Annotated in this window: 30 protein-coding genes (1 of these 30 running past the window's edge); 10 read left to right on the top strand and 20 right to left on the bottom strand. The window is 59.1% G+C overall.

All coding sequences use genetic code 11. The features are described from left to right. The 4 genes from HZB23_03355 to HZB23_03340 form a co-directional block, all read right to left on the bottom strand. A partial coding sequence (locus tag HZB23_03355; GenBank protein ID MBI5843692.1) for a hypothetical protein occupies nt 1–2,051 on the bottom strand: 2,051 nt, incomplete at its 3' end. Next, the gene (locus HZB23_03350) at nt 2,021–17,200 is read right to left on the bottom strand and encodes a filamentous hemagglutinin N-terminal domain-containing protein (GenBank protein MBI5843691.1); all 15,180 of its coding nucleotides are present in this window, start codon (nt 17,198–17,200) and stop codon (nt 2,021–2,023) included. The genes HZB23_03355 and HZB23_03350, both read right to left, overlap by 31 nt. 44 nt (nt 17,201–17,244) lie before the next feature. After that, nucleotides 17,245–18,963 carry a ShlB/FhaC/HecB family hemolysin secretion/activation protein gene (locus tag HZB23_03345; protein ID MBI5843690.1) on the bottom strand — a complete coding sequence of 573 codons (1,719 nt, stop codon included), beginning with the start codon at nt 18,961–18,963 and terminating at the stop codon, nt 17,245–17,247. A gap of 14 nt (nt 18,964–18,977) precedes the next feature. Continuing rightward, entirely contained in the window at nt 18,978–19,400 is a 423-nt protein-coding gene (locus tag HZB23_03340; GenBank protein MBI5843689.1) for a hypothetical protein, read from the bottom strand. A 294-nt stretch (nt 19,401–19,694) separates the two neighbouring features. On the opposite strand from HZB23_03340, the gene HZB23_03335 reads away from it, so the two are divergent. The 3 genes from HZB23_03335 (at nt 19,695) to HZB23_03325 (ending at nt 21,196) form a co-directional block, all read left to right on the top strand. Then, nucleotides 19,695–20,192, top strand: coding sequence for a hypothetical protein (locus HZB23_03335; GenBank protein ID MBI5843688.1), 498 nt, complete (start codon nt 19,695–19,697; stop codon nt 20,190–20,192). 71 nt (nt 20,193–20,263) lie between these two features. Then, nucleotides 20,264–20,740, top strand: coding sequence for a tetratricopeptide repeat protein (locus HZB23_03330; GenBank protein MBI5843687.1), 477 nt, complete (start codon nt 20,264–20,266; stop codon nt 20,738–20,740). A 39-nt stretch (nt 20,741–20,779) separates the two neighbouring features. Then, nucleotides 20,780–21,196 carry a tetratricopeptide repeat protein gene (locus HZB23_03325; protein ID MBI5843686.1) on the top strand — a complete coding sequence of 139 codons (417 nt, stop codon included), beginning with the start codon at nt 20,780–20,782 and terminating at the stop codon, nt 21,194–21,196. A gap of 107 nt (nt 21,197–21,303) precedes the next feature. Here HZB23_03325 and HZB23_03320 read toward each other — a convergent pair whose 3' ends face one another. The 6 genes from HZB23_03320 to HZB23_03295 all read right to left on the bottom strand — a co-directional run bounded on the left by HZB23_03320 (nt 21,304) and on the right by HZB23_03295 (nt 27,869). Then, nucleotides 21,304–22,077, bottom strand: a complete 774-nt coding sequence (locus tag HZB23_03320) for a hypothetical protein (protein MBI5843685.1) — start codon at nt 22,075–22,077, stop codon at nt 21,304–21,306. Between the two features lie 296 nt (nt 22,078–22,373). Beyond that, nucleotides 22,374–23,384, bottom strand: coding sequence for a transketolase family protein (locus tag HZB23_03315; protein ID MBI5843684.1), 1,011 nt, complete (start codon nt 23,382–23,384; stop codon nt 22,374–22,376). 17 nt (nt 23,385–23,401) lie between these two features. Next, nucleotides 23,402–24,241 carry a transketolase gene (locus HZB23_03310; GenBank protein ID MBI5843683.1) on the bottom strand — a complete coding sequence of 280 codons (840 nt, stop codon included), beginning with the start codon at nt 24,239–24,241 and terminating at the stop codon, nt 23,402–23,404. Nucleotide 24,242: 1 nt separating this feature from the next. Continuing rightward, a complete protein-coding gene (locus tag HZB23_03305) occupies nt 24,243–25,487 on the bottom strand; it encodes an aminotransferase class III-fold pyridoxal phosphate-dependent enzyme (GenBank protein ID MBI5843682.1) in 1,245 nt (414 codons plus the stop codon). A 9-nt stretch (nt 25,488–25,496) separates the two neighbouring features. Further along, nucleotides 25,497–26,267 (bottom strand): hypothetical protein, encoded by a 771-nt coding sequence (locus tag HZB23_03300; GenBank protein MBI5843681.1) that lies wholly within the window; start codon nt 26,265–26,267, stop codon nt 25,497–25,499. 318 nt (nt 26,268–26,585) lie between these two features. After that, the gene (locus tag HZB23_03295; GenBank protein MBI5843680.1) at nt 26,586–27,869 is read right to left on the bottom strand and encodes an OFA family MFS transporter; all 1,284 of its coding nucleotides are present in this window, start codon (nt 27,867–27,869) and stop codon (nt 26,586–26,588) included. Between the two features lie 404 nt (nt 27,870–28,273). Here HZB23_03295 and HZB23_03290 point away from each other — a divergent pair, with 404 nt between their 5' ends. After that, complete coding sequence (locus HZB23_03290) at nt 28,274–31,876, top strand: DUF748 domain-containing protein (GenBank protein ID MBI5843679.1); 3,603 nt, start codon at nt 28,274–28,276, stop codon at nt 31,874–31,876. A 61-nt stretch (nt 31,877–31,937) separates the two neighbouring features. On the opposite strand, the gene HZB23_03285 is transcribed toward HZB23_03290, so the two are convergent. The 8 genes from HZB23_03285 to HZB23_03250 form a co-directional block, all read right to left on the bottom strand. Next, a complete protein-coding gene (locus HZB23_03285; protein MBI5843678.1) occupies nt 31,938–32,132 on the bottom strand; it encodes a CsbD family protein in 195 nt (64 codons plus the stop codon). A 74-nt stretch (nt 32,133–32,206) separates the two neighbouring features. Further along, entirely contained in the window at nt 32,207–32,608 is a 402-nt protein-coding gene (locus HZB23_03280) for a PilZ domain-containing protein (protein ID MBI5843677.1), read from the bottom strand. A gap of 19 nt (nt 32,609–32,627) precedes the next feature. Then, on the bottom strand, nt 32,628–33,029 hold the full coding sequence (locus HZB23_03275) for an OB-fold domain-containing protein (GenBank protein MBI5843676.1): 402 nt from the start codon (nt 33,027–33,029) through the stop codon (nt 32,628–32,630). Nucleotides 33,030–33,031: 2 nt separating this feature from the next. Next, nucleotides 33,032–34,207 (bottom strand): propanoyl-CoA acyltransferase, encoded by a 1,176-nt coding sequence (locus HZB23_03270; GenBank protein MBI5843675.1) that lies wholly within the window; start codon nt 34,205–34,207, stop codon nt 33,032–33,034. Between the two features lie 96 nt (nt 34,208–34,303). Next, the gene (gene hybB, locus HZB23_03265) at nt 34,304–35,560 is read right to left on the bottom strand and encodes a Ni/Fe-hydrogenase cytochrome b subunit (protein MBI5843674.1); all 1,257 of its coding nucleotides are present in this window, start codon (nt 35,558–35,560) and stop codon (nt 34,304–34,306) included. Next, nucleotides 35,557–36,354 (bottom strand): 4Fe-4S dicluster domain-containing protein, encoded by a 798-nt coding sequence (locus HZB23_03260; protein ID MBI5843673.1) that lies wholly within the window; start codon nt 36,352–36,354, stop codon nt 35,557–35,559. Before HZB23_03260 ends, hybB begins: the two co-directional genes overlap by 4 nt. A gap of 10 nt (nt 36,355–36,364) precedes the next feature. Beyond that, a complete protein-coding gene (gene fdnG / locus HZB23_03255; GenBank protein ID MBI5843672.1) occupies nt 36,365–39,373 on the bottom strand; it encodes a formate dehydrogenase-N subunit alpha in 3,009 nt (1,002 codons plus the stop codon). A 144-nt stretch (nt 39,374–39,517) separates the two neighbouring features. Further along, nucleotides 39,518–41,023 carry an MFS transporter gene (locus HZB23_03250; protein MBI5843671.1) on the bottom strand — a complete coding sequence of 502 codons (1,506 nt, stop codon included), beginning with the start codon at nt 41,021–41,023 and terminating at the stop codon, nt 39,518–39,520. Between the two features lie 389 nt (nt 41,024–41,412). Here HZB23_03250 and HZB23_03245 point away from each other — a divergent pair, with 389 nt between their 5' ends. The 6 genes from HZB23_03245 (at nt 41,413) to HZB23_03220 (ending at nt 49,052) form a co-directional block, all read left to right on the top strand. Next, nucleotides 41,413–41,736, top strand: a complete 324-nt coding sequence (locus HZB23_03245; protein ID MBI5843670.1) for an STAS domain-containing protein — start codon at nt 41,413–41,415, stop codon at nt 41,734–41,736. Between the two features lie 33 nt (nt 41,737–41,769). Further along, complete coding sequence (locus HZB23_03240; protein ID MBI5843669.1) at nt 41,770–44,136, top strand: SpoIIE family protein phosphatase; 2,367 nt, start codon at nt 41,770–41,772, stop codon at nt 44,134–44,136. Between the two features lie 237 nt (nt 44,137–44,373). Further along, complete coding sequence (locus HZB23_03235; GenBank protein ID MBI5843668.1) at nt 44,374–45,669, top strand: hypothetical protein; 1,296 nt, start codon at nt 44,374–44,376, stop codon at nt 45,667–45,669. Nucleotides 45,670–45,679: 10 nt separating this feature from the next. Then, entirely contained in the window at nt 45,680–46,801 is a 1,122-nt protein-coding gene (gene hisC, locus HZB23_03230) for a histidinol-phosphate transaminase (GenBank protein ID MBI5843667.1), read from the top strand. Nucleotides 46,802–46,843: 42 nt separating this feature from the next. Continuing rightward, nucleotides 46,844–48,049 carry an MFS transporter gene (locus HZB23_03225; GenBank protein MBI5843666.1) on the top strand — a complete coding sequence of 402 codons (1,206 nt, stop codon included), beginning with the start codon at nt 46,844–46,846 and terminating at the stop codon, nt 48,047–48,049. Next, entirely contained in the window at nt 48,042–49,052 is a 1,011-nt protein-coding gene (locus HZB23_03220) for a GNAT family N-acetyltransferase (GenBank protein MBI5843665.1), read from the top strand. The genes HZB23_03225 and HZB23_03220 overlap by 8 nt, the downstream gene beginning before the upstream one ends. A 10-nt stretch (nt 49,053–49,062) precedes the next feature. On the opposite strand, the gene HZB23_03215 is transcribed toward HZB23_03220, so the two are convergent. Further along, a complete protein-coding gene (locus tag HZB23_03215) occupies nt 49,063–49,905 on the bottom strand; it encodes a xanthine dehydrogenase family protein subunit M (protein ID MBI5843664.1) in 843 nt (280 codons plus the stop codon). Beyond that, a protein-coding gene (locus HZB23_03210) for a (2Fe-2S)-binding protein (GenBank protein ID MBI5843663.1) crosses the window boundary here: on the bottom strand, nt 49,902–49,942 show its 3' portion. 472 nt of this gene lie beyond the right edge of the window; only the last 41 of its 513 coding nucleotides appear in the window; its start codon lies beyond the right edge, outside the window; its stop codon occupies nt 49,902–49,904. The genes HZB23_03215 and HZB23_03210 overlap by 4 nt, the downstream gene beginning before the upstream one ends.

The following is a 49,942-nucleotide window of genomic DNA, read 5'->3' as shown; positions in this document are numbered from 1 at the left end:
ACCGTCACGTCGAAGCCCGCGTTGATCACGCCTACTGCAGCCGCGCCGTTGTCAGCCGTCACTGAGACGTTGCCTGCCTCGGCGTTAAGGGAGCCGGTGGCCGCCACAGAATCAGCATTAACCGTTACGCCAAGGTCGCCGGTGGTGGAGCCGCCAAGAAGCGCTGCGCCGCCAGCGACGTTAATCGCAACCGCGCCTCCCATGTCAACCTGCCCGACAGCCGACGAGGAGTAACCGGTTCCGGCGTTGACGGTAAGCCCGCCTATGCCGGTGGAAACCACATTGGTGGTTCCGCCAAGGACAACCGTTCCGGGGTTGCCGGAAGTCAGGGTGATGAGGCCGTTGTCGGTGGTGAGAGAGGAAGCAGCAGCCTGACCGATAAGGATGTTGCCTGCGGTGGCCACTGCAGTTATGACGCCTTCCTCAAATGCCCGGATGTCGCCGTCAACCGTCACATCGCCGGTGTTGGCCGTGAAAAGGACTCCGCCGTCGCCGGTAACGTCGTTGTTCACGTCAACGCCGGTCTGGGCCGTAGCGGTTACCAGGCCGCCTGCGTCCACATCGCCGTTGACAGCAACGGTTGCAGCATTGGAGGTAAGGGTTACGTCTCCGGCTGCCACTATTCCGCCGACCTCGTTCACTGCGTTGGTCGCTGTTACGGATACGTCGTCGCCTGCAGTGATAAGGCCGGTGGTGAGGGCCGAATCAGTTGCGGACACGCTGACATCATTACCTGCTGTTATGGCTGAAACCATCGCCACGCCGTTGTCAGCCGCGACAGTAACGCTGCCGGCTTCGGAGTTGATGGACCCTACGGCTATCACAGAGTCACCGTTTACCGTAACTCCAAGATCACCAAACACGCTTCCGGAGATAACCGTCTGGCCGTTTGCCGTGGCCACCAAGACAGTGCCGCCAGCGTTAATTCCGCCGTTTTCGGCAATCTGATCGTTTGCCCCAACCGTCACGTTGCCGATAGCGGTGATGCTGCCGTTGAGAGTCGCCGTGGTTGAGGCGGACACTGTAACAGTGTCGCCCGCGTTCACGTCGTCAAGGACCACTGCGCCGTTATCGGAAGTCACGCTCACCGTGCCGGAGGATGCCATCAGCGAACCAGAGGCGGCAACCGAATCGGCATTGACCGTAATTCCCGCATCGCCGTCGATGTCGCCCGTAAGCGCTGCTATACCGTTGGTCACTGTGATTCCGACCGTGCCGCCTGCGTCGATTCCGCCGATCTCGTTAAGAGATGAGTTAACGCCAACAGTCACATCCCCGATGGCGGTGACGCTGCCGGCCAGTGTCGCAAAGGATGTTGCGGATATTGCAACATTGTCGCCTGCATACACATCGTCAAGGGCCACCGAGCCGTTGTCTGCCGTAACGCTTACGGTTCCCGAAGAGGCATTGAGCGAACCGGTTGCGGCGACAATATCCGCATTGACCGTAATTCCCGCATCGCCGTCAATGTCGCCCGTAAGCGCTGCAACGCCGTTGGCAACCGTGATTGCAACCGCGCCGCCTGCGTCGATTCCGCCGATCTCGTTCACCAGGGTGTCGGCTCCGATTGTCACACCGCCCACTGCTGAGATTGCGCCGTTAAGGGTCGCAGTGGTGGATGCCGATACCGTCACGTTGTCGCCTGCGGTCACGTCGTCAAGGGCAACCGCGCCGTTGTCAGAGGTAACGCTCACCGTGCCCGCCGAAGCGCTTACAGTTCCGAGCGCCGTCACGGAGTCGGCCGCCACCGTAACACTTTCGTCGCCTGAGACATCGCCGTTCAACTGAGCCGCTCCGGCAGCGACGGAAATTTCAACCCATCCGCCTGCAGAGATATCAGCAGCTGTGATTCCGCTAAGTGCGCTCATGAATACGTCGCCGTCGCCGGTTGCCGCAACAGAACCGCCCAAGCTAATGCTTCCGGCATTGGCGATAAGGCCGATAAGGCCGTTATCGGAGGTGAATGCACCGGTAACGCCAGCATTGATTGAACCAGCCACGGCCGTCACGCCGATTCCGCCTATGCCGAAGGCGCGCACGGAAGCGTCCACGGCCACATTACCGGCATTGTGCCGGTAATATCTGCAGCGTTGCCGACCCCCACATCTCCGGTGGTGACAAAATTGCCATTAAAAGTGACGTCTGTTCCTCTGGTAACCATCAAAGAACCAATGGAGGCATCCGCCAGCGCCACACTGCCCAGAGCCGACACGATGAGGTTCTTGGTTCCGTCCATGTCTCCCAGGTTCACGTTGCCAGCGACATCGGTGGTGATTGAAATGTTGTTGACCAGGGTGATCAAGCCGCCTGCGGTCAGCACATTAATATTGCCATCAGCAAGCAGATAGCCCGAAAGCTCGGCTGCGTCGCCGACAACATCCAGGGTATTGACGTCAACGGTATCAAGGGAAATGGTTCCGAAGTTGGCCGTAAGGTCAAGATCGAAATCACCGGTAATGCCGTTGGCGACGTTGATGTCGCCGTTGTTGGAAACCAGCGCGACGTTGGCCTGGAGGCTTACCGGCCCGCTGAGGCTGAGCCCGCCGGTAACCGTGACAGCGTCGTTAAGCTGGATGGTTCCGGCGTTTGCGTTGACGGAAAGGCTGTCGAGGGACTCAATCTGTCCGATCGAGTCGAATATTATGTTGCCTGCAAGGCTGGTCACCTTGAGGTCGAAACTTCCGTTGATGTCGGCGTCCGAGAAATCGATGTTGTCGTTTAAGCCGCTGTTTGCCGTGATGGACACGTTGTTCCAGAGGTTGACGTACACCTGGCCCGCGCCGGTTTCCCGGAAAGTGACCGGCCCGATAACCTTGATATCGCCCCTTAAAACAGCCCAGTTGGTATCGACTGTAAGGAACGAAGGCTCGTAAGTCATGCCCACGTTGTCGAGAAACACCGCGCCGTTGGCTGCATTCAGGGTCACCCCGACGTTGACTGGGGAATTTTCATCCTGGTCGATGTCTCCGTGGACGTTCACTGATCCATTATCCGAAGTTATGACGCGATCCGCACCGTAAAGACTCACATCACCGTTAAATACGATGTTGCCGTTCGAATGGAGGTCGCCGTTCAGCAGGGTCGTTCCTGAAAGCGTTATGCTTCCTGAGCCGCTTGCGCCTGCAGTCCCCACACTTGCATTCAGCACCACCCTTTCGGCAGTGACATCGAATCCGGTAAGGGCGGCCGTTCCGCCGACTGCTCCGCCGAAGGTCGCCGTGTCGCCCGCGTTGACCATGAGGCCAAAAGCGCCGTCAATTGTTCCGTCGAAGGATACATCGCCGGTCACGCCTGTGACCGTGGAAGCAGCAGTCAGGGTGACGTTGTCATTCACGTCAACCTGATCGGCAGCCGTCACCGTGCTGCCAAGATTCAATAAGGTATCGCCGTCAAGATCAACATCGTCAGCCGAAGAAAGCGCCGCGTTCAAGTTAAGAGTGTTGGTGGCGTAAAGGTCGATATCTCCCGCGCCAACGGTGGTGACCGCCGCGCCCACCGTGATGTCGGCCGCATCTGCGGTGATGTCGTCGATGCCCGTCACGCCAGCGATCACGTTGATTGCCGTGGTGGCGTTTAGATCATAGCCGCCCCTGGTGTTGGAAGTCGCGGCGTTTACGTTGATGATTCCAGTCTCGCCGCCGTCAGTATCAATGGCGTCGATCTGGACATCGTTGCCGATGACAGCCGCGCCGATGTTCACCGTGCTGGCGGTGCCGCCCGCGTTGTTGGATGCTGTAAGACGAACCAGGCCGGTAAGGCTTTCAACCTTGCCGTTGACGTTAATGGTATCGGTGGCGTCGGCTGTGATGTCGCCGACCGCGAGAAGCCCGGAACCTGCAATTGTGATGGTTGCCGGGTCAATATCAATGGTTCCGCCTGAAGAAACGATGGTCCCCGCCGCGCCGTCCATGGTGAAGGCGGTGTCTGCGTTGATGTCTATATCACCACTTCCGGTGGTCACCAGTTTGCCAGCGAAGTTTCCGCCGCCGAGAAGCACCGAGGCGTTGTCCGACGTAACCGACACGGTTCCGTCCACTGCCGTGATGGCCGCGTCGGCGTTCTGGGCCACAAGCACGCTGCCGCCGTCGGCGTCGATGATGATGCCGCCGTTGCCGAAAGCGTTGATGTCCGCGTCAATTGCAATGTCGCCCTGGGCCGCGTTCATGTAAACGCCTGCGGCTCCGGTGACCCCGCCATTTATGGCTATGCCGCCAGCCGCGTCGTTGGCTATGATGACCGATTCGCCCGCATCGAGCCAAGCTCCTGCGTTGACGGTGACCGCTCCGGTGATGGCCGCAGGCTGCGCAGTGTCTCCGACCATGATGCCGCCGGTGGTGGCAAGATTGCCGGAGAAGGTCACAGCATTGGCGTTGTTAACATCAAGACCGAGGATGTCGCCGCCATAGAATTCAACATCATTGGCGCCTGAGTTAACCGTGAGGCGGTAGTTTCCGTCCAGCACCCCTATATAATTGGTAAAGCCGCCCGCTCCAGACGAGGAAATCTCGACATCACCAAGAAGCGTGGCGAGACCGCCGTTCGGCAAAATCTCGGCGTAATCCACAACGTCGATATCACCCGCAAGGGTGGCCGATTCAGCGTAGACCGTGAGGAGATTTGTATTAACATAATGCAGGGCTACATTTCCGGCATCGGCCTCCACATTGAGGTCGTAGCCATTGCCGTTATCATCCACGTCGCCGCCAAAGGTTATGTCGCCGCCGATGGAACGAACCTGGAGGCTGTCCTGCAGGGCCACATAAGCGTTGAAGTCGATGTCCCCGTTGGTCTGGACCGAACCGTAAAGCTCGACCGTATCGGCGATTCCCACGGTAAGGGAGCCCAGTTCCACGTTGTCGCCCACAAGGCCGAAGGCTACGGTGCCGCCAGCCATGTCGAAGATGCCAGCGTTGACCGTAAGGTTATACGGGCCGTCGAGGGTGTCGTTGCCGTCGTCCGCGAATAGTACATCCGCGCCGTCGGTGCTTATGGTGACGTCGCGAGTCAGGACGATTTCGGTATCGATGTTGCTCCCTGAGCCGTCAAAATCCACGTCATCGGTTGAGGTGACATCACCGCCCAGGTAGATGGTTCCGGCCTCTACGTAAAGGCCATCAAGCGCCGCCACCGTCCCCATGTTGTCGTCGATGGAAACGGTGCCTTCGTCCGTGTACACCCCAAGGCTGCTACCCAATCCAGGAAAGCTGTCCACCCGCTCACTGAAGATGACCCAGCCGTCGTTTCCACTGGTTGTGCCTCCAATTGCCTGCACGTCGATGGAATTCGTAAGCAGGATATGGCCGTTGAACATGATGAGGCCGGCGTTACCGTCGCTTTCCCCACCATTGGATTCGACGTTGCCACCGAGATAAATGTTGTCAACGGAGCTCAGCTTGATAAAGCCGCCGTCGCCGGCGTTGCCGGCGTTGGTTGCGCTGCCGCCGTTGGCTCTGATGTTGTCCTGGGCGAAGATCCTGCCGGAGGTGATAATTACTGATCCGGCATTGCCTCCGTTGGCGCTGAATCCGGTGCCCATCGAGTCATCGGCCCATCCGCCGCCTGCATCAATTTCGCCAACTGTAATGGAGGTTCCGGCGGTCATCGTTAAGTTACCGGCATCGCCGCCGCTTCTGGCCGATCCGCCGTCGCCCCATCCGCCCGTTCCGTAGGTCTCGACATTATCTACGGTTATCGTGTTGCCGGCGATGAGGGTCACATCCGAGCCGTCGTAGCCATCGGAGCCCGGGGCGCTTGGATAGCCGCCATGGCCCCAGATGTCGTCCATCTCGATGTCATTGGCTGCGTTAATCGTAAGATTATAGCCGTCGTTATCGTCTTCCGCCGTGGTGATGTCACCCGCGAACACGTTTCCGCCTGTGCTGGTTATTGAAATGGCGTCACGGAGCGTGGCGTTGCTATCGAGTTCGATGTCGCCCCCGGCGGTTATGTCGCCTGAAAGATACATGTCGTCATCGGCGTATAGATACACCTCGCCGGCCGTGGCGGAAAGGTTGGAGTAAAGTAAAAGATCGTCGCCGGCCTCGATGTCTATGTTGCCTGTTCTTGCTTCAATGGTGCCGTAGGCTTCGATATCGTCACCGTCAATTTCAACGCCTTCGAAGGCCGACAGGCCTGCATCGACATAAATATCACCGATATTGCTGCGGATGTATATGCCGGCTGCACTGGCGGTGAGGTTGGAATTGATCTCTAAGTAACCTTCGGCCTCGATGTCTATGTCGCCGGTCACGGTGTCTATGGTGCCGTTCACGTAAACTTCGTCGGCGCTGTCAACCTCGATGCCGGAATGGGCCTGGGTGTGGCTGCCGGAGAAGTTGCCAAGGGTCACTGAGCCGTTTTCGGTGTAAACCTGAATCTGGCCGCCCAGGGCCATAAGCTTGTCCGTCATTATCTCGCCGTCTGCGGTGAGATAGATGCTTCCAACTCCCAGGGTCTCGATGAGGCCGTTTTCTCCGCCGAAGTAGATGCCGCCGCCGTTTTCAGCGCCGTCGTCGTCCGCCGTGAAAATGATGTCGCCCGTGCCGCCCGTGAGCACGGTCACCTCGGCCGTGTTGAGGGCGGTCTGGTCGATTTGCAGGTTCTGGCCGGCGCGCAGGGTGATGTCGCCCGTGTCGGTCTGGATGAGCATTGCACCGCCCATACCAACGCCCCCCGGGGCAAGCGTCAGGGTGTCGTCGTTCCCCCCGTCGTCCGCCGCTATGCGGAAGATGTCGCCCGAGCCGATGGCGGTGACGTCGCCCGTGAGGGTCAGCGAGCTGTTGGCCACCAGGGCGTTGCCGCCGCCGGTCTTGTTCACGCCGCCGTGCTCGATAAAGTCCGCGTAGATCATCATGGCAACGTCGCCATCGCCGTAGTTCGCCACTGCGTTGAAGGAGCCTTCGCCCACGGTCTCGTTGGCCGGGCCGATGGGCCCGGCGTTTCCGAAGTACCCGATGAAGAGCGAATCCTCCATGGTGCCGGGGTCTATGCCGCCGTCGTTGTCCAGGTCGTACTGGCCGCCGCCGGTGATGGAGAACTGGGCCGTGGCATTGAAGGTGCGGAGCAAGTCTACGCCGTTCTGGTCCACGCCGCGGATGGCCACGTCGGGCCAGCCGGCGGCGCTGCTGTTCTCGCCCACGATGTTGCCGCCGTAAAGCGTCAGGTTATAGCTCTCGGCCAGCAGGTCGAGGCCCGCGCTGCCCAGGGTGTCGCCGCCGACATAGAGATACGCCGTGCTGTCCAGGCGGCCGATGGTGACCGTGGAGCCGGATGCATTCAGGTCGCCGTCGGTTGAGACGGTGTTGCCGTCCACGTCGGTCTCGATGGCGTCCATCTCGGCCTGGCTGAGCGAAAGCCCGCCTATGGTGGAGGAGACCAGCAGAACCGCGGTGCCCTCGTCCCCGGGCTCGATGACGACCTCGCCGCCCGTGTTGGTGATGATGCGGGCCGTGTCAACGGTGGGGCGGGTCGCCGGGATGATCTGGGTGACCGGGTCGATGGAGTTGGCCAGGCGGCCCGGGTCGGCGCCCAGCAGGATCTGCAGGTCGCCCGCCACCAGGCGGATGTCCTGGTCAGGCTGCTGCACCTGGAGGGTGCCGGAGATGATCAGGTTATTGTTGCCCACGTCGATGGTGATGCCGCCCAGGGTGGCCAGAACGTTGCCCACCTCAAGGTCGCCCTCGTTGATGAGCCGGAGCTCGCCCACCAAGGCGTCCACCCGGGAGATATCCACCTCGATCTCGTCGCCGGGAAGGCCGAAGTAGGCCTGGTGGCCCGTGGAGGTGTCGTTTAAGAGCAGCGAGCCGGCGCGGATGTTCATGGCGCCGCCGTTGTTGTCCACCACGTCGTTGGCGAAGTTTAAAATGACCGCGCCCGTGGTCTCGATGAGCCCGATGTCGTAGGTGTTGGGGTTGACGTTGTCGCGGGTGCCGCCGCCCGAGTTCACGTCCTCGCCCACCGTGATAGTTATGGTGCCGGAGCCCATGGTGTTGGTGGCGATGCCGCCGGACACGCTGCGGATGGCGCCGGTGGAGTTCTGCAAGATGTGGGAACCGGCCGCCACGATGTCCACCGTGTTGTTGGTGCCGGCGTGGATGTCGTCGTTGATGGTGAGCGTGGAGCCCGCGGTCTCGATGACCAGCTCAATCCGGCCGTCCTCGGTCTTGATGCCGCCGTTGTAGTTGGAGGAGGGGTTCACGGCCGTGACCACGCTCACGCTGTTCAGCTCGCTGATGAGGATGTCGCCGGTGTTGCGGTCCACCGCCGCGATTTCCGCCACGTCGGTATAGAACCAGCCGCCCGCGCCGGTGATGTTGCCCGCGCCGGTGTTGCCGGCGTCCAGGGTCAGGTGGTCGTCGGAGGTGAGGCGGAACGCGCCCGTCTGGGTGATGCCGCCGCCCGCCACCAGGGTGAGGGGGATGCCGAAGGGCGTGGTGGTAAGGTCGAAGGCCTCGGTCTGCTGGATATTGCCCGCCCAGACCACTGACGACGAGTCCATGCCCACCACGATGCCGGAGTCGGCCTGGGTGATGGACTTCAAGCCCGCAACGGAAATGTCGTACTCGCCCGGATTGTCGGCCGACCGTAAATACACGGTGGTGCCTACAACAGATGGAGTAAGGAACACGGACTCGGTGCCCGCGTCGATGGTGGAGGCCGCCGCGTCGAAGTCGGCGGATGTGATCTCGATGTCCGCGTCTATCGTGGTGTCGGTCACCAGGCTGGAGCCCGCCGCCATCTGGAACTCGCCCGTATTGTTGCCGTCCCGGTCCGCGTTCACGTCGATGAGGCCCGCCGTGGTGCCCGCGCCGTCGCCGCCGAAGCTCTGCACGTCGGCGTCGGCGGTGCCCAGGATCACGTGGCGGTCGGAATTCAGCTCGATCTCGCCGCCGTTTGAGCGGATGCCGTCGTTGATGGTGAGGTCGCTGGCCGCGCCGCCGGATGCCAGGTAGATGATGTCGCCCGCGCCGCTGGTGTTCACCATCCAGGTGGTGCCCGCATCGCTGACCACGGTCAGGTTGCCGGCCACTGTGGCCGCATAGACGGCGTCCCCGCCCTGGAGGCCGTAGTAGGCGGTTCCGTCCACGGTCACCGGCCCGATGTTCATGTCTCCGCCGGCCACCACTTCCAAGAGGTAGATGCCTCCCGGTGCCTGGGCCGCCACGTTGCCCGTGGTGTTCAGCTGTATGGGCGTGGCGAAGGTGCCGATTCCGCCCGTTGTGGACACGAAGGCCACGTTGGTGGCGGAGAGCACGGACGCGCCGGTGCGGGTGATGTTGCCCGTGGCGAAGACGCCCAGGTCCAGGGTGTTGGCGTGGGGCGCCACGTCGGCCGTGATGGCCAGGGCCCCGGTGGTGGTGGTGTCGCCGATGATTACGTCGTCGGCCGCCATGAGCAGGATCTCGGCGGCGGAGATGTCCAGGCTGCCTCCCGGGGCGTCCGCGCCGCCCAGGTCGATGTTCCGGGCCGCGGTGTAGGGCGCCACCTGGAGCACGTTCACGTCGGTGGCCGCGATGAGGTTGCCCGCGTTCACGGTGGTGAACTCGTCGGCGTACAGGCGCACCTGGTCCAAAGTGCGGATGGCGTTCACGCCCATGCCGAGATCGACGGTGAGCGTCGCGTTGGCCGTGGGCAGGTTGATGGTGATGTCGTCGTTGGAGCTGGTGCCGAGAAGGCCGCTCGCCCCGCCCACGCCCAGAACCGCGGCGGTCGCTCCGATGGTGACGTTGTTGGCTTCCTGGATGTGCCCGGAGAAGGCCCCGATGTTGAGGGTGTCGATCTGGATGGACAGGGTGTTGGCGTTGACCACTATCGGGGCCAACGCGGTCCCGATGTCGCCCGCACCGGTAAGAAGCTGAACCTCGTTGCCCGTGACGGTCCCGGAAAGGCGCTCGATATCCACCACGGAAACGATGGCCACGTCCGCGCCGCCGCCGGCCGTTACGTTGTCGTCGAGGACGATGTCGCCGTCTCCCGGGACAGAGCCCATAAAAGTGTACAGCAGGATATCGCCGTTTACGGTGGAGACCACGTCGGTCACGAGGAGGTCGCCGATGGCAGCCATGGAGGCCTGGATGCGCATGGTGCCCGCGCCGGCGATGAACTTGGCGCCGGTCTTGGTCAGTCCAGGCCAGGCGGAGTCCGCGCTTAAGGTGAGGGAGCCGATTTCCAGGTCATCGTGCTCCCAGATATCCACGTTGCCGGTGTCGGCCTCCAGGGCCACCTCGTTGGCCGCAAGGTGCAGCTGGGTGACGTTGCCGATGCCGCCCGTGCCGCCGTTCGTGCCGGCGACCATCATCAGCTCGCTGATCTCGCCCGCGCCAGCCGTGCCCAACCTGTGGACGCCGAAGCCGTTGATGTCGGCGCCCGCGACAAGGGCCACCAAGGGATCCCGCTGAGGCGTGGTGATGTTGGCGGAAACGAAGATGTCCTCCGTCGCCGGGGGAACGGCCCCGCACCAGGTCTTGAAGATGAGCTGGTTGTTGGTGTTGAGGGTCTGGATCTCGGCATCGGTGAGCTCGGCCCCGCCCGCGCCTGCTGCCGCGCCCAGGTCAAGCGCCCGGCCCGCGGTGTTGACGGACACCTGGATGATGCCGTCCGTGCCGGCCCCGCCGCCCGCGTCCACCCAGCCGGCCAGGGCGAAATTGTCGGCCGTCAGATAAATGGCGTCGGAGCTCGATTCCACGTTGGCGCCCGGGTCGATTGCGAGGGTGCTTCCCGCCCCGCCCGCCGTGAGATAGACCTTGTCGCCGTAGAAGGAGAGGTCGGTGTCGTTCATGTCCTGGCCGACGTCGGCGAACAAGGAGAGGTTCCCGTTGGCCGTCGTAATCCTGATTTCGCCCAGGGTGCCGATGACGCCGCTGATGGCCCCCACCGTGTTTACTCTTAAGGCGATGGCGCCGTTCTGCTGGATGGTGATGCCAGGGGCCCCGGCCGCACCGGAATTGCCCGCGTTCACGGCAATGCTGTCCACCTGGGTTTCCAGGTTCACGTTGCCCTGGGAAACGACCGCGAGGAAGTTCGCGGGCCCGCCCTGGATGATGATCTCGTTTCCTGCGGCCGTCTTGGTTACCGATCCCGCGGACCACAGGCGCACGACGTTTGTGTCGCCGGTGAAGCTCGCGTCGCCCACCACCGTGATGGCGCCGCCCAGGCCCCCCTGGGGCACCGCGCCGTTGTTTATGCCGATGTCGGTGACGCCGTTCACGTTGTTAAGCGCATTTATCTCGTTGTCGTTTAAGCCCAGAACGGTGGGGGCGTCGGCCGCGCCCGCGCCCAACTGTATGGTGGTGGCCGCGTTCACTTGGTAGAGCCTGACGATTTCACCAGCTGAGCCGATGGTGTTGGTGGTGCCGCCGCCCTCCTGCAAATTCATGTTGTCGGCGTTGATCTGGATGATGCCGTTTACGTTGTCTATGGAGTAGGTGTCGTTCTGGGTGAAAAAGCGCGCGGCCCCGCCAACGCTGCCGGCCGTGAGCGTTATGGTGCCAGCGCCCGCCGCCAGCACGTCCTCGTTGGCCGTGAGGTTGCCTTCAATGGCCGTGACCGTGATGTGGCCCGCGCCCGCCGTGACCTGTACGCCGTCGAAGGTGCCTGCGCCGGCGATGAGGTTGGGGTGGGAGTCGATCTGGGTGGCGCCGCCAAAGGCGTCCTCGTAGATGTCTATGGAGCCGTTGGTGTCATTGGCCGCAATCGTGGTGGAGCGGGTCACGATGGGGTTGGCCACCGTGCCGATGGAGCCGTTAATGGCCACCAGGGTCACCTGGACGCCTTCCACCACGAAGCCGTTGGTGGCAGCGCGGTTGGTGATGGTCTCGGTGGTGTCGATGGAGGTGCCGGCCTGGATGAGCGCGTCGCCCGCGGCCCCGGCGGTGACCACGTTGTTCACGTGCACCGGGCCTATGTTCGCGTACAAAATGACGTCCTCGCCCGCGGCCCCGCCCGAGCGTACGCCGTCGTTGCCGGAGTCGTTCAGAATGTCCTGCTGGGTGGAAACGGTGATGCCGCCGGCGTCGGTGTCCTGGATGAAAGCGTCTTCCGCCGACTCGACGGAAAGGTCCGTCCCGGAATTGATCCACACGGTTCCGCCGTAGTTGCCGGAGGCGTTCTGGATGTCACCAGCTTCGATGCTGACCTTGCCGTCGATCCACAGGTTGTCCGTGTCCCCGTGGGCAAGCACGTCGGTGATGAGGCCCGTGGTCTTTATATAAAGGTTGTCGAAGTTGGCGGCGGTGAGGTCGTTGGCCGCGTCCAGCACCACGCCGCCCGAGTTCACCGTGGCCATATCCGCGGGCACGATGTTTTCGTTGTGCACGGCCCGGTAGTCCACGCTGTCGGCGTCCACCACCGTGCCCAGGACCACGATGCCCGTGGTGGTGAACTGGGAAAGCTCGGCAGCGGTGAGCTCCAGCCGGTCGGCCGTGCCGGAGTTGGTGCCAATCTGGATGATGTCGGCGGTCTCGTAGGGGGAGAGGTAGATGTTGTTCCCGCCCGTGGCGGAAACGGCCGCTCCCACGACGATTTCATCCGTGCGGATGTAAACGTCGCCGCTGTTGGCTGTGATGGCCGCCCCGATGTCCAGCACGGCATCGTCCGGGGTGAGCTCGATGTCGATCCAGCCCAGGCCAGTGATGATCACCTGGTTCTGGTCCACGCTTGAGTCGAACTGGGCCACGACATCGCCCAGGCCCGCCCGGATGCCCTGCCAGCCTATGGTGAAGAAGGTGGTGTCGATGAGAACCTGGGTCGCGCCTACGGAGTCAACGATGGTATCGCCGGCGGACGCTGACATTGCAGCCAGCCGTGCGCCCGTTGTCGCGGCCTGCTCGTTTTCCAAATTCACAGAGATGTCGAGCGCACCCAGGGTCCAAGCGTGGACCTGGTTCGCGTTCAGGATGTTGCCCCCCAGGCCGCGGATGCCGTCGTCGATGGCCGCGTCCGACGTGGTGTCGGTGGTGTTGTAGGTGATCAGGGCGATGTTGTCGGTCCAGAGCGAGTTGTTGTCCGCCCTCGTTATGTCCACGGCGCCCGCGATATTGATCTCGCCGCTGGTTTCCTGGCTTTCGGCCGTGGTGCTTGAATCGTCCAGCCTGCCGATGAACACGCCCCTCTGGGCCGTGGTGGGGTCCGTGGGCGCGGCGAGCGTCTGGGTGGTGTCGAAGGTGTGGGCCGTGTAGATACGCCTAAGCTCGGCCTGCTCCAGGGAGAGCGTGCCGGGGGTGTTTGCGCCCAGGGTGATGTTCCGGGTGGTGGTGCCCGTGGAGATATGGACGTCGCCCTCGGTGCCGTCGTTTGCAAAGCCCGCTCCGATGTCGCCGTGGTTTGCGCCCGTACCGTCGGAGATGGTGGAGATGGTGGCCTCGTTGCCGCCGGTCACGGAAATGGCCACGTCGTCGCCGAAGAGGTTGACGGTGCCGTTGTTCGTGAACACGTGCGCGTTGTCGGAAAGCGTAAGGGTGCTGCCCGCACCGCCCGCGCCGATGGTGATGTTCCGGCCTGCACCCTTGTCGTTCTGCACCCAGGCTCCGGCGTTGACGGTCAGGTTGCCGTTGGTGGTATAGACTTCAACGTCGCCGGTGCCGTAATTGGTGACGCCGGTCATGTAAAGAACCAGTCCGGGAGGCTCGCTGAGGGCGGCCGCGCCGATGGTGAGAGCTCCGCCGTCGGTGCTTTCCTGCACGAAAATTCCAGCCGTGGTGGAATTGTAGGCGGCAAGATTTCCAGTGATATTGGTGACGATGGGGGTTGCGTCCGCGCCCATTCCGCTTGTGGCGTAAAGGGCGGTATCAGCCACCGAGGCTATGCCTTCGATGGCTCCGGCACCGGTTCCCACGTTACTGTTTGTGATGTCGCCGGTGCTTGTGAGAACCACGCTGCCAGCGCTGTCCACGTGGGCCGTGAAGGCAGAAGTGGCGTCGAACGAGGTGTTGACGTTCTGGGCGGTGTTTAAATCCATACCGCTGGCGTCATTTTCGTAAATGAAAATGTTCCCGCCCGCGCTGCGGGTGCGGACTGCAAGATAACCACCCGATGCAACGTTCAGCAGGTTGGCCACGCTCACGGGGTTTCCGGCGGAATTGGTTCCGGCAGAACCGTAGATGCTTTGAGCTGCATCAAGGGTGAGGGTTCCGGCCCCGTCCAGACGAAGGCGCTCGATTCCGCCAGCAACGTCGTCCTGAACTTTTTGGCCGGATATGATGGTAAGATCAATAACCTGTCCCGCACTTGCGCCAAAGTAACCTATATCGCCGCCGCCCGTTATGACCACGTTGCCGGAATTGGCCCGGCCAATGGTTAGGTCGTCTGCGGTGATGCGGTTGAGTTCAGCCTGGGTGATGGAGAGGCTCCCGACGGTTTCTGTGCCGAGGTCAATGGCGCGGCCCGAACTGTAGGGCATGAGGACCAGGTCGTTGTCGCCTCCGGTGTTGCCCACTGAAATGGCGTTGGCGACATCGATTTTATCGGCAACCAGGACCAGGTCCACGTTGTCGGCGGGAAGACCCGCGTTGAGGCTGCCCGCGCCCACGATAATGGCGTTCTTGGTTATTGCGTCGCTTACAACCTGGATGCTCACAAGCTGCTGGCTGGCGTTGTCTGTATCGAGCGCGATCTTGGCAAGGTCAAGGTCGCCGTTGTGGGTCTGTACTTCGGCGATGTGAATGTCGCCGCCGGCAGTGGCCGCGGAGCTGTCAAGGGTGAGCACGACTCCGGGGGCGACCGAGTTCGTTACATCAACGCCCACAGGCGCCGAGAAGGTTCCGATATAGGAGGTGGTCCCCTGCACCGTCATGGTGATGGTGCGGGCCGAGATACCGGTGGTGATGGTGCCGTCGTCGATGATGTTGCCGCTGGTCGTTATGTAAACGTCGGCGTTCGGCATAACGCCAGAGCCGATCTGTATGTTTCCGGTGTGGGTGTTGTCAAAGGAAGCGCCCTGCGCCGTTGTGAAGGAGCCGATGCGGAACTCGCCTGCATTCAGAACATTCAAAAGGTCGCCGGTCTGAACCTTGAGGCTTCCGTTCACGGCAAGGCCGAATTCGAGTTCGCCGGTTGTATCAGCAGCGCCCAGGAAGAACTTGCCGTCTGCGGCTCCGCCTTCCAGGTTGATGGTGCCGCCTATCTGGAGAAGGTCTGATGCGGTGATGGTTACATCGCCAGCGGCAAGTCCGTCGTCACGGGTGGTGAGGACTTCATCGCCAACCCACACAGCCGCGATATTCACGGAACCAACGCCGTTGGTGCCGTAGTAATCAGCCCTGAAAGCCAGATCGCCACCGTCGGTGATGATCTGGTCGGAGTCAAGCTGTATGGTGCCGCGCGCGCGCATGGTGACACTTCCACCGGCTGAACCTGCCAGTCCGTCGGAGGTGTTTATGGCGCCTTCAATTTCAACGCCCGGCTCGTTGCCGCCGATCTGTCCGAGGGTTCCTGCGTCGACGGTTACGTCGCCGCCGCCCGTGGTAATGGCCTTGGTGTGAACCGTACCTTGGCGGATTACTATGGCCACGTCCCCGCCGCCCGTGCTGATGCTCTGGAGGGTGGTCTCCTTGGTGGCCGAAAGGGAGACGTTGCCGCCGCTGGTGGACATGGCTGTGCCCGCGCGGAAATCGAGGATGCCATCGCCTGAATTATCGGCATCGGCGTCGATGGTGATTCCGCCTATGCTGTTGGTAAGGTTCTGGCGCAGAATCACGTCGCGGTTTGCGGTGAGGGTGAGGTTGATGTTGGCCCCGCCGCCCACTGCGGTGTTAACGTTAAATACATCCACCACGTCGATGTCGCGGGTGGCCTGGAAAATCATGTTGGTTCCGTCGGGCGTGGTGTTCAGAATGCCCGTGCCGTCAACCCTGAAAACCGAAACGGTTCCCAGGTCTTCGGCGAAGGCCTCCTGAAAATCACCGGCAAAGCCCGTGGTGTTCTGTTCTGCTGAATTCTCGAAACGGATATCCAAGGGGTCGAAAAGAACGGTTCCGGCCTTGATGAGGGCCTGGTCCACGGCCAGCGTATGGCCTGAAACTTCTACGAATCCGGTTCCCGCATCGATGGTGGCTCCGGCGTAGGCCTTGGTCTTGTCACCCATGTTGCCGGAAGCGTCGGGGGCGTTGACGCGGATTTCGCCGTCCTTGGCCTCAAGGCGCGAGGTCTCCGTGAGAACCACCGCGTTGGAGCCGCTGACGGTTACCTTGCCGCTTCCGCCGTTGGCGGCCACGGTACCGGAGATGCCCACGTTCTGGCCGGATATGGACACGCTTCCCGCCGGGCCTGCCGCAGAAAGGGTGCCGGTGTTGATGACGGCTCCGCTGTCTCCGCCGGAAAGGATGATCTCGCCGCCCCTGCCCACTTCAACCCTGGTGGCCTGGACCACGCCGGAGTTATTGACCACGGAGGAAAAGATATCCAGTGCGGACAGGGCGGTCATCTGAACGCGGCCAGCCGTAATGGTGCCCACGTTGGAAACCGCAGCAGTAAGGTCCGTGCCGTCCGGCCCCGTTACCTTGGCTGCAACCGCGTCGTCAACCGCGAAGTTGACAAGGCCGTCGCCCGCGAAATCAAAGGTCATCTTGCGGCCCGCAGCAAGGACCACTTCGCCCATGTCGGCCTTGATGACGCCTTCGTTGACCACGGACGCGCCTGCGAGAATGGCGCTTCCGCCGTTGGTGACGGTGATGGCGCCCTTGTTGATGACAAAGGAGCCCGCGCCTTCCTGCTTGAAGGTGTAGCGCCCGGCAAAGAAGTCATCCTCTTCCATGACAAGGGTGGTGGCCACGAAACCCGCCGTGTTGACCCTTGCCTGGCTTCCGATGAGGACGCCGTTGGGATTCAATACCCATACCTGTCCGTTGGCCGTCAACTGGCCCAGGATGGAGGACGGGTCCGACCCAATGACGCGCTGGACGAAAACGGAATTCGCGCCGGGCTGCGCATATACGTGCGCCGCATCGGCGGCTATGTTGTAGCCCGCGACCTTGTTGAAGACCTTGTTGGCCGTCTGAACATAGGTCGTGGTGTTACCCGTTGTGGACTGGGTAAACCCGCTGCCTGCAAACACTGCCGAGGGAGCTGCCAAAAGCACCAGGGCTCCGGCGGCTCCTGCCCCCATTCTGCGAGCGCGGCGTGCGCTACGCACCAAGGATGAAGTGTTGGCGGAAAGACCCTTCCGTCTGCTCTGAGCCCTTTTGATTTTCCGCGACAAGCTGGCCATCCTTACCTCCTTATTATATCAGTCGAAGATCTCGAAGTTTACTCTTAGTATGTGAGGGAAAGCTGAAGATACCAAGCGCCGCGTTCGTCCAGGCCCTCGTCCAAGGGCTTGTCACCCTTGAGCGGCCTGGCGTAGTCGATCTTGGCCATTCCGTATGGTGCCCAGGCGGCCCGAAGGCCCAGCCCCCAGCCCCACAGCATTGCATCCGACTGCTCGGCGGCGAGGGGGTCTTTCACCCAAACCCTGCCGTAATCCGAAAAGAGAGCGGCATCCAGTCCCCAGGTTCCCCTGGAACCGGAAGGAGCCTGCCAGTCGAGCTGCGTCTTGAGAAGGGGATAGCGCACTTCCACGGTGCTTACGATACCATGGTCGCCGGAATAATCGCCCATTGCCCAGCCCCGGACAGTGCCCGCCCCGCCTGCCGAGAACTCCTCGGCGGTGGGAAGACGCGCGCCCGAATACTGGCCGAAAATGGAAAAAAGACCCGTGAGGTTGTAAGGGAGAGCCTGAACGCGGCGATAGCTCGCCTCGCCCTTGAGGAAATTGCCGTCCGCGTAGAGCCTGGAGCCTATCACGTCGTCGGAAAGGCCCTTGGTGACGTTTACTGTCACGAGGTTCTGGCCCGAATGGCCGTCAATCCACTCCATGTGTGATCCGAAGCGGAGATTGTGAAGGTCTTCCTCGTACATCAGCTCATCAAACATCTTGTTCTGAATGCGCTTGAAATCGAAACCGGCGTCCGCCCACAGGGAAAGGTTCCTGGTGCGCCATATGGGATGCGAGGCCCAGACGGACATGAGGTCGCTTCTGCCCTCGATGTCGAGAATCTCAAGCTCCTGGCCCAGATCGTAATTGAGCCTGGAAAGGGCCACGCCCACCCGTGTGCCGTAGCGGTTGACCGGGAAGTCGTAGTCGGCCCGCAGATACCACAGGGGGCCTTCCTCGGCTCCGCCGTTGGTGCCTGTCATGTAACGGAAGCTCATGCGGTCGCCGTATCCGAAGGGATTCAGAAAGGTGAGGCTGAATCCGAGCCGGTGGGGCGAGACATACTCGCTGCCGAAATTGTTGTAGTCAAAACCCGCCTGCCACCATTTGGCCTCGGTTACGTCCACCACTATGTCGGTGGTGCCGGGTTCCTGGCCGCGAACCAGGGTGGATTTGACGGAAAGCCCCGGATAGTCGTTCAAAAGAAGCAGGCTTCTTTCAAGACTCTCCGTGGTCACTGCGTTTTCCTTGCGGATAAGGTCCATGACCCGTCTGATGAGGTCGGCCTTGTAGCGCTGGTTGCCCTTCACGTAGATGGCTCCCAGGCGGCCTTCCACCATGGCTATGATGACCTTGCCGTCCTTGATGCTCTGCTGGGGAAGATAGGCCCGGCTTAAGATGTAGCCCCTGGACACGTAGTAGTTGGTGACAGTGTCAACCACCTTGGCCAGGTCGTTGACGCCTATCACCAGTCCTATGAAGGGGGCCACGGCCTGGGTCAGTTCCTGGTCGGTGAAGACCTGGTTGCCGTCGAAGGTGATCTCTGTGAGCTTGAACTCCACTCCGTCGCCGCCCTGGAGCTTGCCCGTGGAATCCTGTCCGATCCGGATTTCAGGGGCTGCAGAAGGGGTTTGACCTACACGGGGTTGCAGGGATTTTTCGATAGCTCCGGGGTTCAACCCGGCGGGCAGATCCTGCCCGGCCCATGCCGCTGGGGCCAGGGTCGCCAGAACCAGCGCCATTCCCATGACCATTGCCGTGAAAGCTCTTTTCCTCACCTCGGCCTCCTTACTCATATTGGTTTTACCGGTACGGGAATCATGAATTCCGTGTTCCATTTCGATCTCCCTCGATATTTGCTCTTTCGGCTCCCAATTGCCCCCAACCCGACCGGCCCTGCGGAAAAATGAAGAGAGGCGCTGCTTCCAGCGTCCCTGTAAGGAAGGAAACTAGGCTGCGCCGCATCCATTTGAATGGATTGCTGTGGCGCATTTTTAATTGGAAGGATTGAATCCGGCATGGGTTCCCGGGCGCTGGGGCCGAAAAAAGATAAGTCCGCCACGAAAATATCCACGTTATCGAAGGATTTTGAAAGGCAATCCTTCGCGTAGCTTTTCCGGTTGGCGATTTTTAAGGCAATAGTGTGGGATGTGTCAGTGAAGACGGCCATGTCCATAATGTGATGCTTGTCACAACCCTTGCGGCTTTTGTCCAAAAACCGCTCCGTCTCCACAATCGGCCTTTTTCTGGACCATCCCCGAAAAATAGCCTTCAGCACCCACGGAACAAGTCACTGCATGAACATCACTTTTGTTAAGTATGCGGACATTACACAAAGTGGCCTTAGGGTGTCAAGAAAAAAGACCAGGATTTTTCCACGTCCTTTGCGCCGGGTTCGCCCGACCTGCTTAAGGCTTGTTGACGCACGGCCCATCTTTGTGCTAATGCCGGATGCTTGGGCCCCACAGCCAAAGCCATCGGCAACGCTTTAATTACGCGAGGACAAGACTTGGAAATCACCTGCCCATCATGCAGCGCGGGCTTTGAATCCTCCCCGGACGACGGCTTCATGCTCTGCCCCTCCTGCGGGGCCGAACTTCTGGTGGAAGACCGGGGCGAGGGCTATCTTCTGGTTTCCGCAAGCGAATCCGTCCCCCAAAAAAAACCGAAGGCCAACCCTGATGAGCCCACACCTGAAAACGACCCCCTTGTGGCCGACTACACGAAATGGAGGCAGGGCGGATTTTTTTCGTTTTTACTGGGCGCTTCGGGCATTTTAATGATTTGTCTTGCAACCTACCATGATTACAACAGTTATGGCAAGACCTTCCTGATGAGCCCCGGCAACAGGTTTTTCCTTTCGGCAGTGGCGGCCTTCTTCGGGCTGCTTCTCATTGCCGGTGGCATCGTGTTCAGGATCGCGGGCAGGGAACGCCGTCGCTATCTTGACGCATGGAAGGCAAGCCCGGTGAAAATCGAGCATCCTCCAACATCCGAAACCCCGTGACAGGTTCCGCTCATGAGGCAGCAGCCCAAGGGCGGACTCCGCCTTTTCCCCCTGATCCGAAAGGAAGGCCCGTGGCCAGAATTCTTGCGATATCGTTAACCTTCTTCCTTCTTTTCTGCCAGAACCTTTACGCGGAAGCCCCGGCCCAGCGCAAGGTCGATGCGGTTTGGTCCGAAAAGAGCCAGGCGATTCTCACCCTCATCACCCAGAAGAAATTTTCCAAGGCCGTGGATGCATCAGAAAAACTTCTCGCCGAACTCGCCAAGCGGAAAATGCAGGAAAGCTACGAGGCATCCACCACGCTGAACAATCTGGGCGTGGCCTACATGTATAACCAGCAGGTTGAAAACGCCCACGCGGCCCTGGTGAAGGCCCTTGCCATAAGAATAAAGGTGCTGGGGAAAGACGACCCGGAAACGGCGGCGGTGTGGCTGAACCTTGCCGAGCTTCACCTTGAGATGGCCAAATCCTACAGGGCGCAGTACGAACGCATCGCCAAGGCCATAAAGGCCAAGGCCGGCAAGGCTGCTCCCGGCGGGAAAAAATAGGCTTCACAACCTGTAACTGCGATCAAGGAGCCTTGGCGCGTGATTAAATCCCTGGGCAAAAAGCTGGGAATTAAGAAAAAGGCCGATGTAAAGGCCCTGTGGCGGGAAAAAAACGAGGCCCTGGTTGCGGCCATGAAGGAAGGCCGCATATCCGACGCCCGCGAGGCGGCCCAGGAGCTTCTTGAGCTGGCGGAGTCCAAACTTTCAAGAAACGACCCGGAAACCGCCACCAGCTACTGCAACATGGGCATGGTGCTTCTTGTGGAAAAGGAGCACGAACTGGCCGAGGAATGTTTCCGGGAGGCCCTGGCGCTCCGCCGCAAAATCTTCGGGCCTGATCACAAGGAAACGGCCCTCATCTATCTGAATCTCATCGAACTTTACAGGCAGATGGCCCAGGCCGTCTTATACCGCACCGTGGAAACCACGGATCTCAAAGAGGACCAGGAGGACTGAGCGCCTGTCTAAAAACGCGAATTGCTGTGCCCGCGCTTCATCGCCAATATTAAGTCTGGTATCCAGGCTTCATATTCAGCCTTTTTCAACAGACTGCTAAACCCGGATCAGGTTATCAGATTCTGGATTTTCACCATGAAGTCGCCCACGTTGCCGCCGTATTCGGGCGAGCCTTCAACCACCAGGTATCCGTTTTTCACCGCCGTAACCATGTCCACCTCGTTCAGAACTATGGGCATGGCCCCTTCGACGCCGTTGAACTTCATGTGAACGAAAGGTCGACGACGGGTGAACAGCCCCCTGCCAGCCTTGCTCCTGCCCGCCTTCACCCGCAGATAGGCCGCGATGCCCTCATCCACCGATATCTGGTAGATGCGTTCGGGTTGCTTTTTGGTCCAGGCCGCCATTTCCGGGTCGCCGCCCTTGTTGTACTGGGAGAGCGCCGTGGTTATCATGTAAAAGGTCATCTTGACCTTCAAGCGCCTTTTTTTCGGGTCCTTGGGTTTGGCGTTGGGCATGAGAACCATGAGCCCCATGAGTACGGAAAACACCTTGATCAAAAGCCCCACCTTGTGGAGCCCTTTTATAAAGGGCACGGCGGGCTTTCCGGCGAACATGGCGTTCATGCGGGCCACGCTTCTGAAGGAAAACTCGATGTCGGCGCCGGGCCTTATGCCCTGCTCCACCGAAAAGGCTCCGTTATCGAATATCAGGCTCGCCCCCACGTCGCCCGCCGGGTCCTTGGCCTTGAACTGCACCCGGGCCTTGACCTTCCTGAATCGCCGGGCCATCCTGGGGTCGTCTTCCAGAAGCACCTTTATGACGGGCAATACGGCCCTCAAAAAAATCCGGGCCGCCATCATTTCTCGTTCCGTGGCCATCAGCTTACCTCACGGTTTCTTTATCAGAAAAAATGCAGCAGGCTTTCCGGGGAAATAATTTCCCCAGGCCCCCCCTGCATTGAGCGTCAAGATTGCTTCGCTATCAATGTCTATCACAAGCGATGAAATGCACGGGGGTGCCCGCCCCACGCCATGTTGTCACCTCGTCCAGGCGGTTTGAGAACGATGAGCTGCAAGGCGCGCGAGCGAGCGGCGAGGGAGCGTACTCTTTTCGTACGTGACCGAAGCCGGGAGGCGAAGCGCAACAAAGCAGATCGCGTTCTCAGGCCGCCTGGCTAGACTTCGTCTTCCCAGTCCTCATCCTCTTCAAATTCTATCTTCATGACCTCCCTCACTTTGGTCACAACGCCATCGGTATCGAGGCCATAGTGGGTGTAGAGGTCTTCGGGGTAGCCAACCTCGCAGAAGCAGTCGGGAATTCCGACGGACGCGAAGGCACAGCCCTTGCCGGACCGGGCTATGACCTCTGCCACGGAGGTTCCCAGTCCGCCGTACACGTTGTGTTCCTCGAAGGTGATTATGCGGCGGGTTTCCTTCACCGCGTTCATGACGGCTTCGGCGTCCATGGGCTTTATGGTGTGCATGTTTAAGACGCGCACAGAAAGGCCGTCCTGTTCCTTGAGGATTTTTGCGGCCTCGGCGCAGGGCAGCACCGTAACGCCCGTGGCTATGAGGGTGACGTCGGTTCCCTCGGATACGGTGACTGCCTTTCCGATTTTGAAGCCATAGTCCTCATTATCGTAAAAACGAGGCTCGAAACCGCGTCCGATTCTGATGTACACAGGGCCTGGCCAGTCCACGCAGGCCCTCACCGCAAGCGCCGTTTCGATACCGTCCGCAGGCACGATGACGGTCATGCCCGCGAAGGAGCGCATGATGGCGAGGTCTTCGGTGCAATGGTGGGTGCTGCCAGCCTGCCCGAAGGATGCCCCGGCGTGGGTGGCGATGATCTTGCAGTCGAGATGCTGGTAGCAGATGTCGGTGCGCACCTGCTCCGCCGCCCTCATGGACGCGAAGGCAGCCATGGTGGAGACGAAGGGCAGAAGGCCGGACTTGGCCAGCCCCGCCGCGACGCCGAAGAGGTTCTGCTCGGCGATGCCCACGTTGAAGAAGCGATCCGGGAACTTGTCGCCGAAACTGCCGATTTTGGTGGACTTGGCCAAGTCAGCCGAAAGCCCCACAATTTTGGGGTTCATGGCCCCCAAGTCGCACAAGACCTTGCCGTAAATCTCGGCCTGGGTCATGGAGTCAGCGTCGTAGACCGTCCAGGTCAAACCTGTAGCCATTTTACAATTCCCCCTTATCAGGCTTTCCCGTAATAACGGTCAACGGACGCCTTGGCTTTGGTCACCAATTCCGAATCAAGTCCGCCGTAATGCCACTTCACCTGGTTTTCCATGAAATCCACGCCCTTGCCCTTCACCGTGTTGGCGATGATGACAACGGGGCCGCTTTTTTCGGAAAGGGCGAATTGAACGGCAGAGTCAATCTCGGAAAAGCTGTGGCCGTCGATTTCGTTTACGAGAAATCCGAAGGCCCGCCACTTGTCGGCGAAAGGCTCAAGGCCCATGACGTCTTCGGTGGGGCCGTCTATCATCAGCCGGTTGCGGTCGACAAAGGTGACGAGGTTGGTCACCTTGAAGTGAGCCGCCGCCATTGCGGCCTCCCACACCGAGCCCTCGTTGCACTCGCCGTCGCCCAAAATACAGAAGGTGCGCCAGGATTTTTTCTGGAGGCGTGCCCCCAGGGCAAGCCCCAAGGCTATGGGCAGGCCGTGGCCCAGGGAGCCTGTGGAGACGTCCACGCCCTTTACTTTGCAACCGTCCAGGTGCATTCCGAAGGGTGACTTGAACTTGTTGAAATCCTTCAGAAGATCAAAGTCGAAATAGCCCTTGCGCGCCAGCACCGGGGCGTAGGCGACCCCCGCGTGGCCCTTGGAAAGCACTATGCGGTCGCGGTCCTCCCAGTCGGGCCTTTTCGGGTCCACGTTGGCCGCCTTGAAAAAAAGGTGGACCAGAATGTCCAGAACCGAGAGCCCGCCGCCGATGTGAGCGCCTCCGGCCCAGCCCGTGACGTCTATGATGTCCTTGCGCAAGGACCAGGCCACGGCTTCGAGTTTTGAAATCTCCTCCTGGCTTATCACGTCAAATCCCTCCCTGCTTGACGGCCCGGAAAGCGTCGTCAACTATGTCGAAGGTTTTCTGCATGTCGTCATCATTATGGGCTGTGGAAACGAACCAGTTGTGGTGGCTTGTGAAATAGGCCCCGCGCCGGGTGCACTCGCCGCACCATTTCTGCATGAGAACCAGCGACGGGTCGTCGGTCAGTCGCAGATATGGCATGGACGGCGCGCCTGAGACCCTGAGGTCGTATCCGTGGCTCTTTGCTATCTCCACCATGCCGTCAAGAAGTTTCTGCCCCCATTCCAGCATGATTTTCGGGCCGTTGATGCGCTCAAGCTCTGTGATGCAGGCAAGGGCCGCCGCCATGGGCACTGCGGAGAACCAGTAGGAGCCGGTGTAGAACACCCTGGCTGCGTCGTTTTTGAGGGCCTCGGTTCCCACGAGGGCGGATATGGGGTAGCCGTTTCCTATGGCCTTGCAGAAGCAGACCAAATCAGGCTTGAAACCGAAGTAGGCGTGGCTGCCGTGAACATCCAGGCGGAAGCCGCAGCGGATGTCGTCCACGATGAGGACTATGCCCTTTTTCCGGCACAGGGCCTCGATCCTGGCCCAGTATCCGTCGGCGGGCATTTCGTTGTCGGCAAATGTGGGATGGTGATAGGGCGTGGCCATGAAGGCGGCCACGTTATCGGGGTTCTCGGCGATCACCTTCTCGAATGCGGCCACGTCGTTCCAGGGAATCCGCAGGATATTGTCGGCGTCCTCATGGATGACGCCATGATGCCCGTAACCCTGGGTCCAGGGGGCCACCCCGTGGTAGCCGCCCTTGATGGCCACCACCTTCTTACGGCCCGTTGCGGCCCGCGCGATCATGACGGCGTAGGTGGTGGTGTCGCCGCCGTTCTTGGCGAAAAAGGCCCAGTCAGCCCCTGTAACCAGATCGGTGAGCTTTTCGGCAAGCTCCACCATAACAGGGCCGGGGGCCGTTATGCAGTTTCCCAGCTTGCGCTGTTTTTTGGCGGCATCCTCCACCTTGGGATGATTGTATCCCAGAACCATGGGGCCGTAGGCGCACATGTAGTCGATGAACTCGTTGCCGTCCACGTCGGTGAAACGCGACCCCGCACCGCTTTGGGCGTAAAAGGGGTAATCGGACGGCGGTATCAGCGGGGCCGGGCTCATGTGCCCGTATATGCCGCACGGAATCACCTTTGCGGCCCGGTCGAAAAGGGCCTGGGACTGTTCATATGAATAGGTCTTCAAAATTTCATCCTCCTATGTCAAATAAAGAGGAATACGGTCAAGAACTCTGGACAGCGCATCCAGAAAGGGCATCTGGCCCCAGATGGCCACGTCGCCTTTCGCTATGGCGGAAAAGGCGTCGGTCTTTTGATTCAGGAAGGCGTTGGCCACGTCCACGTTTCTCATGTACATGAAGGCGGTGGCCTCTTTTGAGTCGCCCTTTTGGGCCGATATGGCCCCGTTGTCGAAACTTATGTGGGCGCACGGTCCTTCGGGCAGCACCTTCATTAGAACCTCGCCCTTTTTGAGCCCGGCCACAGAGGCCTTGGAAAAATCCTCGTGGCTGGAAAGCTCCGCCGCCGCGAAAACAGCCGTGTTCAGCGTGAAAAGCGTATTCAGCGCCCTGTAATTAGGGTCGGCCAGGAGAACGTCGGTGGGCTTCAGGAAATATTCGAGGCGCTTGGTGAGCTTGGAAAACTTGGTGGCCAGAAAGGGGAGTTTCGTGAAGCCTTTTAGCGGAATGGGTGCGCCCTTGTTGTCGAACATCTTGTTGAGATGGGCCGGAGACAGGAAATAGAGCTTGATTGTGGCCTTCCCCGCCCTGCCCCGCCCTGCCTTGCAGACGCCGTTATTGAAACTCACGTAGGCTTCCGGGCCGCCCATTACGGAGAACTGTATGGTTTCTTTCCAGTTTTTCGTGAACGTGGCTGAATCGGAATCCTTTTCAACCAAATCCTCAAGATTCTGCAAAACCGCGTAAAGATTGAGATTGGCCTTCACGAATTCATGGTTGGGGCTTGTCATGGCCCTGCCTCCTTGGGCTTTTGATGAGGCTCGAACAAGGCGGCGCTGTCGGTCAAAAGGCCCGAAAAACAAGCCCTTCCCGTCCAAGCCGCAAAATCAGCCAAATTGGAGTATAGTTCGGAAATGTATAAAAGATGGAACGGTTTAACCACTACCCGCAACCGAAGGTTATGTCAAGAGAATCGAAGAAGGCGGGACATCGAAAAGTATGAAGGGCCGAATGTGGATATCGGGAACCCGGATCGAAAAATAAAAACATGGAACCAGCCTGAACCGGGCCGCGAGTCTTCCGGTTCAGGCTGGTTCCTCAGGCTTTATTCACGCCTTTGCTTTTTCCCCCAGAAGAATCGTTAAAAGCGCACCTATCACCAGCATGAGCCCTGCTGTCATGAACGAGGAGTCGAAATTTCCCGAAGCGGCCTTCAGCATCTCCGAAAGGCGGCTGAAAACGAGTCCGCCCACTCCCCAGGCCGAAAAGACGAATCCGTAGTTTATGCCGAAATTGGAAAGCCCCCACAGGTCCTTGGTGATGGACGGAAAGAGCGAAAGGTTGGTTCCGTAGTTGAAGCCGATGAGGGTGGCCAGGGCGACCAGGGCGAACGGGTTTCCTCCCTTGACGAGCCCTATGGCCAGAAACATGAGAACGGCCTGGAACGAGAGCATTATGGTGAGGGTTCTTATCCTGCCGATCTTGTCCGACAGAAACCCGGCCAGAATCCTTCCCCCGGCGTTTCCTATGGCCAGCATGGCCACGGCGATGAAGGAGGCCTCCCCAAGGCTCTTTTTCGCCATGCCCCCGACAGAGGATATGACCATGAGGCCAGCTCCCGCGCCTATGAAAAAGAGCAGCCACAGCATCCAGAACCTGCCGGTTTTGAGAATGCCCATAGGCCCTGTGTTGAGCTGGGCCGCCTGTGCCGATTTTGCGGCGGGCTGTCCCTTGACCTTTCCCTTGCCGCCCTTTTTCTTTGGGGCGGGGGGCGGCTGGCCCGTGGGGGAGTAGCCAGGAGGAGGATTTTTAAGAAGCATTGAAAGCCCGCACACCACAATGCAGAAGGCCACTCCGAAAAAGAGCATGGTCTTTTGGAGCCCCCAGTTACCCACGAGGTATTCGGCAAGCGGCGCTATGTAAACAGAAGCCAAGCCGAAACCGGATACCACGATGCCCGCGATAAGGCCCGTTTTGGCGGGTGGAAACCACTTGAGCGCGGGCGGCGTGGCGCTTCCGTAGCCGAAGCCCAGGCCCGCTCCCACAAGGACGCCGAAGCCAAGGACCCACGAGACGTAGGCGTGGGTCTGGGAAATCCAGATAAAGCCCGCGCCAACCAGGATTCCGCCGACGAAGGCCGTTATGCGCGGCCCCACCCTGTCCTGGAGCCTTCCGGCAAATATCATGGCAAAGGAGAAAACAAGGCAGCAGAGAGCGTAGGGGTCGTTGAGGGAAGCCTTGTCCCAGGCGAAGGCGTCCGGCCCTCCCTTTGTTATGGAAGCCTCGATGGCCACCTTGAATATGGACCAGGTGTACAAAATGCCCAGGGCGAGGTTGATTCCGGTTCCCGCCAGGGTGACGGTCCATCCCTTGATTCTTGCTTCGCGGTCCATGCTCCGCTCCTTTTGGTCAGGTGACAAAATCCGGTGAATAGTGGCTGTGGCCCGGTGCTTCCTGCCTTCGCTTCAAAGGAGCGGGGTTCGGAGCTGAAAAGCCGGAATCGACCTTACAGGATAATACCATAAAGGCAGCCCGATTCCACTTTTGAAAATGCGGCCGTAAAAAATTTTTCCGGCGGATGTTGAAACAATTTTCACACCCGCCGTCCGGCAGGGCAAAAACCCATAATCGCTTGCAAAGGTTCGGGTGGAAAGTTATATGAATACGACAGCAAGGCGAACCCGGACTGACGTCCGGGCCATGGAGAATCAGGGCTTTCGGGCTTTTTCACGGGCGGCGTAAAAAGGATTCGTTCCGCTGCCACTCTTTTTTTGCCAGAGCGGAAAAGGACAAGGCCATGAACCTGGAAGAGAGAAAACGAGGCCTGCGCCATCTTGCAAAGGCGGCCATCGCGCTTGCAGCCCTGGCCCTGGTTTACACACTGGCGGGCTTTCTGGTGCTGCCCTGGATAATTCGCCCGATGATTGAGGAAAAGGGCTCCGGGGCGCTTGCCCGAAAGGTGCGGGTAGGAGAGCTTCTACTCAACCCCTGGACCCTTTCGGCCACCGTCAGGGGGCTTTCCGTCAAAGACCCCGACGGAGAGGACTTTGTAAGAGCGTCCGAGATTCACGCCAATCTCTCGATCCTTTCCCTGACCTCCCTCTCCCTCCACATCGAGGAGTCAGCCCTCAGGGAGCCTTACATCCGGATCGTGAGAAAGCCGGACGGGTCGTTCAACTTTTCCGACATCCTCGAAAGATACCGCCCGAAGGACAAGGCCCCCAAGGAGCCCAAGGACCCCTTTCCCATTTACCTCGGCCTTTTTGACGTGACAAACGCGTCCTTTGTGCTGGACGACCATATCAAGAAGGTCAGCCACAAGCTGAAGGACGCCTCTTTCTCGGTTTCGGAGTTTTCGACCTTAGTCCGGTACAGGGAAAAGAACGTCCTGTTCGACTTGGCTTTTCTGGCCGACGGCGCAAAGATTGCAGTAAAGGCCTTAAGCCGCCCCTTTGCGAAGGACCGGGGCGCCACCCTCCAGATCAGCGTTTCCGGCCTCGACCTGCCCCGTTACATGGCCTATGCCCCTCTGCCGCAGGGCTTGACCGTTTCCTCCGCCAGACTGGACCTTAAAACCGAAATAGACTATCGCGCGGACGCAAAGGGCGGGGACTTTATCCTAAAGGGCCGGGTGACGCTTTCAGACCTGGCGGTCCTTGAAGGCGCGGACCTGCCCCTGGCCTCCGTCAGCCGGATCGTGACGGATATAGCCACCTCCCGCCTCTCGGCCCGCGACATTCACGTGGCGTCCGTTCAGGTTTCAAAGCCCGTGATCCACGTCAGGCGAGATGAACGGGGAAAGACCAACCTGGAAAAAATCCTGGCCTCCGTAAAGGAGCAGCCGACGAACGGCGAAACCGCCACCCCGGAAAACGGGAAGGCCCCGGCATTGGCCGGTCAGGCCGCCCCTGCGGAATTTATGGTGGACAACATGGTGATGGAAGCCGGGCAGGTGTTTTTCACCGACCGGTCCAATTCTTCGCCGTTTTCCTCAACGCTTTCGCCCATAAACCTTACGGTGGCCAATCTTTCCAGCCAGCCGGAGAAAGCCGCCGATTTCTCCCTTTCCGTGGAAACATCCAACCGGGAGGCAATAAAGGCATCAGGCAGGTTCGGCCTTTCCCCTCTTGGCGCTTCGGGCAGGGTTTCGGTTTCAGACATAAGCCTCAAAAGCTATTTCCCGTATTACGCGAAAATGCTCCGGGCCGAGCCCCCTGAAGGCTCGCTTTCCGTAAGCACCGACTTCGTGGCCGACCTGGAAAACCCGGAGCCCGGTAAAATGCCCAGGGTGATCCTGAACAACCTGGCAGTTCTCTTGAACGGCTTCGCCATAAGGGAGAAGGGCGGGCGCGAGGCAGTGGTTATGGTTCCCAGCCTCACCGTGAAGGTTGCCGAGGCGGACCTGGCCGCGCAGAAGGCAAGGGTGCGTGAGATTGCTTCAAGCGGAGGGGCTGTCCGCATGGTGATGGAAAAAGACGGCAAGGTCAGCCTGCTTTCCCTGGTCGCGCCGTCCACCCCGGCCCGGTCCGGCCTCAAAAAACAGGCATCTTCGCGCTCCGCCGCAGCCCCCTGGGCCGTGGACGCGGACAAGGTGCGCCTGTCGGGTTATCATGTGGATTTTACGGATAAATCCCCCAGGACACCCGTCAAGGTGCGTTTGTCCGACCTTGAATTTTCGGCGTCCGGCCTCTCCACCCGCAAGGGGGATACGGCTGAAATGGACTTTTCCGCCAGGGTTCAGCAAAAAGGCTACTTGCAGGCCAGGGGCGAGGTGGGGGCGGAACCTCTTTCGGCGAACCTGAGCCTTCTGGCAAGGGGCCTGGACATAAGGACCGCCGCTCCCTACTGGCAGGACCTTACCGGGATCATGGTCACAAAGGGGCGCGTTGAGACCAAGGGCAGGCTGACCCTTTCCGCCGCCAGGGCGGGCCGCCCGCCCAGGGTGAATTTTTCGGGGGACGCCGCCATACTGGATTTCGCATCCTCCGACAAAAAGACGAGGGAGGATTTTTTCAATTTCGCCTCCCTCAGACTTCTGCGGATCAAGGCCGGAAACACCCCCCTGGCCGTTTCGGTGGACAGGATGGGCCTGGACAGTTTCTATTCCCGCGTGGTCATCCACCCGGACGGCTCGGTCAATCTCAAAAGCCTTCTCCCCCCCGGAAAAAGCAAGGCGGCCCCTGCCCCGGCGGCCAGCCCTTCGGTCGGCAGGAAATCGCCGCCCCCGGACGTACGCATAAGGGAGTTCACCCTTTCCAGGGGGCGTTTCAACTTTACGGACAACCTCATCAAACCCAACTACAGCGCCAATTACACGGACATGACTGGCCTCATATCCGGGCTTTCGACCGATGAAAACTCCAGGGCCGGAGTGAACCTCACGGGCCGGTTCGGCAGCCAGGCCCCGGTTACGGTAAAAGGGGAGATCTCCCCTCTGATTCCCAAGATTTTCGCCGATATCGAGGTGAAGGTTTCGGACATGGAGCTTCCGGCCTTCTCCCCCTATTCGGGACGGTTCATAGGAAGGCTCATCGAAAAGGGCAAGCTGGCTCTTACGCTTATCTACAAGGTACGGGACAACAAGCTGACAGGCGCGAACAAGATAGTTCTCGACCAGTTCACCCTGGGCGGCAAGGTTGAAAGCCCCGACGCCACCAGCCTGCCCGTGGGGCTCGCCATAGCCCTTTTGAAGGACCGGAACGGGGTCATCGACCTCGACCTTGCCGTTACGGGCGACATGAACGACCCGGAATTCTCGGTGGTGGGAATAGTTTTCAAGATAATCAAAAACCTGATCGTCAAGATCGTCTCCTCGCCCTTCGCCCTCCTGGGCTCGGTGTTCGGCGGGGGGGAGGACCTCCAGTTCGCGGATTTTGCGGCGGGAAAAAGCGAAATAGGCAAGGAGACCGGACAGAAACTGGACTCCCTGGAAAAGGCCCTTTTCGAGAGGCCGGGCCTTACCCTTGACATCCGGGGCGACGCGGACCCGGCGGCCGATGCGGAAGCCCTTCGGGCAATCGGGTTTGAAAACCTGCTCAAAAGGCAGATGCTCAAAAAGCCGGACGCGGAAGAAAAGACCCTTGAAGACGTTACGATTCCTGCGGATCAATACCCGGCCCTCATAGCCCAGGCATTCGCAGCATCGGAATTTCCGAAACCGGTCGACAAGGAGGGAAAGCCCCGGCCTGTGCCCCCCCAGGAAATGGAGGCGCTTTTGCGCACCCACGTCAGGGTGACCGACGGCCAGTTGCGCATTCTTGCCCACGAAAGGGCTATGGCCGCCAAGGAATACATACTGGGAAAAGGCAGGGTGGAGGCGGCGAGGGTCTTCATCCTGGAGCCCGAACCCATGACGAAGGCCGAGGGGCGCAAGCCGAGAACCACCTTCAGCATCCGATGAGCTAAGGGTATGTTACGGGGGCGCGGCGGGTTCCGGAACTGCCGCCGGGCCGCCGCCCCCGTCATTTCAGGTGCAGCTTGTCCAGCTTCGCCTTTATCGCTTCCTTTGTGTCCCCGAACCTCTCCTGAATGATTCCGTAGAGCTTGTCCAGGGAACCTTCGGCCTTGATGAAATCATCGTCGGTGAGCTCTCCCCAGGCCTTCTTCGCCCTGCCCTTTATCTGGTTCCACTTGCCCTTTGCCTGATCCTGGTTCATGCGATCCCCTTTCCCCCCAAAACTTCCTATGCGCTGGATGATCAATTTTTACGCGACTGTCTTTAACCCGCCCGTCAGTCAAGGCCCAAGTGCCTGGCAAGCAGCTTGCGGTCGTCCTCGGCTATTTCGGTGAAACGGACGCCCACCTCGTAATGTCCGGGATGCCCCCTCATCTCTTCGCAGCGCACCACACGGCCCGCCACCCGGTACGGGGCGCTGGACACCGCTATGTAGATGCCTCGCTTCAGGGCGTCGGGGTCCCAGTCGGCAATCCTCACCAGCATGTCCAGGTTGCCGCCCATCTCGTAGCATATCCCGGAAACGAAGCTCAGGCCGCCGAGGCCTATGTTTTTTCCGGCGGCGTCGTCGCTGATGTGTCCGGTCACGTCCCAGACATCTGACTTGACCTGCACCGACATGGTCTTGGAGAATCTTGGGCTCTGCCTTCTTTCCTCCGGCGACTTGGGCTCGCTCATGACTTTCCTCCGGCGCGAATTATTGGTGCTCTGAAAGCTCAAAGGCCAAAGTATGGATTTCCCCGATGCTGTAGGTATCGGCAGGGGTTATCCTGCTGGTTATGGACACGGTTTTTCCCATCAGGTCCATATCCGCACTGTCCGGTTCGACGCCGAGAAGGTTTCCCATTACCCAGGCTCCGCAGCCGGTTTCCACCATCGCAACGATGTAGGGGGCCTCGAAACCCAAAGGCGCTATGCGGATTACGGTGAAAGTCCGTATCACGCCCCGCTTTTCGGTTTCCTCAACCACAAGGTCCCTGCCCTGGCAGTTTCTGCACACGATGCGCGGCGGAATGGCGCATTCGTTGCAGTTTTTGCAGGACGAGCACAGAAGCCTTCCTTCGGCCAGGGCTTTTTGGTAGTCAACAAATGTCGTCATCGTCAGGCCCTCGCAAGAATCAGGTTGCAAACCGTTCCAAGGTCTCCGCCAAGGGTGTCCACCAGGCCCCACTTGGCGCCGGGAACCTGCCTGTCGCCGGACTCCTCCCGGAGCTGCTCCACTATTTCGGTAACCTGGGCGGCCCCGGTGGCACCTATTGGATGCCCCTTGGCCTTCAGCCCGCCCGAAGGGTTCACCACGATTTTCGCCTTTTCACCGTTTCGGGTCTCCCCTTTGGCCGCAGCGTCGTGGGCCTTGCCGAACTCGTAGAAGCCAAGGGCCTCCAGTGCCAGAATTTCGGCGATGGTGAAACAGTCATGCACTTCGCAGACCTGGATGTCTTTGGGGGTGACGCCCGCCTGGGCGTAAGCCTCCCTGCTGGAAACCTCCCGCGCCCGGACCCTGGTGAGGTCCTTTTGCATGGCAAGGGGCCCTGCCGAAGCCTGGCCCATTCCGGCGATGACAACGGGCTTTTTGACGAGCCCCCTGGCTTTTTCAAGGGTGGTGATCACAACGGCGCTGGCTCCGTCCGAAAAGGGGCAGCAGTCCAGAAGCTGAAGCGGGTCGGCCACCATCATGCCGTTTAGGACCTTTTCAACCGTGATTTCCTTGCCGAAATGGGCCTTGGGGTTTTTGGAGCCGTGGAAATGGTTTTTCACCGCCACTTCCGCCATGTCGCGCTTGAGGGCGGCCAAGGGGATTCCGTATTTTTTGCTGTATAAATGAGTCGCCATTGCGAAAACGCCGGGAAACGTTATTCCCGTGGGAGTCTCGTTCTGGGCGTGGCATCCCATGGCAAAGGTGCGGGTGGCCAAAGGCGTCCCCATTGCGTTGGCCCTCTCGGTTCCGCCGGCCAGGACCATGTCGTACTGGCCCGAAGCCACCAGGAGCGCCCCCTGGCGGATGGCCACCGTTGCAGTTGCGCAGGCGCTTTCGTATCGAGTCGCCGGTGCCGACATGGGAAGCCCTATGGCGTCGTGGGCAAAGGGGGCCATGTGTATCTGGCCTTCTTCAAAATCGCCCAGGCAATTGCCGAAAAAAAGCGCCTGGATGTCGTTCGGCGTTATGCCCGATTTGTCTATGGCTTCAAGGGCCGCATCTGCGAAAAGCTCCAGGTTGGTCTTTTCCCATATGCCGAATCGGGTCATGGCCACGCCTAAAATGGCCACTTCTCTCATTTGGGTTCTCCTTTTTTTATTCGGGTTCGGCCCGGATTGAACCAAGCCGCCCGGCGATATTAGCAGGTATTCCTTGAAAAACAAAGCGGCTTTGCTTCATGCGCCTTCGTGGATGGGCAGCTCGTCCGACAAAAAATCGTAGGCCAGAAGTCCCATGGCGATGATGCCGAAAGTTATGAGCAATTCCGTAAAGCTTGGGTGGTAAGGCCCCCAACGCTCCACTTCCACACCTATCATGGCCACGTTTATCCGGTTGATGACAACGCCCGCCACCACCAGAAAGGAGGCCGCAAAGAGCCCCCTTCGATTATCAACGAAGCCCGGCTTGAGATAGAGCGCAAGGGGCAGCGCCAGGCCCAGGCCCATCTCCGCCCACCACATGACGGCTGCCGCGCCTCCTGCAAAAACCAGGTGAAGGGCGTCGCGCGCTAATATGTCCGCGATCTTCAGTATGAGGTAAAAGGCCAGTATTACGGGCATCTGCCTTGCAAAGGCCGCCAGGGGCGCAAGGGGTATGCGGCGACCCATGAATTTTTCGCTGCCCAGGGCCTCCAGGGTCATCATGCCGATTCCGGCGCAAATGGCGGAAACCAGAAAAAGTATGGGAAGAAGCGGCGAATGCCACAGAGGGCTCAACTTGTGGGACGCCATGAGAAAGAGGACGCCTAAGGAGGACTGGTGGAGAAAGGACAGTATGACCCCGGCCCCGATGAGCAGAATGGGAATCTGGACCGTTCTTCTGGACTTTCCGAAGGCCATGGACAACTCCCAGGCCGACAGGACAGCCGCCACGATCATGGCCCAGGCAAGGGAATAGGTCATGGCGTATGCGAAAGTGGACAGGAGAACCACCACCAGCCAGGGCGAAGACATGAGCCAGAGGGCGTGCGCCCTTTTCATGGAATATTTTTCCAGGACCGCAGGCAAAAGCTCCATGCAAAGCACCAGGGTGTAAAGGGATGCGCACCAGCCTATTTCGTAAAGGGGGGAGCCGTGGTTGCCGAAATAGAGGTAGATCATGTTCCACGGCCTGCCCATGTCCACAATAAGGCCCAGAACGAACATGAGATATCCCAGAAGGGCCGCAAGGACGGCGGGCCTTGCCAGGGCCTCGAACTGTTTCCCGCCGAAAAGGTGGGCCACCCCGGCCACCACGAAACCGCCTGCCGCAAGGGCAACCCCTGCAAGGATGTCCACGGCCACCCAAAGTCCCCAGGGGTAGCCGTCGGAAAGATTGGTCACCGCCCCAATTCCGGCCCAGAACCTGTAAACGATGGCGGCCGCTCCGGCCAAGGCGAAAAGCCAGACGACAAGGGCTCCGAAAGTGGGGGCGAAAAAGGCTTTTCCCTTCATTTTCCGCCCTCCTCGCGGCTTTCATTTTCACCGGCGGCCATTCGCCGGTTGATGATCCAGGCGAGCCCCCCGAAAACCGCCGCCATGCCCGTCATGGCGTAGGGAACCGCGCTCATGGCGGCCTTTATCTGGTCCGGGTAGGGCGTATTCGACAGTCCTGCCGGGTATCCTATTCGATCGAAGGGCACCTTGGCCAGGTGGAGCACGCAGGTTCCCCCCACCTCTTTTTCGCCGTAAACATGGTTCACATAGCGATCCGGGTGGTTTTTGATCCTGGCAAGGGCCTCCGCCAGAAGGGTTTTCCGGTCCCCGAACGAGAGGGCCCCAGTGGGGCAGGTTGCGGTGCAGGCGGGCTTGTCGCCCCTTGCTATGCGGTCAGCGCAAAGGTCGCATTTTTTTATGAGTGGCACCCTTTTGTCCCATTCGAACCTGGGGGCGTTGAAAGGGCATACGATCTGGCAGTAACGGCAGCCTATGCACCGGGAGGAATCATAGACCACCGGTCCCTGAGCGGTTTTTTGCAGGGCCCCCACCGGGCAGGCCGCCGCGCAGGCGGGCTCATTGCAGTGAAAGCACTGCCGCCTTCCGAACACCCACTCATAGCCATGTTCTGTTTTTACATCGTTGAAGGTGATGAGGTTCCAGGTTTCCGATGTCCGGTGGGGCGGGTTCTGAAACCCGTCCCCCCAGAAAAACCGGGTCTTCTGGGCCTTGAGGTCGTGCTCCTGCTTGCAGGCCACCTGGCAGGCCCGGCAGGCGATGCAGCGGGTGGTGTCGATGAGCATTCCCTTCATGGCCCCTCCCTCAAACCTTCTTCACCCGGCACAGGAAGGCCTTGTATTCCGGGATTGACGTGTTGGGGTCCCCGATGTCCGGGGTGAGCATGTTGGCGCTGTCGCCGGTGGCCTGGCCCTGGTAGCCGAAATGCCAGACCAGCCCTATCTGATGCACGGTTTTCCCCGAAAGCCGAAAGGGAGAGAAGCGCGGGCTCACCAGGGCATAGGCCTCTATGCTGCCCCTGGCGGATTCCACCTGAATCCTGTCCCCGTTTTCGATGCCAAGCTCCCTTGCAAGCTCCTCACCCAGTTCGGCGAACATATCGGGAACCAGCTCAGCCAGGAGGGGCGTGTTGCGGGTCATGGCTCCGGCCTGCCAGTGCTCGGTCATGCGGCAGGTGGTGGCCACGACGGGAAAAAGGCCGGGGTCGCCGGGCGGCAAAGCCCCCGGCCCGTTTACGGGGACCACCGCCGGACCGCTCTGTTGGGGGGAAAGGAGATTTTTCACGGGGCTTTCAAAAGGCTCGTAATGTTCGGGAAAAGGGCCGTCCGCAAGGCCGTTCGCCCACAGGCCTCCGTACCCGTCCGGGCTCATTATGAAAGGATGCTTCGCGCCGGGTGGAAAGCCTCCGTCAGGCACGTCCCCCAGCCATTTCTTTTGGGCAGGGTCCCATTCTATCACGGCCTTGGCCGGATTCCACGGGCGGCCCGACTCGTCCACCGAGGCCCTGTTGTAGAGGATTCTGCGGTTGACGGGCCAGCACCAGGCCCAGTCCGGAAAAAGGCCGATATTGTTGGGCGCGTCCGCAGCTCCCCGGCGGGCCATGCGGTTGTCCGACTTATCCTTTCCGGGATAGGAGCCGGAATAAATCCAGCAGCCCGAAGAGGTTGATCCGCCATCGCTGAGCATGGCAAATGACGGCGACTGCGCCCCCCTGGAGAAGCGCTTTCCCTCGATTTCCGCGTCGTTGGTGAAACAGCCGTTGATTTCCCTGGCCACGAGATGGACGTCCGGCCCTTCCGGGGGGCGGGATTCATAATCCCAGGTCAGCCTGATGACGGGGTCGGGGAAAACGCCCCCTTTCCCGTACTCGGTTTTCACGGCCTCATGCAGGGCGTCCAGTATCCACAGGTCCGGCCTGGCCTCTCCGGGCGGGTCTGCGGCCCGATACCGCCACTGGGCCCATCTGCCGCTGTTGGAGATGCTGCCTTCCTTTTCCAGCGAAAAGGCGGCCGGAAGCAAAAACACCTCTGTGGAAATTTCCCGGGGGTCCTGGCCCGGACGTTTCCAGAAAGCCGCTGTTTCTGTTTCAAACAGGTCAACCGCCACCAGAAAGGAAAGCCGGGAAAGCGCCTGTCGTTCCTGTCCCGCGTTGGGGCCGCTCACCGCCGGGTTCTGTCCGAACAGGATCAGCCCCTTTACCAGGCCTTCGGCCACGGCCCTGAAAAGCTGCAGATACGAGCAGTTTCCGCTTCTCTTGGGCAGGAGTTGAAACGCGAACTCGTTTTCCGGACCGGCAAAATCCCCGTACCATGCCTTTAAAAGGGAAACCATGTACTTGGGCGTGTTGGAAAGCCAGTTGGCCGATTCGGGGTCAAGACTTACCGGCGTTCGGTTTTTGAGGTACTGTTCGAGGGTCTTGTCCTTCTGCTCCGGGCTTGCAAGGTATCCGGGCAAGGCGTTGTACAGAAGGCCCATGTCGGTTGACCCCTGCACGTTGGACTCCCCCCTGAGCGCATTTACCCCGCCTCCGGCCAACCCGATGTTGCCCAAAAGAAGTTGAAGGATGGCGTAGGCCCTTATGTTCTGAGTGCCGTGGGTGCTCTGGGTGGCGCCCATGGCGTAGAGCCAGGTCCCTGCCCTGCCGGGCGCGCATGTGGATGTGAATATGTCGCAGGTTTTTTCAAAATCCCCAACCGGCGAACCGGTAACGTTGCATACGGTTTCGCGGTCATAGCGGGAGAAATGCTTTTTCAGAAGCTGAAACACGCACCGCTCGTGGGTAAGCGTTGGGTCCTTCTTGGGCGCGCCTTTTTCATCCGTCTCAAAGGCCCAGGAGGACTTCTCGTACGCTCTCGTTGCCGGGTCGAAGCCCGAAAAGAGGCCCTGGTGAAAAACGAAATTTTCGGAAACGATAAAGGACGCGTTGGTGTAGGCGGCCACGTAATCCCGGTGGATGCGGCCCTTTTCCAGGGCGTAGTTTATCATGCCCCCCACAAAGGCAATGTCTGTTCCTGAGCGGATTTTGCAGTAATGGTCGGCGAATGAGGATGTCCTGGTGTACCTTGGGTCCACTGAAAGGATTTTCGCCCCGTTCTCCCTGGCTTTCTGGAGCCACCTCGCGGCTATGGGGTGATTCTCCACCACGTTTGAGCCGCAGACCATGACCACGTCGGCGTTTTTTATGTCTATCCAGTGGTTGGTCATGGCCCCCCTGCCGAAGCTGGCCGCCAGACCGGCGACCGTGGAGCTGTGTCAGATTCGGGCCTGGTGTTCCAGATAGACGATTCCGAGGCTCCTGGCGAACTTCGAGTAGAGGTAGCATTCCTCGTTGTCCAGCGATGCCCCCCCGAGGCAGGCTATCCCCTCGGTGCGGTTTACCGTGTCCCCGTCCTTTTCCTTCACAAAGGTGGCGTCGCGGGTCTCCTTTATCCTTTTCGCTATCCGGGCCAGGGCCCATTCCCAGGATTTTTCCTCCCACCGGTCCTTGCCCGGCCCACGGTAGAGAACCCTTGTCAGTCGTCCGGGGCTGTTTGCCGTCTGCAAAAGGGCCGCGCCCTTGGAGCACAGGGCCCCCTGGTTGATGGGATGCTCCGGGTCGCCCGCCACCTGGGCCACCTTCCCGTCCAGCGTCTTGACTATAAGGCCACAACCCACGGCGCAGTAGGGGCAGACCGACGTGGTTGAAACCGCGTCCTTCAAGCGGTCTTCGGATACGGGAATGGAGTGGACGGCTTCCGAAGTCGCAGCACCGGCAAGTGCCCCGGCGGTCGCCCCGCCCAGGGCTTTCAGAAAATTTCTGCGAGTGATCTTCATGCAAGTCCCCGATGCGCAACCAAAATCCGATCATCGATCAAAGGGCCGGTCCGCAGGCCCTTGGAGCTTTGAGTCAAGGCAAAGTATAACACGAAACTTACCCTTGTAACCGCACTTTCAATTTTTCAGGCTGGGCTAAAAGATTCAATCCTTGCGCAGCACCATGAAAATTGAGGCAAGCAACAGATAGGAAAGAGCAAGGGAATAGTGCAAAGCGCCCTGCATCGTCCAGGGCAGGTAAACCGCGCCCGTGGGCAGCACCGAATGGATAACGCCGAAAAGCGTGAAAGCCGAGCAGGCCAAGGCGCACAGGGCCGCGAGCCTTGGCCTTTGGTCGATCAGAAAGGCCAGCAGGCTTCCCCATAAAAGGGCGGTCAGGATGAACCCGTTGCTGAGAACGGTGAGGGTGTTGAGCATCAGCTGGAGCCGTTCCGGGAGCTTGTCCTGCGTGACGGAAAGCGCGCCCAGAAACTGGCCCAGGATGATGATTACAAGGTTGGCGATGACCGGCATGAAGCTCAAGCTGACGGCGGGGGAATGCTCCGGCGGAGATTCCCTGTATGCCTGGTGTATTATTTCAAAGCCGATGAAGATGAATACGGGAGCCAGGACAGCCCTTGGAATGAGCCCGGCGATAAGGGAAAGCATGCCTGTAAGGGAAAAAATCCCGATCAGGAGCGCGGTCGCCAGGGTGTACCACCAGGTTGCGCCCATTTTTTTATAGGCGGGATGCCCGATATACGGAGTGGTCTGGGCGCAGCCCCCGAAAAAGGCTGCGATGAGGGACGTTATGGCCTCGGTCAGAAGGATGTCCCTGGTCCTGTATTCATCGCCCGCCAGCCTGGCGCTTTCGGTGTTGTTGATTCCACCGATGATGGTCAATATCCCGAAGGGGATGGCCAGGGGAAGATACGGGATGCTTTGGGGGAGGGCGTGGAGAAACGAGGCTGAAAAAACCGGAAGGGAAGGAGTTATTTCAAATGACGGGGCGCTGAATTCGGAAAGCAGGCCGCTGTATCCCAGAAAAAAGTGGATTCCCGTCGCCAGCAGAACCGCAACCAGAACACCCGGAATCCGTCCCGGAAGCCGCATCTTTCCCAGAAACACAGAAAAAATGATGCCGAGCGCCACCATGCCCACCACCGGCTCGCTGAAAATCTCCAGAAGGGGCAAAAAGCCCAGCAGCATGAGGCCAATGCCCGCTATCGAACCCAGAAGCCCAGCCGTTGGAACCACCCTCTGCACCCACTTGCCGCAAAAAGAGAAGATCACCTTGGCCACCCCGATCATGAAAAGGGTGCACATGCCTATCTGCCAGGTGAGTTCGGCGTTTTGAGTGGCGATGTAGGCCGGGCCGAGAACCGCATAGGCGATGCCGATTGAGGACGGCGTATCGAGACCTAAGGGAATTGCAGTGACGTCCCGGCGGCCCGTTTTTTTCGAGTGCCGTATGGCGAGCCAGGTGTAGACGAGGTCCCCGAAAAAGACCCCCGCCGCCGATCCGGGGATCATGCGTTTCATGATTATGTCCGCCGGAAAATTGAACGTGAACATGAGTATCGCACCCATGAAGACGAGCACGCCCAGGTTATCGAGAAAAAGGGCCAGAAAGGCCGTCGTTTCCCCCCAGAACCCGCTTTGATGCGTCAAGGCCTTTTCCCCGTTCATACTGGCTATTTCCATAAATTTCGGGTTTTCATGGGGCGAAGCCGCCCAAATTTTTCCGGCACAATGATCTTCACCATGCGGTTTCTCTTGACAGGCCGCATGACGGGCCGACTTGTTTTTCACTGAGTTGGCCCCCTTTTTACACTCAAAGACGTCTCCAAATCCAGGAAAATCCCCAGGGGCAAGGAGAATCCGTCACATCCTGCGCCATCCGGCAGGCCCCCAAAGCAAAAGGCCATCGCATGCTGAAAAAGGAGCGGGCGTTTTTAGCTGGACGGAAAGATCGCCCATGCCATAGAATACGCCGATCGGAACCATGAGAATCCGGCCAGGCTCACCATGCTGATTTTTGCCGCCATACGGAGAATGCAATGAAAGTAAACGCAGCAAGCTTAAAAGGATGGACAGTGCTTGAAATATCAGGAAGCGTTGACGCTGCCACCGCGCCCGCGTTGCAGGCCGACGCAATGGGCCGGGTCGGGGCTGGCGAAGCCAAAATAGCCCTGGATGTTTCAGGTGTCGATTACATGAGCAGTGCGGGCCTTAGGGTGCTTCTGATGGTTTTCAAGGCCTTGAAGGCGACAGATGGAGCCATGTGCCTGGTGAATCCCAGCCCCTTTGTTTCCGAGGTTATGGACCTAAGCGGCTTTGCGGGCATAATTCCGGTGACAAAGAGCCTGGAAGCCCTGGCGTAAAGCTGTTCCACCCTTTCGGCGTCAGGGGCTTCAATGCGAATACAATACAGGCTCCTCCTGGGCCTTATCCCGGCCATGCTCTCGCTGTTCGGGGCGCTTGCCTTTTTTGGCCTGAAGGATACCGAACGCACCGTCCTTGCCCAGATAACCCGCGAGGTCTACGAGCTTTCCAGGGCGCAGAGCATGGAATTCGAGTTCGTGTTCGAGACCGGGCGGCAGGCTGCGGAAGGACTCGCCGGAGGCCTGGAGGCCGCGCCCGCCGGTGGGGAACGATTCATCCACGACCTTATCAAGGGTATGCTCAAAAGGAATCCGGACATCTACGGCAGCACCGTGGCCACGGTTCCCGGGGAAAACCCCCTCGGAACCTACGCCCCCTACTATTACCGCAAAAACAAAAACGATCTTGCCTACCAGTCTCTGGCTGTAAAGGATTACAGCTACCAGTGGTGGGACTGGTTCAGGCAGCCATTGAAAAGCGGAAAATCTGTCTGGGGGGAGCCCTATTTTGACGAGGGGGGCGGCAACGTACTCATGACCACCTACAGCACCCCGGTCAAAACTGCGGGCCGGGTGACCGCAATCGCCACCGCCGACATATCCCTCGCCCATCTGGTGAAGCGGGTCCAGGGCATCACGGTGGGCAAGACCGGCTACGCCTTTATTGTAACCGCAACGGGGCGGCTTGTGGCTCATCCCGAAAAAGGGATTATTTCAGAAAGGCCTTTCTGGGAGGAAAAGTTCGCAGACTCCAAATTCGTGGCCGAACTCAGGGAAATCCTGAAGGAGCCCCAGGCCAAAGGCGGCGGCGAAAAAATCGAACACGAAAGAACCCCAAGCCGCAACTGGGTTGTGAAAACCTCCATACCCGCCACCGGCTGGACCCTGGTGGTCTGGTATCCCAGGGACGAACTCCTCTCGCCGATGATAGAGCTAAGGCAGAAGATGGCGGTGGTCGCAGCCCTTATCATGGCCGGAATCGTCTTTTATATCATGTGGATATCTTCCATGATGTCCTCCCCCATAAGCAAGCTGGTGGATCAGGCCCGGCATTACGCCATGGGCGATTATTCCGAGGTCCTGGACACAAAAAGGGGGGCGCGGGAAATACGCGAGCTTTCCGGGGCCTTCAACGCCCTTGGCGAGGCGGTGGTGAGCCAGCTGAAGGCGGTTGAGAAAGAGACATCCCAGAAGGAGCGCTACCTGCAGGAGCTTCAGATAGCGGCTGAAATCCAGAAGGATATTTTACCCACCCAGTTTCCGCCCTTCCCTGAACTTGCCGAAAAAATTGATATTTACGCCATCATAAAACCTGCGACCGAGGTCGGGGGGGACTTCTACGATTTTTTCAGGCTGCCAGGCGAAAAAATCGGCTTTCTTGTGGCAGACGTGGCCGGAAAGGGTGCGCCATCGGCCTTTTTCATGGCAATGGCGCGGATTCTCGTCCGGGAATTCGCCAAAAAGACCAGCACGCCGGAGGAAGTGATCCGCCGGGTCAACATGATTCTGCAACAGGATAACGCCTCCTGCAATTTCGTAACCATGCTCTACGGCGAGATGGACCTTGGAAAGGGCCGTGGCCGCTTTGTCTGCGCGGGCCATAATTCGCCGGTACTGGTGACCGCCGACGGCCAGGTGAAGGAGCTTCCCGTTTCCAGGCAGGCCCCGCTCGGGGCGGTTCCCGGAGTTTATTACGAGTCTACACCCTTTAATCTGAATCCCGGCGAAACCCTGGTGCTTTATACTGATGGCGTAACAGAGGCCATGAACGGCGAGCGCGCCCTTTTCGGAAACGCCCGTCTGACTGATTCCCTTTTATCGGTGAAATCGTGCGACAGCCGCTCCCTCGCCAATAACCTTTTGGCTTCGGTAAAGGATTTCACGGGTGACGCGGCGCAAAACGACGACATAACAGTGCTTTGCGTGGGCCGCCCGACCGAGGTTCTCAACAGGACAGTGCAGTTTTCCATCGAGGAGACCGGGCCGGTATTTACGATGGAGATTCCGGCATCCCTTTCTTCCCTTGCCCCTCTTTTCGCGTTCACCGCAGCCTTAAGGGAAGAGACAGGGCTTTCCGAAGACGAGATGAAGCAGGTGAACCTGGCCCTCGAGGAAACCGTGGTGAACGTCATTGACCACGCATACGGGGGCAGGAGCGATAACCGAATGGAGGTGACGCTTGGGGCCTTTCCGGGCGGAATCAGGGTTATTGTAACCGATTTCGGCAGGCCCTTTGATTTCGAGAACAAGCGCATAAAATACGACGGCAAGGCGGACATAAACCAGCCCGTGGGCGGGATAGGCCTTTTTCTGATGCAGAAGGTGATGGACAGCGTGCATTACGAACCCGCCACCGAAACGGGCAACCGCATGATCATGCTGAAAAGAAAAAAACGCTAACGCCTGGCTAAAACGCGAATCGCGGTGTCGTGCATCGAAGCCAATTTCGGTCACGTACGAACATCCTGATTTAGCCCAAGAACTCTGCGATTTCTTGGGCGGGTACGCTTCTCATTGGCTTCTCGCTCTCCTTGCGCTTCATCGTTTTATCCAGGCGTTATATCCGGCCTTTTTAAACGGGCTGCTAACAGGATTGAAACCGGCTCAGTTTTACTGCATTAGCGAGGATTCCGAATCATGAAAAATCCCATCATCCGCCTGGATGTCCCGGCCAGCCCGGAATTTTTTCCCGTGGCAAGGGCCATGACGGAAAAAAGCTCAACTGCCTTGGGACTCGGCCAGAAGGAGTCCATGCGGGTCGGGATGGCCACCGAGGAAATCTTCATGTACCTGTGCCGCACAAGCCCCGGCCAGGAGCTTTCCATCCGCTCTTCATGGGGAGGGTCATGCGTCAATATTGAGTTCGGGTTTTCCGCAAGGCATTTTCCGCTTCACAGTTTCAACTTGACTTCAAGAGTTGACATCTCCGACGAACAGGGTCTGGACGAGGTTGGGCTTCTCATCGCCTCCCGCATGGTTGACCGGTTTTCCGTGGAAACCGGCGGTGACGACAAAATCACCCTCATCCTCACCAAGGAAAAGAACTACGAGAAGGCAAAAGCCGATAGCAGAGAGCGACCGAAGCCATCGGACTCCTTCACCGTTCGGACGCCTGAGCCGGAGGAGGCCTTTTTTCTCGCCGAATCCGTGGCCGCTGTTTATCCGCCCGAAGAGGTACCCAGGGTTTTCGCCCATCCCGGAATGCTTGCGGACATGCTGCGCCACGGGCAAAGCTGCGCCCTCATCGCCGTCAGCCAGGGAGGGGAGATTCTGGGGGGCATCGAGTGGGAATGGACGGCGGGAGCAAAAACCGCGCAATGCCTTGGGCCTTACATCCTTACTGAGGAAGCCGATTCCGCCCTTTGCGAGGGGCTGTTGAACGGCTGCCTTGAAAGCCTTGCGAAACTGCCGGTTCTCGGCCTTTTGAACCGCAGGCCCAACCATGACCTGCCGGTCCATTACTTCGAGCTCATAGGCGAGCTGCCCATAACCGGCCTTGACGGGGCCTTGCGGAGCATTCCCCATTATTTCCGGCAGATGCACGAGGACCCCGGAAGCTCGGTATGGGCCGACGAAAGGCTTGAACCATTTTTGAAAGAGGAATACGGGCTTTTGGCGCTTCCTCGAAAAATCCTCAAAAGCGGCCTTACCGAAAGCCATGCGGCGCAGCCATCGGTTCTTTTCGCCAAAATTGACCGGTCCCGAAAAACCGCCACATTATGGCCCGTTTCCCGTGGAAAGGACGTAAGGGAGAACCTGGCGGCCCATATCGCGGCCCTTGGGCCGGAAAGCACGGGCGGCGTCTATTTCAGCCTCGATCTGGGAAGACCCTGGCAGGCCGAATGGATAAGCCCTGTTATGGACGCAGGCTTTGTCCCCCGCCTTGTCATGCCCTATGCCGGCCACGGCGATATAGTCCTTTTCAGCCTGTGAGGAAGCGGCCATGAATTCACGTATGCCCGATCTCGAAAGGCTGGTTCCGGCCCATGTCAAATGCTTCGAGGCCTATATCCCGTCCAAGCCGGACGACGTTTTGATGGAGTATTACGGCGTAAAACGGCTCCTTCGCCTGAACAACAACGAAAATCCGCTTGGTCCGCCTGCCGAATCACGGGAAGCCATAACAAAGTTTCCCACCGTGAAGGCATCGGTGTATCCGAGCGGCGACGCCTTTCATCTCAGGCAGCTTCTGGCAGCGCGCTTTAAATTGGACCCCGACCAGTTTCTGGTGGGAAACGGCGCAAACGAGGTCATAGCCTTCGTCATAAAGGCCTTCTGCCAGGAGGGCGACAACATCGTTACCGCAGACAAGACCTTTGCGGTTTACGAGTGGGTGGCCCGCTTCTCCGGGTACGAGGCCCGCTGCGTGCCGCTTAGGGACTACGGCTTCGATGACGAGGCCATGCTCACCGCAGCCGACGAGCGAACCAAGATTTTTTTCGTGTGCAACCCGAATAACCCCACGGGAACCTACTGGAGCAAAAAGAGGCTTACGGATTTCCTTGACCGTGTTGACCGCCGGGCCATAGTGGTGGTGGACGAGGCTTACCTGGAATTCGTTGAGGAGGATGATTTTCCCGACGCAATGGATTTGATCGGGCTTTATCCCAACGTGGTGAGCTTCAGAACCTTTTCCAAGATGTACGGGCTTGCGGGGCTGCGCATAGGCTACCTTTGCGGAGCCCCCGAAATAGTGGACATAATCCGCAAAACCTGCGTGGTGTATTCGGTCAATACCCTTGCCCAGGTGGCGGCCATAGAGGCGGTGAACGCGGACCATCACGTTGCTGCCACCAGAAAGGCCGTGCGGGAGGCCCGCGACTACCTTACACGGGAATTCGGCAAAATGGGCCTTTTTCTGGTTTCAGGCCAGGGCTGCTACATGATGGCAAGGCTTCCCATGAGCGACAGCCTGGCCTACCGGAAACTAATGGCAAAGGGCCTCATGATCCGCACCATGACGGGCTTCCGGTTTCCCAACTTCATAAGGGTGTCGTTCGGCGCAATGGAGGACATGGAGGAACTGGTAAGAGGTATGCGGGAAATCCTTCCATCCAAACGTTAAGACAGCAAACCCAAGCGGTATGTGTTCCCAAAAGGCCGATCCATGCAAGAAGCCTCACCCGCAGAGCCTGATTCCGAGCCTCTATTCACCAAAGGCTTTGTTTTCGCCATGGCCATTTATTTTCTGGCCCTTTCCAACCAGGCGGTTTTTTTCAACTTTCTGGAGTACCTTGGCGGAATCGGCTTTGACGCCGATACGGTTGGAATGTTTCTGGCCGCCTTCAACTTTGTTCCCATAACAGTGCGGCCCTTCATAAGCCCTTATATCCACAGGAACAACGCTGTGAAATGGCTCGCCTTCGCGGCTTTGGGAATATCATGCTCGATGGGGGCCTACGCCCTTACACAGGGTTTTACCGGGCTGCTCATTTTGCGGATAGTTCACGGCCTGTTTTTCGTTCTGCTTTTAACATCCCTCATGGCCCTTGTGGTTGACGTGATCCCGAAAGGAAAAAGCGGACAGGCCTACAGCATCCTGACCCTCGCCAATCTTCTTCCATACGCGGTTTTTCCGCCCCTTTGCGAAAGGCTCCTGGGGGCTGGGGTAAGCCAGTCAAATATCTATATCTTTTCCGCCCTGGTCCTTTTATTGATTTTTCCCATGCTTTGGGTGGTTGAAAAAGGCCGGAAAACCGCGCAAGGGCCGTCACCAGCGCCTTATGCCAGGCTTTCACGCGGCGAGATTCTGGCCGGTTTCAAGGACCCCGCCATGCTCGCCATGTTTTTCCTGGTCATGGCCACCTTTACAGGGTCCACCATGACCTTTTTTTTCGTGAAGGGATTCGCAAAATCCATAGGGATAACGGACGCCGGGCTTTTTTTCACCATCTACACCCTTGTAATGATAACGGTGCGGCTTTTCGGCGGAAAATTTATGGATAAAATAAGCAAGGCCCACATTGCGGGCGGCTCCCTCGTATTTCTTGCCGCGTCCTTCTTTTTTCTGGGGCGCTCCGCCGGGGCTTACGGCTTTTTTTTCAGCGCAGCCCTTCTTGGCCTGGGATGGGGCTTTCTGATGCCTGTTCTTGGGGCTCTCATCTTCGATCTTTCAGACCCGAAACTTCGCACCTACAACACCAACATGATGCTTGAGATGATTGACGCAGGATATATTTTGGGCCCCTGGATCGCTGGATTTCTGCTAGCAAAATCGGGCTACGGGGCCATTTATCCGGCGGCGGCGGCTCTTTCCCTTCTGGGGGCCTTGCTCACCCCGCTTCTTATGAAAAGGACCCGCAAAAATGAGTGACGAAAAATCCGAAAGCCCCTTTACGGTGGGCCTTTTCGTGCCGGAGGATGCTCCATATATCCGCGACCTTTTTCTGGCGGTTTACGGCGACCAGTACCCGGTTAGAACCTACTATGATCCCAAAGCCCTTGCCGAAAGCTGCGCCAGGCGGGAAATCATAATAATGAGCGCCCGTGATCCCCAGGGCCGGGTTATAGGCATGACGGCGATTTTCAGGAACTCGCCCTATGAAAACATCTACGAGTCCGGCTCCGGCCTGGTTTTCCCGGAGTACCGCAACTACGGCATAACCACGCGCCTTATGAGCAGGCTCTTTTTCGAGCCGGAGGGCCTAAAGGGCCTTCCCGTGGAGGGCATCTGGGGGGAGGCCGTTGCCAATCACGATGGCATACAGAAACTCATCGGCAGGCTGGGCTTCGTGGAGACGGGCATAGAGCTTGATCTCATGCCCGCAAGCGCCTATGACAAGGAAAAAAGCGCATCCGGAAGGGTTGGCTCGGTGGTGGGGTATAAGACTGTAAAGCCTTCACCGCATACTGTTTTCCTGCCGCCGGTTTATGATGCGGAACTAAGGTTTTTATATGAAGGCCTGGACGATAAGCGGACCCTTGAATCCCCAACAGAAGCCCTTCCTGATGTGAAAACGGAATTTGCGAAGCAGGTTTTCGATTTTGCTTCGGTTGCCAGGATTTTCATAAACCGCTCAGGGCGCGATTTTGAAGCGGCCTTTGACGGGTTTGAAAAAAAACTTGCCACGGAAAACCGTCTTGAGATCATCCAGGTTTGGGTGAGGCTGGCCGAGCCATGGAACCTCGAAATCGTTGAGGCTTTGAGGAAGCGCGGGTATTTTATGGGCGGGCTTTTTCCAAGGTGGTACGACAGCGACGGATTTATGCTGAACAAGATTATGGGGCGTCCCAACTGGGAGGGCCTTGTCCTTCACACCGACCGGGCGAAAAAAATCCGTGACTTTATATACGCTGACTGGGAAAAGACCCGCTGACAGGCGGCTTTTAAACCTGATCCGGCAAAAGGCGCAAAACAAGGTTTCCGGCAACCTGGCTGCGGTAGGCCGCGCTTGCCCTTATGTCGTCAATGGGCCGCACGGAATCTTTTACGAGTTCGGCAGCCTGCCGGAAAAGCTCATGGGTTGGTTTTTTGCCCTCGAATATCGCCTCGGTTTCCGGGATGCGAACCACGGTCGGCCCAACGCTTCCCCATGCAAAGCGGGCCTTTTCGACCCTTCCCCCGCTGTCCGTGGTCAATATTGCCGCCATGCTGACTATGGCGATGGCAAGGGCCTTTCTCTGCCCCACCTTCTCGAAATACTGTACAGAGCCTTGGGGAGGCTTGGGGAAACTCACGCCGGTCAATAGCTCGCCTTTTTCCAGCACCGTTTTTCTTGGGCCAAGGAAAAAATCCCCGGCGCGAACTTTTCTGGAAGCATCCTTTTTTTGAAGCAAAAGTTCGCCCCCAAGCACGTAAAGGGGCGGGACCGCGTCCGCCGCAGGGGAGGCAGTACAGATGTTGCCGCCAAGGGTGGCCATGTTCCTTATTGGCGGGGACGAGTGGGCGCAAAGGGCCTGGGTCAGAACCGGGGCTGAATCAAGAATAAGTTTATTTTCCGCTATGCCGGAGAGCCTTGCCCCCGCGCCTATGAATATGGAGACGCCCTCATCACGGATTTCCGCGAGTTCCTTCACTTTTTCCAAAAAGATTACGGATTCCGGGGCAGGGCGCTTTTTTGCACGCAGTTCCGCCATCAAATCGGTTCCGCCCGCCCACAAAAGCGAATCTGGAAACATATCGAAAAGGTCAAGGGCGCTTTTTATGTCTTCGGGAAAATGCACTGTCATTTCAATTGGCTCCCCATCGCTTTTTCCGGGAAGACAG

It is taken from the genome of Deltaproteobacteria bacterium, from assembly GCA_016235345.1.
Classification (GTDB): domain Bacteria; phylum Desulfobacterota; class Desulfobacteria; order Desulfobacterales; family Desulfatibacillaceae; genus JACRLG01.
Note: the sequence above shows the minus strand (reverse complement) of the source record. Positions and strands in the feature narration are given on the sequence as shown.

Bases quoted from the DNA above. Each gene is read 5' to 3' on its own strand.
- HZB23_03350 (MBI5843691.1), bottom strand. From the start codon at position 17,200: ATGGCCAGCTTGTCGCGGAAAATCAAAAGGGCTCAGAGCAGACGGAAG.
- HZB23_03320 (MBI5843685.1), bottom strand. From the start codon at position 22,077: ATGGCCACGGAACGAGAAATGATGGCGGCCCGGATTTTTTTGAGGGCC.
- HZB23_03315 (MBI5843684.1), bottom strand. From the start codon at position 23,384: ATGGCTACAGGTTTGACCTGGACGGTCTACGACGCTGACTCCATGACC.
- HZB23_03300 (MBI5843681.1), bottom strand. From the start codon at position 26,267: ATGACAAGCCCCAACCATGAATTCGTGAAGGCCAATCTCAATCTTTAC.
- HZB23_03295 (MBI5843680.1), bottom strand. From the start codon at position 27,869: ATGGACCGCGAAGCAAGAATCAAGGGATGGACCGTCACCCTGGCGGGA.
- HZB23_03290 (MBI5843679.1), top strand. From the start codon at position 28,274: ATGAACCTGGAAGAGAGAAAACGAGGCCTGCGCCATCTTGCAAAGGCG.
- HZB23_03285 (MBI5843678.1), bottom strand. From the start codon at position 32,132: ATGAACCAGGATCAGGCAAAGGGCAAGTGGAACCAGATAAAGGGCAGG.
- HZB23_03280 (MBI5843677.1), bottom strand. From the start codon at position 32,608: ATGAGCGAGCCCAAGTCGCCGGAGGAAAGAAGGCAGAGCCCAAGATTC.
- HZB23_03275 (MBI5843676.1), bottom strand. From the start codon at position 33,029: ATGACGACATTTGTTGACTACCAAAAAGCCCTGGCCGAAGGAAGGCTT.
- HZB23_03270 (MBI5843675.1), bottom strand. From the start codon at position 34,207: ATGAGAGAAGTGGCCATTTTAGGCGTGGCCATGACCCGATTCGGCATA.
- hybB (MBI5843674.1), bottom strand. From the start codon at position 35,560: ATGAAGGGAAAAGCCTTTTTCGCCCCCACTTTCGGAGCCCTTGTCGTC.
- HZB23_03260 (MBI5843673.1), bottom strand. From the start codon at position 36,354: ATGAAGGGAATGCTCATCGACACCACCCGCTGCATCGCCTGCCGGGCC.
- HZB23_03245 (MBI5843670.1), top strand. From the start codon at position 41,413: ATGAAAGTAAACGCAGCAAGCTTAAAAGGATGGACAGTGCTTGAAATA.
- HZB23_03240 (MBI5843669.1), top strand. From the start codon at position 41,770: ATGCGAATACAATACAGGCTCCTCCTGGGCCTTATCCCGGCCATGCTC.
- HZB23_03235 (MBI5843668.1), top strand. From the start codon at position 44,374: ATGAAAAATCCCATCATCCGCCTGGATGTCCCGGCCAGCCCGGAATTT.
- hisC (MBI5843667.1), top strand. From the start codon at position 45,680: ATGAATTCACGTATGCCCGATCTCGAAAGGCTGGTTCCGGCCCATGTC.
- HZB23_03225 (MBI5843666.1), top strand. From the start codon at position 46,844: ATGCAAGAAGCCTCACCCGCAGAGCCTGATTCCGAGCCTCTATTCACC.
- HZB23_03220 (MBI5843665.1), top strand. From the start codon at position 48,042: ATGAGTGACGAAAAATCCGAAAGCCCCTTTACGGTGGGCCTTTTCGTG.
- HZB23_03215 (MBI5843664.1), bottom strand. From the start codon at position 49,905: ATGACAGTGCATTTTCCCGAAGACATAAAAAGCGCCCTTGACCTTTTC.